The following is a 57,671-nucleotide window of genomic DNA, read 5'->3' on the forward strand; positions in this document are numbered from 1 at the left end:
AGTATCGGTCCAGAATGTTGCCTTCGCCATTGGTGTTCCTTCTGATCTCTACGCATTTCACCGCTACACCAGAAATTCCCCATTCCTCTACCATACTCTAGTTTGCCAGTATCAAATGCAGTTCCAAGGTTGAGCCCTGGGCTTTCACATCTGACTTAACAAACCACCTACAGACCCTTTACGCCCAGTAATTCCGATTAACGCTCGGACCCCCCGTATTACCGCGGCTGCTGGCACGGAGTTAGCCGGTCCTTATTCTTTGGGTAACGTCCTTCTTATGAGCTATTAACTCATAAGCTTTCCTCCCCAACTAAAGTGCTTTACAACCCTAGAGCCTTCTTCACACACATGGCATTGCTGGATCAGGCTTTCGCCCATTGTCCAATATTCCCCACTGCTGCCTCCCGTAGGAGTTTGGGCCGTGTCTCAGTCCCAATGTGGCTGATCATCCTCTCAAATCAGCTATGGATCGTAGCCTTGGTAGGCCTTTACCCCACCAACAAGCTAATCCAACGCAGGCTCATCCATCTGCGGCAGCACAAAGGCCACCTTTAATCCGCAGATATTATGCGGTATTAACAGTCGTTTCCAACTGGTATCCCCCCACAGATGGGCAGATTCCTACGCGTTACTCACCCGTCCGCCACTCGTCAGCAAGAAGCAAGCTTCTCCTGTTACCGTTCGACTTGCATGTGTTAAGCATGCCACCAGCGTTCAATCTGAGCCAGGATCAAACTCTTCAGTTTAATTCTCAAATTCTGACTCTAACTACTGATACTCAAATTCTTTAACAAAGTGTTTGTATATAATATATCTCTTAAATATCTTAGAAGCCTTAGCTCCCAACCGTTAACATCACTCGTCAGCCGGTGAAGACATATAATACGCATCACTCTTCCAAAATGCAACCACTTTCTTCAAAAAAATTAAAGTTTTTGCAACTTTTTTATTTCAATAGCTATTTCAACACCAAAAACTACCATCCACATAGCCTTTTAAACCATCTTAAAGCTTATCCACTATGCTTTAGAACAAAAAATCGCCTCTTCTTTTAAACTTTATTTAATCATTTCTTTTTCAATAAATATGCTTAATCTTCTCATTGCACCTTCTAAAGTGTTTAAATTATCTGCACAACTTATTCTTATACAATTTTTTAAACCAAAATAGCTTCCTGGAGTTATAGCTAAGGCTTGATCTTTTAATAAAGCTAAACAAAACTCTACATCATCTTTAAATTTGGTTTTCTGCAATAACTTTTCTATTTTTGGAAAAAGGTAAAAGGTTCCTAATGGTTTAACTATTTCAAAATCCTCTAAACTCTTTAAATAGTTATAAACATACATCACTCTTTCTTGATAAATAGATGTATATCTTTTTAAATACTCATTATCTAAGGATAAAGCTTGTATAGAAGCTATTTGAGATATTGAGCAAGCACCACCAGTAGTTTGAGATTGTAGTTTTGCTATCGCATCTTTTAAAATCTCTGGAGCTATAACATATCCCACTCTCCAACCAGCCATCGCATAACCCTTTGACACTCCACTAGCTATAATAAACCTATTTGATAAATCTGGAGCAACTTGTAACAAAGAAATAGCATTACTATCAAATAAAGTTTGATCATATATTTCATCTGAAATAATCCATATATTTGGATATTTCCTGATTAACTGTGCAAAATATGCCAATGTTTCTTCTGAATAAACAACACCTGTAGGGTTGTTAGGGGAGTTTAAAATAATAGCTCTTGTTTTGGATGTTATAGCTTTTTCAATTTCTTTAATATCTAATTGGAAATTATTTTCAGCATGGGTTTTTACTATAACTGATTTTGCTCCAGCCAATTTTAGCTGCTCTGGATAACATACCCAATACGGTGCGAAATAAATAGCTTCATCTCCATCATCAAAAATACATGTAAAAATATTATGTATACTTTGTTTAGTTCCACTAGTTACACAAACCTGGCTTTTATTAAAGTTTAAACCATAATCTCTTTTATATCTCTTAACTATGGCTTCTTTTAATTCAGAAATCCCATCTATTGGAGGGTACTTAGTAATATTATTATCTATAGCTCTTTTAGCAGCCTCTTTGACACAGTCCGGTGAGAAAAACCCTGGCTCTCCTATAGAAAGAGATATTACATTTCTTCCCTTCTGCTTTAACTCCGCTGCTAATTCAGACATTACAACAGTAGCTGATACCTCAATACTGTTTACTTTATTACTAATTTTTAGCATTATTCGACCTTATATTTTTTATACTAACCAGCTAGAAGCTTTTTTACTTTGTCTTACAGTCTGAAGCTGTCCTTTATAACAGACTGCTTCAGCGGGTAAACTATGACACAAGAAAAAAGGCATACTCTCAGTAAAACCATAAGCTCCAGTTTGTTTAAATACTAAATAATCATTTGGCCTTATATCTTTTGGTAAGCTTGCTACACCAGCTTTATCTAGACTTGTACATAAAGGTCCATGAATTTGAAAATCTTTGTTTTCATTATTATCATCATCTCTAAATAACTCCACTGGAAAGCTTTCTCCAGTCAAAGCTGGACGAACCAGATGATGGGCACCACCATCAACCACGAGCAAATCAACACCATTTACGGATTTTCTATCAACAACTTTAGTTAAATAAGCCCCGCTTTCTGCAACAGCATACCTACCTAGCTCTAACCAATATTCTATTTCTGGAAATTCCTTTTTAAGCTTATTAAAGCAAGCTATTAAATCACTGACATGTATTGGCTTCTGACGAACATCATAAGGAACACCTATACCACCGCCTAAATCTATAACCTTTAAGGGAACATTAATAGCCTCACTTAAATCTAGCAAAGCCTTAGTTATTGTCTTCCATATTTGAGATAGTTTATCTAAACAAAGAATATTTCCCCACTGAAAACAATGCATTCCAACTATGGAAATATTATTAGAGATATTTGGAGTACTACTAAAAAAGTCTTTCCAATCATCTATTGATAAACCAAAAGGAGTTACACATCCACCCCCTCCAAGTACATTATTTTCTTGGCTATTCCATACAAGCTGCACTCTTAAAAGAACAGTAACATTTATATTCTTTTTTTCCACAAGGTCTGATAAATCTTTAAATTGATTTATACTCTCGATTACAAAAATTCTAACGCCTTGAGCTAGAAAATATTCTAGTTGAGAATATGACTTAGCTGGACCTGTATTCAGAATATTCTTAGGATCTATTCCTTGGGATAAAACTTGATCTAATTCTCCAATACTAGCAACATCAAAATTTATATTTTGCTCATCGAAGACTTTAACTATTTTAGATAGAGGATTTGCTTTTAGTGCATACCATAACTTTACTGGTAACTTCTGCAACTCTTTTGCATGCTTCTCTAACATATCTAGGTCATAATAAAAGAAAGGAACTTCATTTTCTTTACATAGACTATCTAGGTTACTTCTATGAGCTTCTATATTCATAACTACCTCAATAATTCTTCCAAGGTTAAGGATGCGTCACTTTTTTCATCTCTATATTTAATAATAATTGGACAATAAGCTTGAAGACCATTTTCTTGAGCCCAACTAGTTCTAATTGGTCTACTACCTGGAATGATTACTGCATTTTCTGGAATTTTTGAGCCTTTATCTAAAACCTCATCATTAACAGCATCATAAACAGCTACACCTTTTGATAAAACAACAGATGGCGCTATAACAGCACCTTTTCCAACTACAATACCCTCAACGATAACAGCACCTGCGCCAACAAACACATCATCCTCAATAACCACGGGATTCATCCCTATCGGCTCTAAAACACCACCTATTTGAACTCCTGCCGATAAATGTACATTTTTACCAATTTGAGCACATGAACCAACTAGAGCATGGCTATCAACCATAGTTCCAGAATCAACGTATGCTCCTATATTAATATAAGCTGGAGGCATAATAATAACAGATGATGCTACATATGCCCCTGCTCTAACTGACGAACCTCCTGGGACCAATCGAACACCATCGTTAGCACTAAATCTTCGCGCCGGCAGGTTGTCCTTATCAACAAATCCATTATAGATTCCTGAAAGCTCAGTATTACTACCAGCTCTAAAAGCAGCTAATATACCTTTTTTTACTTCTTGATTTGCGACCCAATCTCCATTTTCCAATTTAGTTGCTGCTCTTAATGTGCCCTTTTCTAACTCTTTAATAATATTTTTCCAATCCATTCTAAATCTATCTCCTCTACTTATATATGACTAAACCAATCTTTAACTAAACTATCAGCTCCTATTAATAAACTTAAATCCTGAAGTTCATTAGCTAAAAGCGGTGCTCTTAAAGTGTTTGTCATAATGACACCACTATATGCTAGCCATGCCTTAACAGGTATTGGATTTGAGACACTAAAGCAAGATCTAGCAGCAACTTCCCAGATTACCTTATCCGTTATTGCTATTTGATGAGCAAGACTTTGTTTAACATACTCTTTTGTTTGTTCTGGCCATATATTGGATATAACTGAAACAAGACCTTTTGCACCAACATTTGCCAACTCTGGCAATAAACCGTCCTCTCCACTATATATAATTAGATTTGGAGCTAGCTCATGATAACAAGCACATCTTTGGATATCTCCAGAAGCCTCTTTTAATGCCCAAAGATTTGGGTGATCTTTTAAATTGACCAGAACTTCTTCAGCTAAGTTAACACCGGTCCTTGAAGGAACGTTATATAACATACAAGGTCTGTCAGCTTTATCCAAAATAGTTTTAAACCAAATAGTTTGACTAGCAGAGCCTGGTTTTGCGTAAAGAGGTGTAACAACAAGAAAAGAATCTACCCTCTGTGTTTGACAAAACTCTACCCACTCAAGTTGCTTAGCAAGCTGAAATCCTCCTACGCCAATCATAATTGGAACATTAAGATTTAAGCTAGTAACAAATCTTACAACGTCACACTGCTCATCAAAGTCTAAAGCCAATGCCTCTCCAGTGCTTCCTAAAATCAAAACACCACATCCTTGATACTCTTGAATTCTTAACAACCTCTCAAAACCATCCCAATCAACTGAACCATCTTCAAGCATTGGTGTAATTAATGCTGTATATAATCTATTATTAATATCTATAGACATAACCTTTCTCCAACTAACTCATCAAAATAAACAAAACCGGTAATAGCTCTTTCAACAGCTTCTCTTGCCGCCCATATAGCTCCTTCAGCAAAGAGATTTCTATTATGAGCAGTATGCTTAAGCTCTATTGTTTCATGAGGTGTATTTACCTTCACTTGATGCTGTCCTTTTATGTCCCCCTCCCTAATAGACTCTATAGATACATCTCCTATACTTAACCAATTTCTCCAAGATACTGCTGTACCGCTAGGAGAATCAACTTTATGGATATGGTGTTTTTCTGTAATAGAATAGTTTATTCCTTCATTTAACTGCTTTAATTGCCCCAATGATGCCAACATGTTTTTTATAATTACCATTGATAAGCTGAAATTGTTCGCAACAACCCAAGTTTTTTGATTCTGATTTACAAAATTAATAAAGTTTTGATCCCAGTTATATCCTGTTGTACCACAGATTACAGGAACATTTGATTCTAATAATGTAGGTAAAAGCTCTTGCAACACTTTTGCATTAACAAAAACTATAGCTATATCTACATTTTGCAAAGCTTCTAGCGTTAATATATTTTTTGAATCATATATACCAGCAACTTCTTCTTGTGATAATAAGTCTGATACTGCTGAACCAGTTTTTCCATTACCAACTATAGCCACTCTCATATTATCTCCCCCTAGCTAAAAAAACTGTTATAAACGTTATTAACTACCTTTTGAGCATCCTGGCTAGCAACTAACATACATATACTATTCTCACTAGCTCCGTGACTAAAAAGTCGAATATTATAATCCCTTAGGCTACTGAATAGCTCTCCACTAACTCCACTTATCTGATGCAGATCACTACCAACCACACTCACTAGAGACAAGTCACTCTCAACCTTGATATTTACATTACCTATAGACTCTATATCTTTTAAAAGTTCTGGAGTTACCAAATCATCTCCCATAGATTGACTCCCTAACTTATCTAAAGTAATCGCAATACTAACCTCACTAGTAGAAACCAAGTCAACAGCAATATTATGATTAGCAAGTATGTTAAAAACTTTCACTAAAAAGCCTTGTGAACCAAACATATTAAAGCTTTTAATAGTTAATAATGTTTGATCTTTTCTTTCAGCTACAGCAATGATATTTCTATCTTCATCCATTTTCTGTGTAATTAGTGTTCCACCAATCTCTGGTTGAAAGGTAGATCCAATGTATATATCAAAGTTACTAGTCATCGCGGGCCAAAAAGTTTTTGGGTGAACAACTTTCGCGCCAAAAGTAGCTAACTCAGCAGCCTCACTAAAACCTAAAGTACTCAACGAACCTGCATTAGGAATAACTCTTGGATCAGCCTGATAGATACCTGTTACATCTGTAAAAATTTTCAATTGATTAGCTTTTATCGCTTGAGTATATAAGGAAGCTGAATAGTCACCACACCCCCTTCCTAAAGTAGTAGTGTTACCATAACTATCTGAACCAATAAAGCCTCCCATGACACAAACATATCCTTGATCAATTTTAGGTAAGATATGCTCAATAACATTAGTTTCTAAAGCAAGCAAATCTGGACTAGCACAACCAAAGTGACTATTGGTCTTTAAGATTTCTCTTGAATCCAAATGATAAGCATTTATGCCACTTTGATTAAATACATTTGTAACTAACATAGAAGAAATTATTTCACCGAAAGCTAGAATGGAATCAGATAATTGTTTACCACTAAAATAAGCAGCCATATTTGCAAACATTCTAAGCTCTGAAATCATATTATTAATAGAGCTCGTTACATCATTTGAGTTTATGGACTCTAATATTGGATTAATTATAGTTTCTATTTGCTCTATAATTTTTTCTGCTTCAGAGCCATCTTTACTATTATTTGCTAGCTGAATTAATAAATTAGTAATACCCGACTGAGCACTTACAATTACTAATTTTATCCTATTATCTGAATTAACTATTTCAGCACACTGCCTAATAGTTTGTTGATTTGCTACACTTGTGCCACCAAACTTGGCGACTATTGTTTCTGACATATTAGCTCTCCTATCTAATAGCTACATATCAGACGAGAGAACATAAAATTTGAGAAATACATACACAAATAAAGCACTCCACGTCGATATAAACTTTAAACGACATGACAGTTCTGCTACCTTTCAATATCAGAACCAAGACTACCAATCATAAACTTGGATAATCTTTCGGCATTGGCTCTATCTGTTCTAGTGATCATAGGGATTTATGCGCCTAACACTAGAGATATAACAAATGCACCTCTTTAATTACACTTTTGACTAAGTGTTGAAATTGAGTCTAACATCGCACTAATCTTAGATAAAAGCTTTTTTATAGCAAAAAAGTTGATTTAATAACTACTTATTAATGCTTGATTCCGCAGCGCAGAGTCGATGTTTTTTTATGAAGTTCTAACTTACAGGTAAGTTAGAAACAAAGAGATATTATTGTTTTAATAATTAATCTGCAAATTTATCCGTTGCTCTGACTAAAGCTTCCAGAATTCCCAGTTCGCTGATAGAGTGTCCAGCATCTGCTACAATATCTAGCTCTGCCTTCGGCCAAACTTTATGCAAATCCCAAGCACTTACTGCTGGGCAGACCATATCATAGCGACCTTGCACTATCACACCAGGAATATCTTTAATCTTATATGCCTCATTCAATAATTGAGCCTCTTCTATAAATAATTTATTTTTAAAATAGTGACATTCAATTCTTGCAAAGGCCAAGCTAAACTTATCTTCTCCATATCTATCTATAGATTTCTTATCCACAAATAATTTACTTGTTGATGCCTCCCAAACGCTCCACACTACAGCAGCTTGTTGCTTAAGCTTCTCATCATCACCTGTAAGTATTGCATGATACGCTGATATGAAATCTTTTCTTTGCTCTACAGGAATCGGCTCTATATATTTCTCCCACATATCAGGAAATACCATACTGGCACCATGCTGATACAACCACGACAACTCTTTTTCTCGCCCAAGAAATATACCTCTTAGAACAAGCTCTGTCACAACCTCTGGGTAAGCTTGAGCATAAGCCAACCCTAGAGTACTACCCCAAGATCCGCCAAAAAGCATCCACTTATCAATATTCAATTTTTTACGAATTTTTTCAAAATCCTCAATCAAATTTTGAGTTGTATTCTCTCTTAACTCTGCAAAAGGCGTACTTTTACCGCATCCGCGCTGATCTACTAATATTACTCGATACTTATCTGGGTTAAAGTATTGCCTGTAACTTGGTTGAATACCACCTCCCGGACCACCGTGAATAAATAGTGCAGGTTTACCGTTAGGATTGCCACACTCTTCAAAGTATATTGTATGGATATCTGAAACTTTTAAAAACTCTTGATTATATGGCTCTATTTCTGGATACAATGGCATGATGCTCCTATAACTCTTAAACCTTATTAACTAAAGTATCTACCAAAAAAAATAACTAAGCAAATCAAGATTTAGCTAAAGTAAAATATTTTCCTGATTAGCTTGTAAAATTTTAAAAAAAGCACTTACTGAAGTTTGCTTAACCTCACAAACTTTACTAATTACCTTAAATAGTAAAGTTGGCATACCATCATTTTGCTCCTTACCCAGTAGCCAAGAGTATGATGAAGGATTATCTGTCTCTATCAAGACCCTATCCAAAGGTATTCGTCTAGTTATCTCTCTAATATGTTCGCTAAATAGAATCTCAACACCTATTGAGAAATGGCCACCTAATGCCAAATATTTATCCAACACTTCAAAATCCTCCTGCATACCAGTGAACAATAAACCTATGTCGCTTATATCTCTCTAAAGTTTGCAAAACCTCTAGTTCTGCTCCACTTGTATGTAAATTTAGCAATTTATTATCTACAGCTGAGTGCGAGACTATATATTCAAATACTTGCTGCTGATCTCTAAGTGGAGCGGCATAATCCAAAAACCTCTTATCTAAACCAATCTCTCCAATGTACTTACTCTCAAACAAGTATTTATCTAAAGACATTAGATCATGTACATATATATCCGCCTTCCATGGATGAATACCAAATGATGGAATAATAAAATTATACTTATCGCTTAAAGCTTTTATTAAAATATAAGAAGGAATACACATTGCTACAGATAAGAGCTTTATATTATGAGTTCGACACTCTGTAGCTACTTTACTTAAATCTTCTGATGAATATTTATCTGTATGAACATGCGCATCTAATATCATTTATATATACATTAATTTTTTCCAATGAATATAGCCGTATATTGCCACAATTAGATATATAAATGTAGTAATAGCAGCAAATGCTAAATCTTTGTACATATATAACAGCACATAAGTAGAATCAACAACCATCCATATCATCCAGTTATCTATTATTTTTCTGCTTGCTAGAAAAACACAAACAAGTGATGCCACACTTGTAAAACCATCCATATATGGCGTTGTTGAGTCTGTATAGTTTATGAGTAGCTGAGAAACCACCGAACCAAACACTCCAATACTTACTAAAACTTTTAACCAGCCAATAATTTTAAGTCTATGAACAACTACCTTCTTGTGACTAAAGTTAGGTTTCCAACTATACCGACAATACCCACAGGCCAACCAATAACATATAATCCCGCCAATAAAAAAGTACACAAAAGATTAATAATCATAGTACAAAAATCAAGAAGGTGAATCATGGCTCTATTAAAAATGAATTTTTAAACATTATAATAACTTGTATTTTTGAATAAAAAAACTGATGATCTAAATTATACAAATAACTGGCGTAAGCTATTAGTAAGATAAAGAAATAATTGACTATGTCTAAAAGCAGATATATTATCACTTATGCTTGTTATAACATATTTAATGTGAGGATTAAGTCATGAAACTAAAAAAAATACTAACTGCATCTTTACTTGCAGCATCAGCATTATCACTAAGTAGCTGTTGGTTAGTTGTAGCTGGTGCAGTAGGTGCTGGTACAGTTGCTTATGTTGATGGTAAGTATTCAATGAACCTAGATGGTAGCCTAAAAGATGTTACTAATGCAACTCTTAAAGCTATTGGTGAAAATGATAATTTAGAAATCACTAAGAAAAATATAGCCCCAACTAAAACTGATATCAAAGGTGAAACTAAAGTAGGCTCTACTGATTTCTATGTTGAAATACGTGAAATTACTAAGAATGCATCAAAAGTAACTATCAAATTTGGTACATTTGGTGATCAAGCAATGTCAGCAACGCTAATGGGACAAATCCAAAAAGATCTATAATTTAAAGGTTAAACGATATGAATATCTTTAAAAAATTACTAGCTGTAACAGCAGTATCCTTTTCAACATTAGCTCTTAATAGTTGTATCGTAACTGCTGTTGCTGTTGGTGGTGGTACTGTCGCTTATGTAGAAGGTAACTATTCTATGAATATAGAAGGTAACTATATTGCTGTATATAAAGCTGCTCTTAAGGCAATAAAAGATAACAACGACTTTGTTTTAGTATCTAAAGACACCGACACAACCAAGCAAACAGCTGATATCGAAGGTGCTACAAAAATAGATAGCACAAGCTTTACAATAAAAGTAGAAAGTCTTACGGATAAAATGGCTAAAGTAACTATTAAGTTTGGTAATTTTGGCGACCAAGCAATGTCATCGAAACTTATGGATCAAATTCAGGCTAACGTATATAAAGCTTCTTAGCAATGTTCAAAAAAGCTCGCTTTATTATTCTATCAGCTATCATTCTAATATCTCTTAATGGCTGTGTTGCTACTGCTGTTATAATAGGTGCTGCAGTTGTTGCAGGTGGCGCTGTATACTATGTAAATGGTGACTATATAATTGAAGTGCCTAAAGATATTCGCTCTGTATATAATGCAACTATCAAAACAATACAAATGGATAAACAATATTCACTACTTAGCCAGTCATATAAAGATAAAACAGCAGAGGTTAAAGCTTCACAAAATGGTAACGATGTAACGGTTAAGTTAACTAGTCTAAGCACCCGCTCTACTGAAATAAAAATTCGAGTCGGAACTCTCGGTGATGAAAAGGATTCTATAAATATAGCAAATGCGATCACTAAAAATATAACCTAGATAAGTATTTATCCAATTTTGGTCAACTTTTACTTTTTAAAAACTTTCAAATATGTATAATTTGTGTTAATTCAGAAACCACTCAGTATTACTGTATTATCATGAGTAATAAAGTACTAGACACATATTACAAAAACAATCGCCATATATGGGTGTTGGTATTATCTGGAGCTATTATAGGTACATTGGTAGGCCTATTTGCAACATTTTTCCAACTAATCCTAGACTCTATTACTGAACTTAAAAAAATGCTGTTCTCTTTAAGTGGTGGTAATCTATTTGTTGAAATTATAATGTCTGTTACGCTAACTATAACTATGGTAGTGATATCAATTCTTATAGTTAGAAAATTTGCCAAAGAAGCTGGTGGTAGCGGTATCCAAGAAGTAGAAGGAGCGCTAAAAGGATGTCGAAAGCTCCGTAAAAGAGTAGTTCCTGTAAAGTTTGTGAGTGGACTTTTCTCTTTAGGTTCTGGTTTAAGCTTAGGTAAAGAAGGTCCTTCAATACACATGGCTGCTGCATTAGCTCAGTTCTTTGTAGATAAGTTTAGGCTTACCAAGAAATACGCAAACGCTGTAATATCTGCTGGTGCTGGTGCTGGTTTAGCTGCTGCATTCAACACCCCTCTTTCAGGGATTGTCTTTGTAATTGAGGAAATGAATAGAAAATTCAGATTTAGTGTTTCTGCAATAAAATGTGTTCTAGTAGCCTGTATAATGAGTACAATTGTTTCTAGAGCTATTATGGGCAATCCCCCTGCAATACGTGTCGAAACATTTAGTGCAGTTCCACAGAATACTCTTTGGTTATTTATGGTGCTGGGCATTATCTTTGGATATTTTGGACTACTATTTAACAAATCAATTATCAAAGTCGCTAACTTCTTTTCAGATGGGTCTAAAAGAAGATACTGGACTCTAGTTATAACTGTTTGTATCGTATTTGGTGTCGGTGTAGTACTTTCTCCAAATGCTGTAGGCGGTGGCTATATCGTAATAGCAAACGCCCTAGACTACAACTTATCTATCAAAATGCTTTTAGTTTTATTTGCGCTTCGTTTTGCCGGTGTAATTTTCTCATATGGGACTGGTGTTACAGGTGGTATATTTGCACCGATGATTGCTCTTGGCACTGTTTTTGGTCTTGCTTATGGTCTATCTATAGCTCAGCTTTTCCCTGAATATAATATTGATGCTGGTGTCTTTGCTGTAGCTGGAATGAGTGCCTTATTTACTGCGACAGTAGGCGCGCCATTGACTGGTATTGTGCTAGTAATGGAAATGACTTGGAACTTCCACCTTTTACTTCCTTTAATGATAACCTGCTTTAGCGCGTCGATGCTGACATATATCCATCATCAAAAACCAATATATGATACTCTATTAAGACGTACTATTTCTAATGAAAGAAAGCAGCAGGCAAAGGAAAAAAATGAGCGAAACCAAAAACCAGCTCCAAATACTCAAGGACAAACTCTCACAAAAGAAGAAGTATAATCATGCAATTTCTCTAATGCATTGGGACTTAGAAACACCTCCCCTAAAAGAAGACTTGTAAAATTTAATGGGTTAAGTGATGATAAGTTTAGGAGCTGTCCTAGATAAGTTTACTTTAAACTCTCTCTAACCCCGTGTCTAATTAGCTTTAGCTGTTCCTTAGAATCACTGTGGTTAAACCTCCACTCACATTCTCTCAAAAACAAGTAAAAATGGTCTCCAGGAATACCATTAAATTTTCTCAAATGTCTCTTAACTTGATTCCAGAAGTTCTCTATACCGTTTATATAATTATGCTTCTTTGCAAACAGTTTACTATGGTTAATTCTATAATGTTTAAACTCTGAAACATCTAAGGCATTATAGCTCCTAAAAGTATCAGTGTAAACTGATACTATCAGGCTTAACTTTTTCTCTAATTATTTGGTAATAGAGTATTACTTTTAGCATTTGGAATAATTACAGTATATACCTTACCATTGCGTTTAAGTAAGCCAAATACAGGAACTTTACCACTAGCTCCTCTACCTCGTTTACCTTTACGAGATCCTCCAAAGTAGCTTTCATCTACTTCAATCTCTCCTGTAAACATTTCTAAATACTCACTATTTTCATAAAAAAATAATCTTAATCTATGAAAATAATAGCTGGCTGTGGTTTTATTTACTGATACTAATTCTGATGCAGTTCGTGCGGTACTTCCTGCTATAGATAACTCTTTTAACTTGTCTTGTTTATATGAACTTAACCTACTTCTTCCCATCAAAACCATCCTAACATAACTTAGTTATCTAGGACAGCACCTAAGTTTATTTTGCATTTAAAAGAATGTGAATTTAGATGAAACAACAAAGACAATGATTTGTATAAAATCATGTGTCCTTTAGTAAGAAAGTTTAATGCTAAAGCTATCTAGACCTTGAAACTATTTTACTTTATAGTGACCTTTTATCCATTCCCGTTTTTTTTAATAAAAAATCAATATTCTTTCTAATTTTATCAATAAGGTTGCTTGGTAAATATTTTGAAACTATTACGTATTGAGCTTTTAATTGTACTTTACTATGAACCCCATCTATAGGCTTTATATTCATACCTCTCAACTTAGAAGTCGCTAGCTCAAAACTATCTAGAACACCAATTCCTAGACCTTCCTCAATAAGTCTAAATTTTGTTTTACCATCCTCAACAACAAATTTTATATTTTTTAACATAATGTCATTTTTTTGCACCCCTTCTTTATCATAACTTATTCGAATAGCTTCTAAATTATCTTTTTTAACTATAAAAGGGGCTTCTAGGATTTTTTCTAAAGAAGAAAGAGGATTTTGTTTAAAAAAAGCTTTAGATACATAGACTTTAGATATACTTTTATCAATATATTCTAAATGATTACAAATAACCCATTTATTTTGATCTATTTTATCGATACAATCTGAATTTATTAAAGCAATATCATAATTACCCAACTGATTAATATACTGATATTGATTTAAAATATAAGTATCCAAATTAAAAGTGTATTTATCTTTATACTCTCCTAGCCCTGGTAAAATTTCACTAATAAATAAATCAATAAAAATACTATTACCTATTACATTTAAAGATTTTACAAAATGAACTCCATTATTTCTTACATTCACTACTGTTGTCTCAAGATCAAATAAAATTTTGTTACACTTTTGATAAAATACTATTCCACTATTAGTTATAGAAATTCTATTTTTATTATTTACAAGAAGATTTACACCAATATAATTTTCAAGCTGCTTAAGCTTACTCTTTAAAGTATTTACTTCAATTCTATATAAATCCTTAACTGCTGTTAATGTTCCTAGCTCGACCACGCTAACGAAATATCTTATTGCTTCTATGATACTTTTATCTAGAATTTCTAAACTCATTTAATATCCTCTTATAGATTCAATTTATAAGCTTACTAATGTATCAAGAATATTAGGTGATTTGTATATGGTAAATTTAATAGAAACTATTAATGTTAAAGAGGCTGTCCTTGATACTTCTACTTTAAACTCTCTCCAACTCAATGCCTAATTAACTTTAACTACACTTTAGAATCACAGTAGTTAAATATCCTTTTGTACTCCTTCAAAAACAAGTAAAATATTCTCTGGAAATACCTGTTAAATTTCCTTAAATTTCTCTACACTATTTATATAATTATGCTTTTTAGCAAATAACGTAACTATGATTAATTCTGTAATATTTAAACTCAGATACATCTAAGTGCATTATAGCTTCTAGAGGTATCTGTGTAAACGGATATACTATCAGGCTTAGCCTTTTCTCTAATTATTGGTATTAAAGTATCACTCTTAGCATCTGAAATAATTACTATATACACCTTCCCATTACGTTTAAGTAAACCAAATACAGGCACTTTACCACCAGCTCCTCTACCTCGTTTTCCTTTACGAGTTCCTCCAAAATAACTTTCATCTACTTCAATTTCTCCAGTAAACATTTCTAAATGCTCACTGTTTTGATAAATAAGTAACCTTAATCTATGAAAATAATAACTGGCTGTAGTTTTATTTACTGATACTAATTCTGATGCAGTTCGTGCTGTACTTCCTGCTATAAATAACTCTATTAATTTGTCTTGCTTGTATGTACTTAATCTACTTTTCCTCATCAAAACCATCCTAACATAACTTAGTTATCTAGGACAGCCCCACCAAATATTATCAAATTTTTTATCATCTGAGTTTAATAACTTTTCCACACTATCATTATTTATTTTTTTAGTTCTTTCTAAAATAGTATTAGAAATAAGGTTCCATACTCGAGTAATTAAGTCTAATTGTGTACCACATGACCTATAGTCTTTATCTAAAAGATAATTATCTTTAAATCTTCTAACAGTGTAAGCAATACAGTTATTGACTAAACTATTAATATGATCTATTGCCATACGACTAGATAACAAATATGGGTTCCAAAGATTATTTTTATTTAACCTATTGATTATAACATCAGTAGCTTGAGAAACCTTAATTAAAAACCAGGACTTTGATCCAACTAAATAATCTACTACAATCTCTGATGTGCTAAAATCAAAAGACCTATCTATATCGTCGATATAACTACTTCTCACATCAAAATAATCATCTCTTGAATCATTTGATATGAAACTATAAAAATTTTCTTCTGAAGATAACCTACTACTATTATTAGTAGATACTTTTCTTTGATTTGTTATTTTAGTTTTATTTTGTTTTTTAAATTTGATTTTCTGCTCGATCAATAAGTTAGCTATTCTTTCATTTATATTGAGACATTCAAAAGGGAAACTATTCAGACCTGAGCTAGAATTAATTTCGCCAGCCAAATATTCATTTCTAGTTAACCAGTTTAGATATTCCTCTGGCTTTATGTTTGGATTTTTATACTCTGTTCTAAATTTAGTTTTTCCAAAAAAAACTCATCAACCACCTCATAAAACTGACCCATAACACTTTTATCAAAATGAGAATTAACTACATTAAATCGTAACATCTTTTTTCTATAAGCAATATCTACATCATTGGGCATAATAATTTACAACACCATTTTTATTTTTTATACATTACATAATGTTTAGATAAAAAATAAAATATGGTAAAAATAAAATATAATGTTAAAAAAATATATCATTAGGATGATTAGTATATTTTCAAATATAAAGTCTATATGGTAAGTGTTAAATGAGTTATTTTATAACTATACTCTAGCTCATCACTTTAAGAGCGTTTAAATTAAACTTAATATTTCCTCTTATTATCTTGATTAATGAACTTGGTAAATATTTTGAAACTATCACACATTGATCTGGAAATTTTAACTTGCTATAAGCTCCATCTACAGGTTTTATATTAATATACTCAAGATCCATAGCTGCTAAAACAGAATTATCAAGTATACCAATCCCCATATTTTTTTTAATAAGTCTAACTATTGTTCTGTCATTCTCAACAACAAATTTTATATTTTTTAATACAATGTCATCTCGTTGCTTATCTCCTTTATCATAGCTTATTCTAAGATTTTCAAAACTTTCTTTTCTTGCAATAAAAGGTGCTTCTAATATTTTTTCTAAAGATGAGAGATCATTTTCCTTTAAAAAAGTCTCTGATGCATAAGCTCTAAAATCATTACTCTGGTGCTCTATGTAATTACAAACAATCCATTTATTTTGATCTATTTTATCAATATAATCTGATCTTATAAGGGCAATATCATAATTATCTAATTGATTAATATACTCGTATTGACTTAACGTATAACTATCAAAATTAAAAGTATACTTATCTAAATACTCACCAAGTTTTGGTAAAAGATAACTAATAAATAATTCTATAAAATTATCGGTACCAATTACACTTAGTGATTCTGAAAAGTTAACGCCTCTATCTCTTACATTTACTATCATTGCTTCGAGATCGAATAATATTTTGTTACATTTTTGATAAAATATCATTCCTTTATTAGTTATAGTAATTCTATTTTTGTTATTTACTAAAAGATTTACTCCAATATAATCTTCTAACTGCCTAAGTTTACTTTTTAAAGTATTAATCTCAATTTTATATAAGTCTTTAACTGCAGTTAATGTCCCTAACTCCACCACACTAACAAAATATCTCATTGCTTCTATAATACTTTTATCCAAGGTTTCCAAACTCATTTGGCTCTCCTTTTTATTTAATTATTTAAATAATATCTAACACAAGAGGCTCTCTAATGGATAACTTCATCTACCAAAAAATATTCAAGACACCTTCTATTTCACACATCTTCAGACTTAACATTTTTTGATAATACCTGTTAATTGTAATATATACCTATAGCATTATCAAATCTGTATACTAGCACAGACTTTACAATAATTTTTAAGGAATAAATATGAAAGTATGTTGGTTAGATGATCAATTTTTTGCTGTTCGTGTTACGCAACAAGGTAAAGAACATCATGAAAGGAGTGGGCGTTGTATAGGATTGGTTATATTGATGCAGCGTTTTTTAAAACATAAAAAATATATTCCAAACAGGTCAAAATGGACTAATTTTATTTTTAATAATACTGAATTCTTGGATGAATGTGCTGATAATCAATCATTATCTAAGAATACAAATGTTTACAAGGATTTAGAAGATTATATTGGAGAGGGGTACAATAACCAAAAATACATCGACCGTCTACTTCCATTGGAATCTATTACAAAAAGCTTAAATATACTTAAGACAAGCCCTAATGGAACTTTTATTTATTTTTGTTTCCAAGCGAAAAAGCTTTTAAATAAAGAAATAGCCCCTTACCTCCTTCAAAATATGAGAAAGAATGAAGCAAAGTATGATACCTTTGCTCACGCTACTTGTATATTCAAATTGAATAATACTATTTATGTATTCGATCCTAATTTTGGTCTATTTTACCTAAGCAAAGATGAAAAAGCAGAAAAACAATTAAGAGAAATGTTTGATAGATATATTGATGACGGTGTCTCAAACTGGCATAATTTTTCTAAATTTAAAATGCATAACTCAGAATATAACAAGCACATCAATGTTATGAATAATAATCGTCAACTTCCACCTAAACAACTTCAATATCATCAAAAAGAAGCTCAGCTCCATTATATTAAAAGTGAAAAATGGTATAAAAGATCGAATTCACATCTATTCGATAATAATTATAGCGCGTTTCTTTATGTTACTGATTTGCAACATAACTCATTAAAAACAAAAAAAATGGTTAATTATCCTTTCTCTTATAGCAATCAGACTGCTGAAATGACCACACAATCTTATAATTTCAAAAAGTCAACTAATAGATTATTTTAAACACATCTAAATTTTTATCTGTACTAGCTCAGACTTAATTTGACATTTTAGTTATACTAAGATGTTAAGTTAGGAAAGTCTAGAATGAATTCTACAGATAAAATAATAAAACAAAACTAGTTCTCTAAAGTTAACTAAACAAGAAATACTTGTATCTAGTAGTAACAAATGCCAGATATATTAGCATATATATGATTTGGAAAATTTCAAGAAGCATTTAACCACTTTAGAGGCTAAAGAAAAAATCGAAGCTCACCACCCTAGCTATCCAGGCTCACAAGATAGTTACCATGTTGGCTACATCAAAGATATTGGAAAGATGTATCAACAAACATTTATAGATACTTATACTCATGTAGCATTTACAAAAGTTTATGATAAAAAAGAACTTTCTTATAACAGCAGTGATAAGTTTTCACCATTTTATGTATTTATTAAAAGTACTAACAGATAATGTGATAAATTTGCTGATCTAAGAAATATGATTAAAGTACACAGAGTCTTATTTAAAAAGCTAAGATAGTAGATTTCTTTGTGCTAAATAATGGGCTCTTCCCCGGGCTTATTTACTTCCTACCAAATTATATTTTGCTGCCTTAGATGTATCATTGCTGATGAATTATCCATTCCTTTCTTAAGTTTACCTTGAGATTAGCCATATTTATTTCAATTAACTCCCAAATATTATTGCGTTAATCTATAGATCAAAATATGCTCTAAGTCTTTCTTGCCTCCTTTTTCTTTTCTTATTAGAAATAATTTTAAATATTAGTAATATGTTAAAAGAAACTAGGCTTATACAAAAAAAACTTACAAAAAATATAATCATACGATCCTCATGTTAGCTTAATAAAAAATAAGAGCTAAGTTTACTAACTTAGACTATTATCATTACTTCATTGATTATGTATAGCTATAATACTAAAATGAACACTAATCATACATCCGGTATAATTGACATATAGTATGAAAATCAGTTATTACTTAAAGTGATTTTTTGTCTCTAAAAACCAGCCACTCTTACCAGATTTTTTAGCTAAACGATAATACTCAACCGCTAAATGAAAAAAATTATTTTTCTTATTTTTTAAGCTTCTATTTTCGAATACAGCCTTGGTGCTGAAATAAAGTTTATTTTCATCATTTAGTAAATCTTTCAAATTATCGAATAATAAATAAAATTGTAGAAACTCTCGACTATCTCCTAGGGAATTAAACGGGGTTTTGTCTACTCGATTCTTCTTAAACTCATCAATTTTATTTAAAACAAAATCAATAAGTTCCGAGGTTTTTTTATGGTCTTTTTTACCTTTTTTATGATAATCCGTATGAGCAAATTCTCTATCCATTAAGTCATTGGGTATAGTTATTTCTTGATCAATCTGATCCCATTTAATACCATAACCAAAGCCCATTTCTATTCCATGAAGCCTATCAAGCCTTTTCGCTTGTTTTTTATAGAACTCGAGACTTTTATTATTTATATTTTTAGCATTTGTATTATAGCATTTACTAAGACCATTATACATTCTTTGTAAACCCGATTTACTAGGCGGAAGACCTACGACTCTTTTAAATCGCCCATACTCATTTAAAGAATCATAAAACTCCTGATTCCCCCAAGCATCTGCTACTCTATCAGTTTCTTTGTTGTATAGTTCTTCAAAATAAACAACTCTATGTCCTAAAAAAGGAAATAGTTCAGCAAACCCAGACCGTGTAGTTACATGAAATATATCATATTTATCTTCATGATCCATAGCTTGAATCTGCTTTAAACGAGTGGATATAAGTTGATAATTTCCTTTACTAGCATCATTATACCATTTATTCCCATCCTTTAATCCAACTTTAATGTTTAGGTAACGAGCCACAAAACATAATGTCCAAAGAGCTCTGTTCCCTAGTCCATGCTCACTCCTCCTTGTTTTCCCAACATGTAGAATTAACTTTGGCTCCTTTCCAAAAAGCTTATTATCAATATCTTTCTTTTTGTTTAAAAATAGCCTTTCACGTACAATATGTACTATATTTTTTTTGTCTCATCATATTCTTGAACATATGTGAAACTTTTTTAAATTGACTTAGACCTAGATCAAGTCCATTTAAGTTATTGCATCCATGATGTAATAACGTTTGAAGCTCTGTTATATGCAAAACTTGTTTATTTCTTGTTTGAAATAAATGCATATCATAGTTATTACGACCTAAACAAAAGGTTAACAACTGCCTTAAATCTTTAACTGAAGGAGGGTTCAATACACCACAAACATCAAACCAATCATTCATGTAGTCTCCAAGTATACAAATACTATCTTTCTTAGGAGCTAGAATTACTATATTTTCTGGAGAGATACTTTTAAGGTATATGCTTAAAAGACACACACTCATTGTATCTCCAGTTTGAAATTTATTATCATAGTTTATAATGAAAACATTGGGAGAAATGCCTTTCTCCCTTACTGCTCTACATAAGTCGTTTTTATCATCTATCGTTAACTCAAAAAACTTACTAGATGATAAAATTTGCAATAAATCATCAGATCTAAAGTCTAAAAAATAATTCATAATATTTAACCTTTTTTTGATTATTTGCCCAATTTAGGCTTAAGATTTCTCTGCTACTAAAAATATCCTAGGCATACTAGTAAGTCTCTATCTCTACCCAAGATCTATTGATGTCCCTTTAACTGTAACTTTAGTAGCATTAATTGTGATTCCAGTTGGTGTAAGCTTAATACTGCTACCCCCACACTTTAGCTCGATGGTACTGGGCTGAAGAGTAATCGTACTTTTATCACAATTTAGCACAATATTATCCTTTATCTCTATAACATTTTTTTTCACTTTTAATGTAGCTGAAGGATCTTTTTGATTTAAACTCAAAGAGCTCTTTTTATTAGCATCAAGGGTTATATGCTCAGAAGTTACTTCAAATAAATTTTGCTCTGCCATTCTACTTCTCACTATCTTTACAGTTTATATAGCTATTTTCATCAACTAAACAGTCCCACATACCTCCACTTGGAGCAGGAATATAATATTTCCATGTATTATAGTTATTTTTATTATTCAAAATAAAATAGATAGCACCTGGCTCATCTTGAGTCTTAAACACAACTGTATCAACTTCATCTTGTGGATGAACTAATTTTGTTTGATAATTACTATCTAAAACCTGTTGGCTTAGAGTATCATAAGTCGCATGTGCCATTTGATCCATCGAACTTGGTTGTTGGTAAACAACCAAATAATTATTTCCATTGTTTGATTTATTAGATGATTTTATATTTATATGAAACTGATCTTTCGGAATAGTTGTTGAACACCCTGAAAGTAGTGATATTACAAATATAGATAAAGTAATTTTTTTCATTATAAGTTCTCCAAAGTAGTTAGGTTTTTAAAAGTATTGAATATGTTAGAAAATCTTATTTCAAATTTAATATTCAAATTATTTTGCTCCCATGTATATATATTGTTTTTCTGATTAGCTTGATCAAGAAGCATTAATAAAGACCAATAACCTGGGTGAATTTCTAATGACTTTATTCTTTCATTGCTATCAATATATCCAACACTACTAGACTGCTTCGTATACCATTTATATGCAATAGTCTCTGGTTTTTGTTGAGAACTTATCCCAACAACCTTATTATCTCCAATATTTAAAAGAGACATTTTAATATAACTATTATCTAATAATTTCTGATTAGAAATTGGTTCAACATGGATTATTATTTTAAGAGGTTTTTCTCTTCCTGAATCATCCCAAAAAATATTAGTCAGTTTTTGTACACTATTTAGAGTGTCAAGCATACTCTCTGTATTTTTGCCAAGAAGATCTGCAGTTTTAACTACCCATTTACCTTTTTTATACTCAAATATCCCATACATATCTCTTTTGACACTACCCCAAAACTTTCCTTTTGGTCCAAAAATTTTTTTAAATTCTTCTGGTGTCAAGATATCGCTAGAGTCTCTATTAAAAGGATAATATTGAGAATATTTCTGAATATAAGGTACAATATCTTTTTTCCATAAAGCATACTTTTCTTCAATAAGGTATGGCTTACCAACTTCCATTATATTCATTAAAGGAGCAGTAAATATAATAGCGTTTTTCTTACCAATATTATTTTTCTTGAGTAATGAATTAACCTGATATAAATATGAATTTTTAGAGTTGGTGAACAAATTCAATGTTATTTCATTAATTGCTTCATTTTTATCACTACTATTTACTATAGTATTTGCAATATTTTTAATAATTTGATTATATTCATAAATATCATTAATATTAGCAATCATTTTATTAACATTATTAAAATAAGAATTAACAATAACTAGCTGCGGAATATCTTTGATGATTCCTTTACTAAAATATGTATTCTCAAGCAACGCTTTTAACATATTATTAAATTGAGAGTTTGGTGAGGATATTAATAACAATGATGTAACAATATCATTAGGATTAAGGTTTTGCTTATATGCAGAAATAAGATTTATATATGACTTTTTATAATCATCTATATAACTAGTTGTAGCCATATTATAATAATTACTTAATGCTGTGCCATTGATCTTATATCCCTCTAGTAATTTAAGTATGCTTTTATACTCACTTATTTCAGGAAGTATTATTTCCTTAATACCTATTTTTGTATAAAGCATTGATATGTTACCTTTATAGCCAGAACTGTCTCCAATATTAACAATCGATTGCTCAGCGATAGATGAATTCACAAACTTTGCTTGAGATAATGATAGTTGATTCATTAGGTCATTATACGTAGCCTGTACAATAATTTTGCTCCATAAATTTTTGTTAGGATCATTCTGCAGCTTATCATCAAGTGTTTTGTTCAAATTTTTCAGTAAGTCTAAGGCATCCAAAAGATTATCTACTTTTGTATCATCTATGGAAGGAATAGTACTCTCAAGACTCTCTAGTTCTATGGGACTTTTATGGTTCGACTTTATTATCTTATATAATTCCTCTAAATATATCTTATTATATCTACTTAGAGATGGCTTATTCTTAGGATAAACATTGACCATATATTCATTAAGTATTTGTTGCTGAATGACAGGAAAGTATATTTTCTTTAAAAACAAATGAATAGTTCTTAAATTTATAGTGCCATTGTTTGTAATATATGTTTTTATCATATGTGAAACACGGAAATTAATTAGTGTATTACTGTTAGCAATATCTTTTTTACTTATCTTTGCTTGTATACTGGGTACTTTACTATTAATGTAAAATTTAATAATTCCTTGAGGAATATTTAACGTTTTGCTCCATATAGTTAAATTTGATAATATAAGCTCTTTTAAATCACTATCTCTTGGAGATTCTAATAGTAAAAAAAGATAGGTTCTATAAATACTATCCTTTTCTCGGTAGTTGCTTTCTAAAAGCTTTATCAGCCTTTGTTGTATTTCTATAGCAACAATATCTTTATGTATAGATGGTATTAACATAACATCTGGATAAACCCATCCCAAAATAAGCTTTTGCTTAATATTTGATAAAGATATATTAGTAAAATTATTTAAAACTCTAAAATTATTTAAAACATCTTCACTCGAGTCTAGTTGCTTATCTAAACTTTTAATAGCCTTTTTATAAATGAATAAATTATTCGTAAATACTGCCCCAAAGCCAATTGATATAAAAATTATTAAATACACTGCTATTTTTTTTACTAGCTTAGATCCATAATTATGTGTATTGCTAATAGCACTTTGGAAAAAATTCTGATTTATGACAGGATTTGTATTTGTTATATACAAAAGTATATTCTTAATATCCGCTGAGTCAGTTATAAAATCAAGTTTATTTAATAATGCATCAAAACAATCATAGACATTATTTATAAAGTAGCTAAAACGCAAATAGTCTTGGGGATGTTTTTTTAATAAAAATTCATCTGCAAATGATATATACTGTTCCCGCTTCTTTGTTAAATTATCATTTATATCTACTTGATTTGAAAGACTCAATAGTAAAGGAATATCATATTTAGCTACATTATCCATAAATGTACTATAGCTAGGATGTTTATCAATATCAGCTATACTTAATACAAAGTTGGGCATCTGCTTATACATTTTAGTAAGCTGAGAAATTATTGTACGTAAGTTTTTTATTTCATCTAAGATAAACAGATTATCATTCATTTTTAGATGTTCAAAAGAGTAAACTATAGTTGGCGTTTTTTTTATAATACTGCTAACTTTATGACAAAATTTCCCTAATTCTCGATAAACTTGATCTCCACCAATCTTATGTAATTCAAGAATATATGACTGATCTGTTAAATAATGGGTGCAATTTTCACCTTCTATTTTATAAAGATCCACATCAAGCATCTTAGTAGTTTCTCTTTCTACTATTCTTGAGTTAGATGTATTTATATGTATAAAAAACTCTGCATTTGTCTTAAATGATTGCTTCGTTTTTTTATCTACTTTTGAAAGCAATTTATAAAACCCTTTATGTAGCTTCATTGATTCCTTAACTTTCAATTTTGGAAAAAACCTTCTTTTAAAAATAAAGATAGTAACTGTTATTAAGATTAGAGTGATGCATAACGCAAGTACTATTAATAAAAATTTATTCATTTACTTACTCCAGTATATTTATTTCTTACAATCTACGCTTATTGAAAACGAGGTGTTATTAATTTCCAAGTTAGAAGGAGAACCCTGATTTGGTTTGTTAACTATTTTAAATGAATTAGATTTATCAGATGGTTTATAAGTATTTTGCATAAATGTAGTTTGCTCTTTTCTATTCTCAAAAATAATACCTTGATTTTGCTGTTTACCGCCTTCAATAAACATGTCATTTGGTGCTATATAATTTTTTATATTAGATATTTTTGCATTTTCTAAAGATATAGAAATATCAACTTCTGTATCCGATTTTAGGTAAAACAACATATTTGCATAAGATGGTAGCACTAAATCAACAGGAACTAGTTGCTTGCTTTCAGGAGTTAACTCAGTCCAAAGATCTGAAGCAACTTTCACTTGATACCTCGGTCTAGAAATAGCATTTGTGTCTAATCTAGAAATTTCATCAGAACTACTATAGTTTTCATTAACTGCTATACTTTTGCTTGTATCTGCACTATAGTCAAAAAGCTCACTATTGTAAGTAGAGTCTTTGTTATCAACTTTTGTTGTAAAAACATAACCACTCAAACTAATATTTGCAGGGATATCTGATACATCTGGTTGGGGCCATATATCTGGATTTTTCAGATATAGTTTCGAATAATTACTAAACATCAATGGTAAAAATTTATACTTTTTGATGTATTGTTCTTCAAAATCAAAAGTATTTTTTTCAAAAACCTTATCATTATGCTTATGCTCTTCTACTAAAGAATGGCGATTCTTACTTGTGAAGTATGATTTTTCGAAATGCAGAGAAGCCTTATGCAAAACCAACTGCTTATCATTTTTCCCAAACACACTTTCCCACTCATCACTATTAAATTTGATAAGGTTTTGTAAAGGTAAAACAGAGTAAGAACAAGGTAGAGCTTTAGAGCTTATTTCTAAGCTAGTGTTTCTTGCTGCCAGATTATTTTTAATATGGTTTTCAGCTTTCTCAGTTTTCAACTTGAAAATATTAGTAAGCTCATGTTGAGTAAGTTTGTGATTTTTAAATAACTCTACTGAATTTGGTTTTTCTTTTAAGTCATCAACTTTCAACAATTGTTTCTCAGCAATTTTTATATCTGTATTCATCATAGAATACTCAGGCAAATAAGGTTTATCATAAATATTTCTTATCTGCTGAAAAAGTAACTTATCATTAGTGAAAATTTTCTCCACATTAGATAGACTATCAATACTTTTTTTATAGTCTCTTGTTATTAAATATTCATTTGTTGCATAGTTGTAGATTATTAATAAACCATATTCTTTAATAATATAATTAGCGTAGTTAAAAAAACCTGCTTCATGATCACTACAATTCATACATATGAAGGGAAGCTTTTGTTTTAGACAAATATCGCTACTATTATCAAAGCTAATCTTAACTAGCTTTTCAAAATTTTTATTCTGTTCCTCCAGTATATCTTTATAACACTGACCACTATAAAGTGCTATGGGGTTATGCTGCCTCCAAAAAAAACTCATTGGATCAAAAAAATCTACTGTATATATGACATTATTTTTAATTAAAGGGGAATTTACCTTCTTGTTTAAAGTATCAAATCTTAGATCTTCTATACGAGACTCTTTCAAACCAATATTTCCTGCATACGCAACAAACTTCAAGTTTTCATTACTAAGCTGAGCATTCTTTTTTATAAAAGCTCTGTCTTCATCTCTTAAAAAGAAATCTTGTTCTATTGATATTTCTAAATTAAAGGGTAGCCCTCCGCTTAAAATATCTATCAACTTAGCATCATATTCGGTCTGATACGGTGAGGTAAAATCAATACTTCCCGAAAAACTACTTGTTAATAAGTCGAGTTTCAAATCCTCAATAAAAAAAGAATTAATTTCAACCGACTTATCATCTTGAAGTATAAGCTTTTCATTTAAAGGAGTTATTTTCAATCTTATTGACTGGTGGTTTATATGAGGATATACATTAGGTAATATATCTCTTTTTATATCTGATTGAAATTCTGCCACTAAAGCATCTTCATCAAGATTAGAAAGCTTAACGTTTGCTATAAGCTTATTAGATTCAGCATCTAGATTTAAGAGATTATTATATTTTTTTGTACGGATGAGCTTTATTAAATCATCTCTAGAAATTTGCTTAAGTAAAGCTAATTTAGTTAATTCACTATCAATCATTGTCTAAACACCTATAATTATACTTCGCAACAATATACAACATCTTCTTTAAAAGGTCTCTATCTTTTATTAACAGTAACTATTAATTTCATTTAATTAATCCTTATTTCATAGCTTAAAATCTTCTATATCACAATCCAATATTGGTTTGTTATGACGTCTATAAAACATCATCCTATAATCAGCACGTTTTTTTACTGCTGCTATGAACTGGACACTATAAGACCGAGATCATTTAAAATCAATAAAATTTTCATTTCTAAATTTTCCTCCTTATTACTTTTTAAAAAAATACTGTTGAGTGATTTAAGTAAAATACTTTTCATTATTATCTAGTCAATGCCGAGATATAAAAAATAGTAAGTAGATCAATGTATTCCAGAAATTATGAAAACCAAAAACAGGAAGCTATGATTAAAGCTAAAACCTTAAACAAAATGACTCCTTTGGATATGCCCACTAGCCATCAATACTCCTGAAATCTATCTATTAAAGAAACAATATCATGCTAAGCCAGATAGCGATGTAGCCAATTTTTTATAACATTCTTTTCGAAAGAATCTCTCTAAAACTATTAATATACATACTTCACTGAGATTAACTGAAAAAATACTCAAAAATAAGAGATATTAAAAGGGTCTCAGATATGCTCAATCGTACTTTAGAGAATTAATTCTAAATTGACATTCCTCACAACATGGCGTATGAGGTTTAAAAAATGCGTCACTGCCTCTGCCCACTGTTATTCCTTGTCGCTTACCCTTTATAAGATTACAGTGCTCACAATTAAAACGCCAACCAAAATCTTTATTATTAATGATATTAGAGACAGTCAGGTATTGGTTAACATCTATATACAAAGAATTTGTACATTCTTCATAATCTTTTTTAATTTCCTCAATCTGCTGCTGTGCATTTTTTTGATCATAGACCCCTTTTTCCATAAGTAGATTAATTATGGTGTCATTCCCAAGCGGCCCCCATGAAGCTTTTTTCTGCATCAATTGATTTAGTTCTTTTTTTTTGAATTCTAATTGGAGCTCTTGGTGTTCTAGTTGCTTATTAAGTAAAGTACCTTTATTAATGTTTTTTAAATAGTCAGGTATAGATAGTTTCAGCAAGCTATCAAACTTTTTGGTGTCAACTCTTTCATCTTTATAGCTAAAGGGCCAATTGACGCTAACTTTCGAGTTTGTCACGTCAATATTTCCTAAACTTAAACGCTTAACTTCTAGCCTTGTAGCCAATGGTTTTAATGGAACGTTTCCATTTAAATTTCCGGTTTTTGTATAATTATACTCGAGTTGTCTAGTATCCCAAATATCTAATTTTTCACTATTACTCTGCTTGTGCTTAGTTCTTTTAGCGCAGAGTTTGGCTCTGAGAACATGCTCTGATATACCATAACCCTTTTGCGTCCATACATAAAGAAGTAAGCGCTTAACCGCTGTGGATTCGAATTCACATCCCAGTAGACCTATATTAGGATCAAAATAATATATTTTACTATCCATTTTTACAAGAACTGTAACATGACCCGGTATTCCAACTAGATAAATATCATCAGATTTACCTTTACAAATATAATCACTCAAGTATATAAATTGGTCATAACTTGAAGACTCATCGTATTTTTTGTAAGCTATAGTTTCTTGAACTTTTCCATAAAAATCACTTATTTTTTCCAATTTTTGGAAATTCTGTGCATTCACGATGAAATTGTGATTTTTATTAACAACTTCGTTCCAGCGACTTTGTTTTGGTAATTTTTTATAGTGTCTAACATAACGAAAGAGTAATGCTGCTAAACCATGACAAACACCGTCCTCTCGCACTTTATTTTGTAACTTTTTAGTTATTTCTTCTTGTGACCAATCATAATATAAATTAATCATATAATACTCCCTTCTGCTTTTTTCTACATAACATTGTTTCTTAACTCCATAAGTTATAAATATGCTGTTAAAACTAAGTCAAATAATTAGAATTAATTAGCCTTTAAAAAAACATAAAACCCTAATACCACATAGGCTTGCCTCATGCCCAGCATCCCATGATAAATGAGATTTACCTTTATCACCGAGTGAAATTATCATAACTTTTTTCATATCTTATACCCCTTACGTCTAATAAGATTACTTATATCTTTATTGAGTATTGACCATACATAAATTCTTTAATTACGCTTGGATACTCGTCCATCAGCATACATAAACTAGTTAGGTTAAACTCTTCCATCTTTAAAAGATCTTCAAAAAATTTAATCCTCAAAATAGTTACTCCACACTTAATATTTTGTTTCCCTTTTTTCAATCTTGAGATTAAATGATCTATGACCTTCTTCTTTTTATCCTCATTAAGCATAATTAATTCTGAAATTGTTAGCACACTTTCATATACATAAATGGAATCTTCTTTAGGAATATGCTTAGATAAGTTAGGAAATAAAAAAATAAAATTTTCATCATTAAAAACTTGATCACTTAGCTTTCCATTACCGAATAAAAAATTGGGATCGCAAGAGTAGCTACTTTCTCTAGTCTTATTATCAAAAAGCTTCTCAATATCTCTATCACTTTTTAAAAAATCTAATACTGTTGAGTAATTTAAGTAAAAACACTTTTCGTTATTATCTACTATATAAAAATAGTTCGATCTATCAAAATCCACAGACATAATTCTAAACCCTTTTTTTAAATCATTAATTTAAACGTAGTATATCAATAGCATAATTAGAACTATATATGTGAAAATTAACACCTCTTATGAAAATAACTCTTAAACATTTTTTAGATTACTTGGCTGTTGTAATTACTTGACCAGGCATCACAATACTAATTTGCCCTCCCCAAATACACATACATTTTGCTTTTTCAACAAAGCCGATTGACTATTAATCTTAGTTTTCATCGCAGGAGGGGACCATGGGGCAACAGTTACAGGCATACATGGACATGGGGTTGAAATAATTGGCTCCCCATACCAAGTGGATTAGATGGCAGCTATCCTCAGCAAACACTCAAAACTATTAAAACCAACATTTATATTGTTTCTTCTGCATTAATCTTTGATATTTTAATAAGCTAGATGATTTTTAAAATATACAAGCAAAAATTAGATAACATAACATCGTTAATTTGATAATTTACTTACTATCTGGTAAATCATTAATATTAGACTTAAATCTATCTAAAAGCGACTGCAAGCTTAGATGTTTTTTGTCTTTGTCCATATATAGAAAATATATTTATATTTTATTATCTAATAAATATAGAATGTTTTAGTAGATGTTAGTGAAAATTAGTACGAAAGAGCTAAAAACCGAGCATTGATTTCAATAGCTTTGAGCATTCGCCGATAATAGTTGGTAAAAGTTAGAACACTTCGCACTCATGATCTCTTTCTTCCATAAATTCACCACAAGTAGGACACATTGGAAAGCTGCTGAATTCGAACGGTTGTTCAGAATAAGCAGAAATGTTATCCTCACCGACTACATAGGTGCTAGCCCTACTCGTTGATTTCGCGGGATTAAAATTGTTTTCAAAATCATAGTATCCTTTATAGAAACCTTGTATAAATTGTTGCTTTTTCTGTTTTCCCAATTCATTTTGTTTATCAAATTTATCATAGTCCTTAAACAAAAAGTGTTTTGTATTTATCGCTTTCCCAGTAGATAAATTCACATTACATTGTTCAGTGTACCCTTTAACAGAACCTTTAATATTGTTTTTTAACATTTCGAGTACCAACCTCTCACTCGCACATATAGTATTTGTAAATAATTCTTTGGGATTCGATTTCATCTTATAAATATGTTTAACTAAACTTTTTTTAAAATCTACATTAGTAAAATCTGCTGATTTAATTTTAGAAAAAAGTGTTTTTATTGAATTTTTATTAATATCATCTAATTTGGCTGTTTCTTCTGTACTATACTTTAGTCTAACTTTTTCTCTGTTAGTTTTTACATTAATCCACTGTTTATCTCCCTTAGCAGATACTAAGGATATATCTTCAGAATTTACATTTTTTTTAAAGTTGTCTTGTATCGTGGGGATCAATTGTCTAACCTTATCTGTTCCCATCATAGGTTGCATCAAATGAAATAATTTCATGAGCGTATCATCAGAATATGTCAAATCCATATTACTGGTATGACAACCGATAAAGTGTACTCGCTTAGTTGAAAATTTTTTCATAAAAGCCACTATCTTTTCACTTTCCCACAAAAGATCAGATCCGGAAGTACAGTGTCCTATCAAACTTAACGAAGTAATAGTTGTATTAGGAAGATTATGATGTTGCATAATATAATCGTAATCATTAGCGGATACAATCCCTACAGAGCTGTCTATTTTTGATTTACGTATTATGTAAGCTCTAATGGACAACAAAGTTTCTTTATCATTACAATTACCATCGTGGATCAACAGAACTCTACATTTGTTTATAATATTAGAGATATGAATAGGTTTTAAATATGTATTTCCGTCTTTTAGCATAACGCTTATATATCCAAATTCTGATCCATATTTGTCTGTCCTTACTGGTATTTTATTTTTAAAAAAATAGATATCTGGCATATTACTTTTCATCAAAGAGTCATATAATTTTTGAAATTGACCATCATTTGAATAGGTAATATTGTTTTTTTGATTTTTTAATCGGATAGTTGGGACAACGGGCTTAAAGGGATAGTTATTAGTTTGATTTCGAAGATCTGGTCGATTAGGAAGTCGAAACTTAACAACTTCTACCAGTCTCATGCCGTAAAATACATGCGCCTTATAAGCTTTGAAAAAGTGGGACTCACCTATATACAACATAGCATCGGCAGCATAAGGTATAGCCGTTTTGTTAAAATCCTCTATTACTAACTCTAATATGAGATTTGTACCAGCGTTTGCAGCTATATCCTCATTTCGAAGGTTAAGAATTGCTTGTGGAAAATCTATAAGTTCTTTATTACGATAGGCAAATATAGTACGTTGCAAATACGCCCATAAATTAAGCCTCGTCAATAGAAGATCATCTTTAAGATTATCTCCTAGAAAATTATTATATTCATCAATTTGTTCAAATAAAATCATAGTACACACTTCTTACTTTGTTATAATAGTTTCTTATAATTTATGGTGTAAAGTATTCACCATTACATACAACTCTCTACATAGATCACTTATCGGATGGTTTTAGTTTTAGTTTTCGATTACGATACATAGATCGATATAAACTATCTCTATACTTGCTATCTAAACCTTTTCGAACATAGCGGCCTTTACTTTTATCAAACTCGATTTTTCGGCAATAATACAAGTTTGGTAATTTTTTAGTGACAACATCGACAGTATCATAGTTAAAAGAACTTTGATTTAATAATGATTCTTCGTTTCTAGTAGTTCTTGTTCTTTCATAAAATTTCTTCCTTATTTTCTTACTTATCAATTTATTATTTTGGTAAAGTAGTTTATTTTCATGTAATCCAAAACGCTCATCCAATAAGTCAGGCATTTGTTTTGATAGGTTAAAGTTATGATGAGGATGATCTTGATATCCACTAAACCAGCTACCATGCATTTCACCAATAGGAATAAGCTGTTTATCAAAAGAAAAGTAAGAATCACTAAGTCTCATCCCTATATGCTCACGAAAAGTAATTGATGGAAATTGCTCTGTTACAAAGTATTTATTATTGAAAGTAGAATGTTGCTCTCCCTCACTTAATTCTGAAAGGTCATCAGAGAAAATGTCATTGACTTCGGATGCTTCTTTCTTTAGGTTCACTTTAATAGCTGGTACACTTGAATGGTTGTACGCTAATTGATGTTGTCCGAACATAGGATCATTATAGTTATTTTTACTACCATCCGTAAAATTAAACCCACTAATTGGCTTAAAAATATTTTTCTTAGTAGCTTCGTCCTTTAAACCATAGATATCTATAGAGTGAAAATATGCTAGAGCATGAAGGCCTGCACAAGTACCAATGACGAACTTTCTATCGGCGCAATACTCTAAGATGCTTAAATAAAAAGCTAAAGCAAATATATTAAAGCATTCTTGTTTAAGTGGTTTCCTACACGGATTGTTTTGCTCCAAGACAGATAATGGTGGAGTAGTATTAGTTGGACTAAGAAACACATAAACACTTTCATCAATAGTTTCTAGTGCACTTTTATTGATTATTTTTTTAAATAAGTTTAGAATTTCAATAAATTTACGCTTTATGATAAGGTCGTTGAATTCATTGTATTTAGAACTATCCATATAGGCTGTACAAATTTTCTTCCAACCCAGATTAAAAGACTTAGTACTTTTGAATGCGTTATAACTATCTTGAAGGGTATCTTTTTTATTTACGGTCACGGATGAATAAGTTAATGAGAAATAAGTATCCTTATTTAGTTGAAGTTTATATAGTTCGATCACATCATCATTAAAACTAGCACATAGGCTTGCCTCATGCCCAGCATCCCATGATAAATGAGATTTACCTTTATCACCGAGTGAAATTATCATAACTTTTTTCATATCTTATACCCCTTACGTCTAATAAGATTACTTATATCTTTATTGAGTATTGACCATACATAAATTCTTTAATTACGCTTGGATACTCGTCCATCAGCATACATAAACTAGTTAGGTTAAACTCTTCCATCTTTAAAAGATCTTCAAAAAATTTAATCCTCAAAATAGTTACTCCACACTTAATATTTTGTTTCCCTTTTTTCAATCTTGAGATTAAATGATCTATGACCTTCTTCTTTTTATCCTCATTAAGCATAATTAATTCTGAAATTGTTAGCACACTTTCATATACATAAATGGAATCTTCTTTAGGAATATGCTTAGATAAGTTAGGAAATAAAAAAATAAAATTTTCATCATTAAAAACTTGATCACTTAGCTTTCCATTACCGAATAAAAAATTGGGATCGCAAGAGTAGCTACTTTCTCTAGTCTTATTATCAAAAAGCTTCTCAATATCTCTATCACTTTTTAAAAAATCTAATACTGTTGAGTAATTTAAGTAAAAACACTTTTCGTTATTATCTACTATATAAAAATAGTTCGATCTATCAAAATCCACAGACATAATTCTAAACCCTTTTTTTAAATCATTAATTTAAACGTAGTATATCAATAGCATAATTAGAACTATATATGTGAAAATTAACACCTCTTATGAAAATAACTCTTAAACATTTTTTAGATTACTTGGCTGTTGTAATTACTTGACCAGGCATCACAATACTAATTTGCCCTCCCCAAATACACATACATTTTGCTTTTTCAACAAAGCCGATTAACTATTAATCTTAGTTTTCATCGCAGGAGAGGACCATGGGGCAACAGTTACAGGCATACATGGACATGGGGTTGAAATAATTGGCTCCTCATACCGAGTGGATTAGATGGCAACCATATTAGTTAGAAGATGGGTGAGACATACACTAAAAATATAAAGATCATTGAATATATTTGTATAGCGCTATAAATAAATGCGGAGATATTCTAGGATTTCTGTTTTTGCTTGGAATATGATTAAAAAAGAGTCAGTATATTCATGCTGGTAAGATGACAGTTTGGGATCATTTTATGCTATAGCTGTATAAATTGTATTTAAAGATAGCTGATTTTGGCAATATTAGACTTCTTGCATAACTTGCTGAATTGATTAAGCTTTTTATTTTTATTGGAATAATATTGATGAAGCTTGAGTAGATTAAAGATAAACCACCTGAAGGATCTCGTAGACTTGCAGATATTAAACGTACTATTTTTACTGTCATGACAAAAATATTAAATGAAGTGATCATCCTAGTTTCAATATTCCTGCCTTAGTAAAAGGACTTTCTCAAATAAAACGAGAAGGCAATTCTTGGAGCTATATGAAATGACTATTCTAATTGTTATGATCTATCCAATTAACAGTGTAAATTCTTAATTAAGATGCTAGACTTACTCTAGTAAAATTAATACCTCTTATGAAAATAATTCTTAAACATTTTTTAGATTACTTAGCTGTTGTAATTACTTGACCAGGCATCACAATACTAATCTGCCCCCCCCAAATACACATACATTTTGCTTTTTTTAACAAAGCCGGCTGACTATTAATCTTAGTTTTCATCGCAGGAGGGGACCATGGGGCAACAGTTACAGGCATACATGGACATGGGGTTGGAACAATTGGTTTCCCCATACCAAGTGGATTAGATGGACTCTGACAAGATCCAAAAGGCTTAATGTTAGCTACTGGTATATGATCATTTACTGTAGCACTAAGCTGAGACTGCCCTTTTACAAAAGGACCTTTAGGTAAAGCTGTCAAAGGTGTTGGTGCCGTACCAAAAGAACACTTTATAAGAGCATTACTTACAACCAAATTACTCATAGCTTATTTCCTTTATTAATATATTTTTTGATTAATAGCTCTGGCATTATTGAAAAGCTATCTGAACCTTCTATTAATGATTCATAATATGCAAGATACTGAATATCATCTGCACTACGTTCAAGAGCAGTGCCACTAGCATCTACATTATTTAACTCTTGCGCTTGATTTACAATAGTTAAATATTTCTTATACTTTTCTTCTGAAAATGATAGCTTTTTCATAAGTTTTTTCTTAACAAAAAAATTAAGTTTACTTTCACCAATTAATTCTTTAGCTCTATCTATCTTTATCAATAAATTTGTAGGATTATCATGTTTTATTAACTCTTGTAATCCTTTTAATCTTGTTCTTTGAGTTTCTACTGCTTTATTAATCTTATTTTGATTTTTCTCTACTAATGCTCTCAACTCCATATACTCAGGAGAAGTTTTTTCACTATCCTTTAAAACATTATCAACCTTCGCCAAAAAAGTACTCCTTTGAGCACTCCCTAATGGAAAAAGTATTTTCAGATTAGGTATACTTTGTAGTACCCTACGATCTGCATCAAGCTTTGTTATTAGATCATGTAAGCCCATATATCTCCAAACTATAATTTATCTATTAATTCTAGTAATTTTGGCACCGATACTCGTTTATCTAGCTTTGTTTGAATACCATTTAGCATACTAATCATTTTAGATAGTTTTTGATCTCCGCCCAACAATGGATTAGCTTTTTCGCAAACTTTATTAAGCTCCTCAATATAGTGAGTATTAGAATCAATAACTAAAAATTTATTTAGCTTAGATTTTACAGAGAAAACTGCCTGTGGAATAACACCATCTGAATCACTAAAATCACTTTTAAGATCCTCTATTAGCTCATCATCCATCTTCATCATATCACTTGCTTTTTGCCAAAGCTTTACTTTAACACTTTCACGATACAGTATTTCTAAATTAGTTAAAAGTTTACTGCATAATTCATCTTGATCACTCATTAAATATTTTTTTCTTATTTGATAAAAAACATCTTCAATATCATGCACTATTGAATCAAGATCAAATTCTATAAATGCTTCTAAATAAATAACACATAATTCAATAAACCCACTATAAGCATCTTGATAGAATTTACTAGGGTCTTGTCTAAGAAGTCTCTGGTATATTGTTTTATAGGCAAGCTTTTTATTTGCCTTACTTGTAGTTTCGATTGCAGTAATATTTTCCACATATTCTGAAAGATTAATATTCTCAAAACATTTAAAGGAACTATTATTAAACATAGAGATATTACTATATATGTAAATAAACTTTAAATAAAATTCTGAATACTCTTTATCTTGATTATCGTTAAGTCTTATAATATTTGCTGTAGTGTTATTTAAATAACTATATTGTTCTTTAGTATTACAAGTAGATAACCAATTACTTTTAGCCCAATAAAGATTGTTATTATGCTGATTTTTTTCACTTTGATTAAAACTTTTGCATGCCAAAGCATAATAAGTTTTTAAACTCTCTACTTGTAATTTTTGCTTTAACAGTCTCCTATACTCTTTCAAAGATTTATCAAAACTAGAGGGGTCAATTTCTAGCCTTTGATCAATAACTAAATTATTCTCAAACTTAAGAACTATAACTTGCCAGAACTTGTGCTGCTTTGTTTTTGTACTTTTTGATTTTAGCTCTGCAAGTTTAAACAATAACTTTTTAAAAGGAGCTAGCTGCTGAATTTCTATAAGATTCTTACATATTTCTTGATATTCCTTATGCAAAGCAGCTGCTTTAATTGCTAAGCTAATATGTTGGCATTCTTCCATGTTTAGAGCCTTGTCTTCCAGATCTTTTAGTTCCTCTATTGAAAATAAAGTTAAATTTAGCTTATCTATTATTTGTAATTTATTGTTTAAATTAAAACTTTCTAATAGTTGGCCAACAGGATGAAATCTAAGTTCAGCTAGACCAAATTCTAAAAATGCTTGATTTTGATTTGTATCATATACATTTTCAGAGAATTCAAATATAAATGTTTCATCCACAAGAGATAAATAATTTTCTTGATCCTCTTTGGTAACATAATCAGAATCTAAACTTACTATAAATTTACTAATTAAATCCAAAAGCTCTATATTGTATTGATATGTTGATATCAACTTTAAATTAGCAGTTATTTTTCGCTCTAAATCTTTAATAAAAGACTCATAATATTCCTTACTTTTCAAATGTTTACAAATGTCACTAGACATTTGTATTTCATCATTTTTAGTATAAAGAACTTTTCTGAAAAGTTTTATTTCTTGATCTTGATCTCTATCTAATACTGAATTAGTTATTTCTTTATTGAGTTTTTCTACTAAGAGGCTTGCCTGTTTATATCTATATTCATCTATACAGACATTCAATTGTAATGCTATTTCTTTTATCTTTGCGTTATCTTTAAAATAGTTTGCTGCAAAAAAATAATTAGCCTCACTAAGTTGTTGAAAAAAGCTCACATGCTCACATGCTATCAGATAAGCTAATATACTTTCTTCAAATTTCTCATGAAAGCTATCAACTCCAGCATTTATGCAATCATTAAAAGCCCTTTCAAAATCCTCAAAATAATTAAGATTTGAAATAAATTTTTTAAATAGATTCTTACTCATTTTATTTGACCAGGAATATACCTAAATAAGCTATAATAGGAAAGAAAATAATTCCCATAAATAAAACTTTCTTAAGCTTAGACTTATAACTCCCAACAAACTTAGTTTGAGATTTATCGAAAGTTATATTTTTCATATTATCAATATTTTGCTCTGGTAAGATTACTTCAAGCCTTTTTTTATATTTATCGATCTCTGATTCATTTCCAAGATAACAACCTTTAAAGTTGAGAGCTAATATTAAATATAATACTTGAGCAACCTCTTTAGGAAAAACAGGATTTTCTATAACACTATCGACTATATCAAAGAAATAGTCTCCACCATCATTTCTTTGATATACTTCTTCTTGAAGCAAGTGCCAGCTAGAAATATTTGAGTTATTATCACTATATACACCTAATTGATTTATCATCTCATCACAATAACTATATATCGCAAATGCTATGTAATAGCTTGCTTTTTCACCGTGTTGTTTATAGATCACATCTCGAACATTATTCGTCTTTGTAATTACTTGGTTTCTGAAATTCAGAATGTCTTGTATTTGTGTATCCGTACCATAACTTTCCGTAAAAGACTTAATAGTGACAAAGATGTCTACAATATTTTGATGCATAAAAACTCCTTAAACTACTTGTATATTAAAATCAATCTGAGCACCTATGAACCTTGATAGATGAACTCTCAAAAACTCCTGTACTAAATCCGCATAAAAGCTAAATTCTGCGAATTGGAGATCACTATTAATATAGATAGTATAATCTACTTGATTATTAGATCTTACATCTACAAGACTTTCATTCATAAATCTCAATACCTCATCATCGTTATTGGTTATCAAGGAGACTAATACTTTGAAAAGTTCTACACTCAATCTCGTAGCATTTATTATCTTAATCACTTTTAGAATATTTTCTGCTCTTTCAAGTAGCTGATTTCTTTTAAAACTATAACTATTAATAATTTTAAAGTTAAGATTTCCTATACTCCGACTAAGAGGTAGAAATGTATAGCTCTTTTTATTAATATCAACTGAGCTTATTTGTGTCCATTGAGCATTTATCGTAACTTCATTAGACATAGATAAATCCGAAACAGACGGATCTAAAAAAGATATCCTCATATGCCCTGAAGAGTCAAAGTTTAAACAATAGCTTTTTGATGAGACAAAGTTAAGATTTTCATGACACGCCTGTTCTTTATTATATTCAATCCTATAGAGTTTGGTTGGCACATAATCTTTGAGAGATTCTGAATGCTTAATAGCAAAACTTTCTTTTGTATAATCATAATCTATTTTCATAGCATGACCATCAAACAAATTAAAAACTGGTAATAAGTTCGTCCGAAAACTATTTTGTGGTAAAACTTTGGGTATGTTTTTTAAGTTCAAAATATCTATCTCTACAAGCATTTTATGAAATAGAATATCTTCTTGGATACTTTCAAACTCAATATAAAAACTACTAAATACGGCTTGGCTAATAGATTTCAATATTATTTCTTGAGTATTATTTAAAGTTAAATCTAATTCAAAACTTATCTTTATATCAATCTCGAGAGGCTTTTCTATTTGATAAGAAAAAAGTGTTATCTTAGCAGATTTATTGTTTTTTAAAGCTCTAATCATATGATATATTTGATAATTTTTTAAAGCTAATGGATTTATACTTAATAATAACCGATCTCTATTTTGTAAACTAAATGGTCTTATCCCATCAATCTCAATTGAAAGCTTGTTATCCATTAAGTAACAATTTGATACTTGAAAAGGTTGAAATGTAAAAGGTATTGCAGCCTGAAATCTAAATTTCTTATCACTTACACTTAAAATAAACTCTTCAGCTAATTCTAAATCAATAAACTTATCAGTTTGCTCAGCTAAAACTTCAACGATTAAGTGATTTGGAATATGTTGGAAAAAGTATGGATAATAGCTATAGAATAAATTAAACCTACGTTGTAATAAAAAATCTTTAGTACTCTGCGTTGCCTTCCCCACAGCATTTTCTACAGCGTCTATTATCACCTTTAGATCACTTGATTCTAAAATATCACTTTCACTCTGTTTTGCTGACTCTAAAAGCCCATAAAGCTGATCTTTAGATTGTAGTTTTTCCAAGCCATGTTTCATAGTCAAACCTTTCATAAATTTTTATTTTATATTCCATAAGTTTTGTATCATTATTAGATAGGTTAAATGGTAAGAATATCTTTTCAACAGGATGAACCTTAAGCCAAACAGTAATTGATATATACTTCCTAATGACATCAAAGAAACTACTAAATATAGTGGTTTCTATGAGATTTCCAACCTCTTTCTCTTCTTTTACTGATAACAGTGTTTCGGATTGAATTACAATCTCAAAGTGAAGTTTATGAGATAGTATACTATTGCCTAAGTGAAAGTTATCTAGGCTTGTTTTATGGTTCAGCAAACTATTTTTCTTAATAAGTTGCGGGAGCCAATACGACCGAACCCTAAGATTATAATTAGATAAAATATTTTCAAAGATGTTATTAAACGATGCTATCGAGTGGAAAAAATTATCATTTCTAGAAAATAAAATATCTCCACCAAAGTATATATGCTTAAAATCAGCACTGTGCTCAGCTAAAAGCATATTAATTTGACTTTTCAACAATCTACTTGCTAGAGCATTTAATACACAAAATGAAATAGAGTCGTTATGTACTGAAAAAAAATCCAAAATACGGTAAGGAATAGTCGAATTTGCCGATAATAACCCCATATTAAGAACTAACTTAAGTTTTTGTCCCTCAAAAGTAATATCTTCAATCAGTTTGCCAGACTGGCTCATACTTAAACAGCTTTCAAAAATAATATCTTCTGGACTATAACCATTATTATAAAAAAATTTAAGTAATACCGTAAGATCTATCTTTTTAAGCCTATCTATAGACACTTTATCTAATAACGACCTTAACATAAAACATTCCCTGTAAAGCTAAACATAATAGTAAATGAACTTAAGCTCGCTAAGATTGTTATTATTTAATACACAAATTGCTTGCTCATTAAGAATATAGTCCCACTCTCTTGAAGGTAGTATCTCATACACATCACAATATTTATCAATACCTGATGATGGTAGAGGATTAAAGTCAAGCTTATTAAGCTTTAATCCTGTCATTGCATACTTATTAACATACTCAATCCTTCCTGGAGAGGTTAGCTTTATGTTTGATGCTAAGTAGCTATAATTTTCAGTAGGCTTACGTATGACTATATAATGCTTCTTACGATTTAAAACCCCGAATTCAATAACACCTGTTGAAAGATATCCATTAATATTTTTCAAAACTATGTAATCTACCGCTTTAGTATGAACAATTCTATCTAAAATAGTATTCGTTAAATTTTGAAAACTTTTAAAAACTCTTTCATGATCATAAATTAAATCAGAGTCCAAGTCTACAATGTCTTGATATTGTAACAAATAAAGATATATATTCTGCACAAGATAAAAAATATCTATTGGGTGACATTTTGTAGTTTTTAACTGCCAAAAAGAATATTGTAACTTGTTACACTCGAATACTATATTATTGAGCAAAACTGATTTTGCTTCAGATAATGTAGAATTTCTGGCTTTCTCATTTAATCCATACGAACATATAGTTTGTATTAAACTACTTAGCATATTACTTATAATACAGAAACTATAAACATCTGTTGTCAAAAGAGGGGGTAAAAAGTCACTCAACATCCACCTACCATCTTCTTTCTTGTCCAAACTGAGTATTTTAAAGCTTCTAATTCCATCTTCTTCTTGCTCTGGATTTACCAATAAAGAAAGATTTGGTAGTTTAGTTCTAATCTTAGTATTATTTCTTTCTATATCAATGGTCAACGGCTCTTTACCCACATTTAAGATAATATCTACCTTACTTTCTTCTATATTATTTAAATTAAGCTCTAATCTATTCTGAGATGAATTTCGTTGATAAAAAATATTTTCTGATGTTAATGTTATATATAGTAAGGACTCTATTCGTAAAATATTTTTGTTAAATAAGTTTTCATCTATCTTAAGCTCTGCCAGGCCGTAAAAGTTCGTTACTGAATTAACTTCACATAATTTAATATTACGCTGATTTGATAAATGCTGAGATAATGTAAAGTGTTCAGGTAAAACAGATTGTCCTAGATACCAATTTACTTGTTGCATACTTAAACTCCTTACGTTATGTACCCAATTATCCTAGTCTATCCAATCATTATGGTTTTGCTCTTCACGACCTAAAAAGTCTTCTTCTTCACTATAACCATTATTTGCTGAACTATCAACCACATCAACAGTCCCAAGTTGTAGCGCCTCACTTTCCGGTCTAATGCTAATATTTGTTTCGACTTTTTGTAGCATAAAATCCCATAAAGGAGATCCTTTAGAACTTCCTATAATATTTGTCATTTCAGTATAAGTATCTGATGTAACAGATTTTAATAAAATTTCAAACTCATTAGGAAAATATTTAATAGGATTAAAGTTATCTATCTCATTTTGAATGGAGTCGAAAAGCAATGCTAACTCAAATTTAGACGATTCATCAGATAAATTAATTAATTTATCAAATCTTGCCAATTTCAACATTAAGTTTTGCCAATAAAAACTACTAGTACTTTCCAAGTTAAAATTTTTGAAAGACTCATCTTGTTTACTAATTTCTTTATCTTTAAGCTCTTCAGTATGGCTCTCTTGTTTGGCCTCTTCTTCGCTACTCTCACTTTTTATAATAAATTTTGAAATAGTGGCTACGAGTTCGCTTCTTACTTTATTAAAATTAATCAAATCAAGGTCTCGAATATTGTTGGTTAAATAATCTTGTATTTGACTTAAAGAGTTTATAATTTGCTCTGCTTGAGTATCTAAAAAATCTGGATAATAATAGTTAATCACATCATTAGAACTATTTAGCAGAGCTAAAATACTTTTTAAAATAATGGTGTCTTTTTTATTTAACGGAGAAAGCTGATCATAACTATTAATAATTTTTTCTAAAACTTCAAAAATAGTTACAAAATCATCAGCTGATCTATTTATATTTGAGTAAGCTTGGAAGTAAATACAGATAAGCTGAATATCTAAAACCTTCTCTTCTTCAATGTATTCTGTTATACACCTTATAACTTCCTGAAAGTTATTTTCATCAACATACTCCGTACTTTCATTTAAAATCTCAAAGTTAGAGCGTTTACAAACATTCCAACCATCTGAAAAATCAAATAGCTTTTTTAAATCTTCTCTTGACTTACTCATATATCATCCTAGCTCTTAGTATCAGGCCCAACTACACATTTCTGAGAACTTCTGCCGCTCCAAGTTTTAACTGGTGTTTCATTCAACCACTTACCCCAAAGCGAAATAGTATCAGTTAAGTGAGTTTTATTATTATGACTAGAGCGAGTAAATTCATCAGCTGCTTGTACTGTTAGCTGATCTTTGAATTCTCTTGTAACTGACTCATCCATAGTAAACTCTAAGCCATCAGCCTCCATATACTGCACTATTGCTCCATCTTCAGTTTGATCAACAGTCTGCTTTTCATTCATTGCTTCAACTTTAACAGTGATTTGAGCTTTTGCACCATCCTTAAGTAACTTTGTAACAGCAATAGCTAACTTACCAGCAACTTCTTTCGTTGTTACAACATCAAACTGAACTGTTTGACTGTTCGCATCTAATACAGCTCCAACAAGCTTAAAATTAACAGGTGCTGAACCTGGTTTTTGAGTACCTACATCATAATAAGGACAAGCTGCATCACAGTCTACTGGTGCTGCCTCACTTTTAAAGCTTAATTGAACAAAAACAGAATCTGCTTCTGGACAGTATGCCACCATATTATGATGAGGATGAAATTCTGATCTATACTCAAGTAATTGAGAATCTTGTACTACAAACGGCATATTTTTTCTCCTATAATATTTTTATATGACTAACGTTTTTATTTTTATGAATTAAGCCTTGCATCAACGCTTAACTCAACATCCATACCTTCAAACTGGAGGTGTGGAAGAATTGAGATACTCGTACTATACCAGCCTATTTTCCCTTCAATTGGGTTAACAGATATATTTGCTGCCTTAAAAGGAAAATAGCTTTTTGTTAAGTCAGTCGGATTAGGTATTGTAGTAACAAAACCATTGATCCATTCTGATAGAGTATCTGTAATAGTTTCCTTCGTTGCTGAAGAACCAATACGATCACGCATTATCATTTTCACATAGTGTGCAATTCTTGTAATTGAGTATGTATATGATATATTTGCTATTAGCTGTGAGTTTTCACTGTCCTTAGGGTCTTTAAACTCTTCAACAAACTTAAGTGAATTTGCCGCAAAAAAACAACCTTCTGAAGTTCCTTTTTTGTATACAAAAGGCATAAACCCTGCATTAGAAAACTCTAATTCACGATAATCAGGTATAACAAATTCTGTTGGAACCTTTAATTCCTCATAGCCTCTCACATTAAAAGTATGTGAAGGAAGCCCCTCTACAGTACCACCAGATCTTGGCCCCCTAATACTTTGACACCAACCCGTAATATCAAATGATCTCATTAGGTTTTTTGCAAATAATATCGATGAATTACCCCATACATACTCGCTATTAGAAAGATGATCAACTATTTTTTCTTTAAAATTTTTAATAAATTTACCTGTAGTCGGATTATTATCCGGATCGTACGGAGCTCTCAATAAAAATTGTGGCACTGTCAAACCAATATATGCTGCCTGCTCTGTTTTACGGAACTTATTCCATTTACCATATTTAGGATGTGCCATTAATGCCTCTAAATTTTTAATATCAGCTAAGTCCTGGGCTGTTTCACAACCAAAAAACTTAGGGCTAATAGCTCCAATAAATGGAGCATGAGATGCTGTAGCTATTTTTCCCATTATTGATAGCCAATTAATATCTTCTTGGGTATTTTCAAAATCATACAAACCAATCATTGTTCCATATGGTTCACCACCATATTGATCATATTCAGAAACATATATTTTTTTAAACATATCACTAGATGATATATCAACAGCATTGGTTTCAAAATCATCTAAAAGCTCTTCTTTTGATACATCTAATACCGAAATTTTTATTGGAGATCCATTAGGCTTATCTTGATATATTTCATTCACAGATAGCCACTGCTTTTCAAGTTCTTTAAATTTTTGATTATGAATAATCTCATTTACCTGCTCTTGAATAATACTATCTATACGATCTATAACATTTCTAGTTAAATTCTTATTATACAGATTCATATCTTCAGTATTTGCATTTGCAAAAATAGCAGATAATCCTGCAGCTAATCTCAATACATCATCAGACGCCATATCATTTTGATTACTAGCATCCGTCACAAAATCATACTGAACCTTTTGTAAAGCATTTTCAGTTGTTTCAAGACTTAAGCTAGAAAATAATTTTGCTAAACTAATCTCTTCTTTTACTTCTGTTATAACTTCAGACATTATTTTTCTCCTTCTTCACTTGAAACAACTTCTGCTTCCACAACATCTTCTTTAAGCATTTTGAATGATTCCAATGCAGGAAGTTCTTGTTTTATTTTTTCTAGTGAGTCTTGGTCTCTCAGTATTTCTTTTATAAGATTCCTAAAACCCTTATTATTATCAACAGTTGATTCAAACTCTTGAACCATATCTCTTAATTTAATTAAAGATTTAAGTTGAGGAACAGTTTCTGCTATAACTCCCGGCTGAAAAGTTTTCATCGAATCAATTTTCAACTTAACATCTAAATTTGGCGACTTAGATGGATTTATATGGTTTGGAACTGAGATATTAAGTTCCATATCCATATCTTTCATCATAGAATCTAATGTTCCATCTAAATGGCGCACTTTCCTTTCTTCAAAGTCCACTTGTCTATCTTTTGATAACCCTTGAGATAAATCTCCTACTACCATCATTCGAAAAGGTAGCTCCTTATCTTTCAATTCACCTTCAACTTCTGTTTTATAACGTAACATTAGTCTTGACTTAGGTATTTCATCATTCACTGCCATCTCAGTTCTCCTTCTTGTGATTAACTTACAAGGACTAGAATATCAAAGAGATTAACAAGCCGATATATGGTGAATTTCACAGATACTATAAAAAATCATCATAGTGCCTTTGAAATAGATAAGAAATCTTTGAAAAAAATCTCGATGTTAGAGAATTACCAAAACTATGGAATGATAAATATTAAAAATACTTAAGCATAATTCCAAATAATTTCTCTGATGGGATACTACAGGATGTTCACTGGTCTGCTGGATTGTTTGGCTATTTCCCAACTTATGCTCTTGGCAGTGCGTATGCTTCACAGATTTTTTACTATATGAATAAAGATTTTGATGTAAATAGTGCAATTAGAGAAAATAAGCTAGAGCTTATATTAAACTTCTTAAGTAAGCACATACACCGATTTGGTAGTCTAAAGCCCGCAGATGAAATAATATACAACATGTGTGGAGAGTGTCTAAACGCTAAATACTATATTAGTTATTTAGAGAAAAAATTCTCCAATATTTATAAGCTCTAACACATCTTAACTATCACTATACAAATCTACTTCTTTGGCAAGGTAAAAAGCAATATCTTTCTCATAGTACGCAGACTCATTTATAAATATAGGGTACCATTCTCCTTCAATATCTAGCAATCTATCTCCTCCATCTATTAACTCAAAAATAGGGCTACCACTACTAATAATCTGAAAATCTTTACCATGAAGAGCTTTATGAATTACTACGTTGATATTACCCTCACTATCTCGCGGGTATTGAATAGTCTTAAATGGCTCGTACGCCTTACACTGCTTGACTTCAGGAGCATTACCATTATTTGATAATTCAATAAACTTTATTATTCCATTAACAATCTCTGTAGTTACCTCAATTGCATTGGGATCATAAATACTCGTATTAACAGAGCCTATTTCTATAGTTAAAGACATAGGAGCGATATTATTCATTGCCACACTTGTAATACTCCCGTGTTTAATTACTCTAAGATCATCTATTTGCTCAACTAAATAAGAGCATAGGTTATTAACAAATTGACTTTTACCGTCAGTAATAATAGTTTTGCCAAGATTTGAAGTTGTTGTATGCAGATCGACTAAAAAATCAACTGGAGAATTAGATTCTGAGCCATACATTTGATTAATTTCTCGAGCTCTTTGCATCTCATAACTATTCAACGAGATCTTTTTTAAGTCTTCCTCTGAAAAACAACGGTTTAGATCTTGATCTTTATATCTCTTACTTATCTCAAAAGCTTCTGGATTTGCCAATAATGGTATAACATCTAAAGACTTGGTTTTAGGAGGGTATTTCTCCATACGCTTGACTATATATATTCCAGTATATTCATTTCCATGAGTCCCACCAGACACTAGTAACTTATTAATTTTCATATTTAGGCAATATTTACCATTAAGTAAAACTATTATACATACAATTTTGTTATGACAAGAACTGATTAAGTTTTTGAAGTCACAATGCTAGCCTTTGTAAGAAATATTAGCGATAATATAAAGCATTAAAATTCAATCATAGTATTTAAATGTCAAAACTAAATGCTTATTTTGGTGAGTATGGAGGTCAATTTGTACCACAAATACTTGTACCCGCTCTTGATCAACTAGAGCAAGAATTTATAAAAGCACAAGCTGATGAGGTTTTTAAACAGGAGTTTAGAGAGCTTTTAAAAGAGTATGCGGGCAGGCCCACAGCTCTGACAAAAACTAGAAATATAGTCAAAAACACAAAAACTAAATTATATCTAAAACGTGAAGATCTACTACACGGTGGTGCTCACAAAACTAACCAAGTACTTGGTCAGGCTCTACTTGCCAAGAGAATGGGTAAAAATGAGATAATTGCAGAAACAGGAGCTGGGCAACATGGTGTTGCTACTGCTTTGGCTTGCGCACTACTTGATCTAAAATGCAGAGTATATATGGGTGCTAAAGATGTGGAACGTCAAAGTCCCAATGTCTTTAGAATGAAGTTAATGGGTGCTGAAGTCATACCTGTACATAGTGGTTCAGCAACACTTAAAGATGCTTGTAACGAAGCACTAAGAGACTGGTCTGCAAACTATAATAAAGCTCACTATTTATTAGGTACTGCTGCAGGACCTCACCCTTTTCCGACAATTGTTAGAGAGTTTCAAAGAATGATTGGTGAAGAAACCAAGCAACAGATCCTTGCCAAGGAAGGTAGATTACCTGATGCTGTGATTGCCTGTGTTGGTGGTGGTTCAAATGCTATTGGAATGTTTGCTGATTTTATTGATGAAACCAGTGTAAAACTGATAGGTGTAGAACCTGCTGGTAAAGGTATCGAAACTGGTGAACATGGAGCGCCTCTCAAGCATGGTAAAACTGGTATATTTTTTGGCATGAAAGCACCATTGATGCAAAATACTGATGGTCAGATTGAAGAATCATACTCTGTATCAGCCGGACTAGATTTTCCATCTGTAGGCCCACAACATGCTCATTTACTAGCAATAGGACGTGCTGAGTATGCTTCAGTCACTGATGATGAGGCGTTAGATTCTTTTAAATTGTTATGCAAAAAAGAAGGAATTATCCCCGCTCTAGAATCATCTCATGCCTTAGCATATGCTCTTAAGCTTGCTTACGACAATCCTGATAAAGAGCAACTTTTGGTTGTTAATTTATCTGGGCGTGGTGATAAAGATATTTTTACAGTACATGACATTTTAAAGGAAAAGGGAGAGATTTAGTAATGGATAGATACACAACCCTTTTTGCAAGTTTAGAGAAAAAAAATGAAGGTGCTTTTATACCTTTTGTAACACTTGGTGACCCTAATAAAGAATTATCTCTTGAGATTATTGACACTCTAGTTAGCTCAGGTGCTGATGCTCTTGAACTAGGCATACCTTTTTCAGATCCATTAGCAGATGGACCAACAATTCAAGAAGCAAATATTCGTGCTCTAGAGAGTGGCGTAACTCCTAGAGATTGTTTTGATATACTCACAAAAATAAGAGTAAAACACTCTCATATCCCCATTGGCTTATTGCTTTATGCAAATTTAGTCTATGCAAATGGTATAGAGAATTTTTATCAAAAATGTTTAGCTGCTGGGGTTGATTCTATACTTATAGCTGATGTGCCAGCCCATGAATCTAAAGAGTTTCGTGATATTGCTAAAAAAGTAGGTATCTCTCAGATATTTATTGCTCCACCTGATGCTAGTGAGACTACTCTTAAACAAATTTCTGAACTTGGAAGTGGTTATACGTATTTACTATCGAGAGTTGGTGTAACAGGTGCGGAAACTGCAGCAAATATGCCAGTGGAAGATGTACTGTCTAAACTTAGAGAATATAATGCGCCTAAGCCAGTTTTAGGCTTTGGTATCTCTAAACCTGAGCAGGTACAACAAGCTATCAAAGCAGGTGCTGCTGGTGCAATTTCAGGTTCTGCAACAGTAAAAATAATTCAAACCAATCTCTCAAATAAAGAAAAAATGTTTAGCGAGCTTGAATGTTTCGTTAAAGAAATGAAAGCCGCAACTAAAAATAATTAAAGACTACTTTGTTTCTGTAAATTATAATTCTTTCTCCAAGTTATATAGCCATAGATAGCATTTATTAATGCTACAATTTTGGTAATAATAACAGGAATAATTGCAATAGTAATTGCTGAATCCAAAATCCCATCAACCCAAATTGAAATTGTCAAAACATCTACAGCCAACCACAGTATCCAAAACTCTTTAAATAACAATACTGTAAGTATAAAAGCTATAATTGAAGTAACTTCAACAATAGCATCTGCGACCAACCCCACATTTTGACCAAAATATAGATGTAAAACAAAGTACCCATATATAGTAGATACCACAGCTATAAAAGCCAAAATACTTATAAACTGTAATCTCATTAATTTTTTAATTTTTATATGTTTTTCTTTAGTTGTGTTTTTGGGTCTAGTCCAGTTATACCAACCATAAAACTGTATTGGACACAAAAAAAGTACCGCAAGAAGTAATTGACCATAAACTTGATTTTGATACGAGATTACAGCGTACATAATTGCTGCTATAAGCCCTAAAACATAGTTAAAAACCTTCCCTTTAGCTGCCAATATCAGGTTTGTAATGCTGATAACAGAAAATACTAGTATAAATGCGCTACTCCCGCTGATAGATGCCGCAACAACAGTTAATACTATACAGCTAACTAGCCAGCTAACCTCTCTTTTGCTCCAGCCCGTAAAAGTATTTTGTAACATACTCATTTTATAACTTAATAGAATATTTAGGATTGTATTTTAGAACTCTTGATATCAAGCTACAAGGATTATTTCATAGCTATAGATAGAAACTTGTCTATTTAATTATGAAACTATAAATATACTTAGACAAAACTTTATGAGTATAGCTAGTTGGATGCACCTGTCCGGCAAAAAGATATTTATCATATCTACCACTGACATAACCTTTTGGAACACAAGTAAGATCATTTGGACCATCAAAGTCACACGCAGAGTGTGTTACATCAGAGAAGTTATACTCGACACCATTTACTTTTATTTTTCTATCTTTAACAATAGTATTGAAAAACTTTTGAGCATCAATGATACTTACAAAATCAGGCATGATATTGCTTGCAAGCTTCTCATTAAATGCTCTAGATAGTGAGTTGAATAACTCCACTTTAAAACTCTTAGCATCTATTCCATTTTCTGTTGCGGCTGGAGTTATACCCAAATCAGGCAAGTTAACTACAAATATATTTCTAGGTTCTGCTCCATGCTTAATCAAATATCTTACATCACTTGCTATATCTTCAGCAGCGTTTTCTACTTTTAGTATCTCATGGTCAGGCAATACTTCACCTGTGACTTTATATTTCATAAGATAGTATATCTTTGACAATATTGAGCGATTATCTGCGAAATATCCTAATTGAATAAAAAGATTATTAGCTCCTCCCCAAATAATATAAATACTATCAGGATCTGCCTTGTTCTGATGTTGCTTTAGATAACTATCAATTTGGTTATGCTTTTGAATATCCTCTTGTCCAACTAGACAGTTTTCACCCTCTCTCAAAGGTCCTAGTGGAGGTGGAGTATAGTCACCCTTATTACCAAGCCCTTTACAAACTGTCGTAGCTCCTCCAGCAGCATAGTTGTTGCCATCTAAAACAGGTTTCACTGATCTGTTGATGTTTTCACCTGGTGTATAAATATTATTTGGTGTAGATAAGATCTTATTATCTTGAGACAAAAACTGTATCCAAACAGTGTTACCTTTATCTGGACTTGTGAGGGTTGGTTGCTTAACATCTTTTAAGTCGCCAGGAATTAGTGGCCAGCCACTATCTATATTATGAAAATTATTTGCATATCCAGAGTCACTCAAACTATCACCAAAGATAATTATATTCTTTAGTTCTTTTGCAAAAGCTCCACTGCAGAAAAAATAGCAAACAATCAAAGTAAAGAAAGCTTTTTTATTCATATTTATATATAAAACTCTATAACAGGTGTGAATAATAGTACCTAAACAAAGCTTGTAAAGCCATATGGGGAGCTTCATCAAAACAATACTAAAACTTATTTATATATTTTTTTCCAGTAAGCTTAATTTATTACTTGAAAAACAGCAAAGTATCCTTAGATGTATAACAGATAATATAAGTTGGGGAGAATAATGGATATAAATAAGTTCACAATAAAACTACAAGAAGCTTTGGCTGAAGCTCAATCATATGCATTTCAGCAAAAAGCTACTGAGTTTACACCTGCCCACTTGTTAAAAGCTCTATTAGAGCAAAATGACAGTGTGGTGACATCTATACTAAGTGTCTGTGGAGTTAACTCAAAAGATTTTACTAAAGCAGTTAATGATATTGTTGATGGAGTAGCTGTATTATCAGGAGAAGGTAATTCACAAGTATCTCCATCTAGAGATTTAATAACTACATTACATAAAATGCAAGATCTAGCAAATAAAAATGGCGATGAGTTTATCTCAAGTGAGATTTTCTTATTAGCATCAATAGAAGATAAGAGTCTGGCAGGATTATATAATAAGTTTGATATAACAAAAGAAAAAATTACCAAAGCAGTTGATGATTATAGAGGGGGAGAAAAAGTGAGTAACCAAAATCAAGAAGATATGAAAGGAGCACTAGATAAATATACTGTTGACTTAACAGATCTAGCAAAGAAAGGGAAAATAGATCCTATTATAGGTAGAGACAGTGAGATTCGTAGAACAATACAAGTATTACAGCGTAGAACAAAGAATAACCCAGTTCTTATTGGTGAGCCTGGTGTTGGTAAAACTGCGATTGTTGAAGGTCTAGCTCAAAGAATAATAAACAATGAAGTTCCAGAAGGCATCAAAGGTAAAAAAGTCCTATCTCTAGATATGGGTGCTCTATTGGCAGGTGCAAAATTTAGAGGTGACTTTGAAGAGCGCTTAAAATCGGTACTAAAAGAACTAGCAAAACAAGATGGTAATGTAATCTTATTTATCGATGAATTACATACTATGGTTGGTGCTGGTAAATCCGAAGGCTCTATGGATGCTGGCAACATGCTTAAGCCTGCTCTAGCAAGAGGTGAATTAAAATGTGTGGGTGCAACAACTCTAGATGAATATCGCGAGTATGTTGAAAAAGATCCTGCTCTTGAGAGAAGATTCCAAAAAGTGCTAGTTGATGAGCCTACAGTTGAGGACACTATTGCTATACTTAGAGGTTTAAAAGAAAGGTATGAATTACATCATGGTGTAAATATCACAGATTCTGCTATTGTAAGTGCGGCTACTTTATCACATAGATATATAAGCGATAGACAGTTGCCCGATAAGGCTATTGATCTAGTTGATGAAGCGGGTAGCCAAATCCGTATGGAAATAGATTCTAAACCAGAGAAGATGGAAAGTTTATACCGTAGAATCATCCAATTAAAAATGCAACGTGAGCAGCTAAAAAAAGAAAAAGATGAAGCTACAAAAAAACGCCTAGAGATACTTAAAGAAGAAATAAAAGGCTTAGAATCTGAATATAAAGGTTTTGAAGAGCTATGGAAAGCTGAAAAGCTTAAGATGCAAGGAGCTAGTAAGCTTAAAGAAAAACTTGAGAAAGCTAAGTTTGAGCTAGAAAAATATCAAAGATCTGGTGATCTGACAAAGATGTCTGAACTACAATATGGTGTAATACCTGAACTTGAAACTCAAATAAAACAAATAGAAGAAACTGAGGCAGAACCTTCTGAGAATAAGCTTGTTAGAACATCTGTTACAGAGAATGAAATAGCAGATGTAGTATCAAAAGCTACGGGTATACCTGTATCTAAAATGATGGAAGAAGAAAAAGAGAAGCTTCTAAATATGGAGAGTTTCTTACATAAAAGAGTAATTGGTCAAGATCAAGCTATAAAAGCAGTCTCTAATGCTGTTAGAAGATCTCGTTCCGGCTTATCTGATCCAAATAGACCAATAGGTTCATTTATGTTCTTAGGCCCAACGGGTGTAGGTAAAACAGAGCTTACAAAAGCCTTAGCAGAATTCTTGTTTGATGATCAAGATGCAATGCTTAGAGTAGATATGTCTGAGTTTATGGAGAAACATTCTGTAGCTAGATTGATAGGTGCTCCTCCAGGGTATGTTGGTTATGAGCAAGGTGGTTATTTAACAGAGCATGTCAGAAGAAAACCTTATTCAGTAATTCTATTAGATGAGGTTGAAAAAGCACATGCTGATGTATTTAACATCTTACTACAAGTATTGGATGATGGTCGTTTAACTGATGGCCAAGGTAGAACAGTAGACTTTAAAAACACTGTAATAGTTATGACTTCAAATCTTGGATCTCATAAGATTCAAGAAATGCAAGACCAAGACTATGAAACAGTAAAATCTGCTGTAATGGAAATGGTACTTAGCCACTTCAGGCCAGAATTTGTAAACAGAGTTGATGATGCTATTGTATTTGAACCTCTAAATAAAGAAATGATTACAGAAATAGCTAAAATACAAATCAAGCGCTTAGAAAAACGTCTAACTGATTTGGAGATTGCCCTAGAAGTGACACCAAATGCTATAGATAAACTAGCTGATGCTGGTTTTGATCCTGTGTTTGGAGCTAGACCGCTTAAGCGTGCTATACAAAACAACTTAGAAAATCCTCTAGCTCTTAAACTACTAGATGGTGAGTTTAAAGCTGAAGAGAAAATCGTTGTTGATGTAAATACTGACCACAATATCGTTTTTCTAAGTAAATAAATCCTTTTGTATATTTCTTTAAATTTTCTTCTTAGTTGGTAAAATTAACAAGTACTGTTATTTCCTGACAATTTACTATTTACTCTTATATACTATAATAGTAATTCATTTTTATATAAAATTTTAGATTCGGAGCAATTATATGAAATATAAAAAGCTATTAATAAGTGCTTTATTAACAGCATGTGGAGCTACAAGCTATGCTGCTGCTGAAAACTACAATGCAGGGACTAGCTATTCTAAAGGTCAAGAAGTTAATAATGCGGAATCTTGCTATGTATGTAATATCCCTGGATGGTGCTCTTCTTCAGCTGCTTGGGCTTATGAGCCAGGCAAAGGTACTGCTTGGCAAGAAGCTTGGACAGAAGGATGCAAAGATCCTGGTCCATCTCCAGAACCAACTGCAGAGAAAACGGTTTCCATTAAAATATTAGGAGATAGTTTACCTAGTGATGCAAAAATTGAATTCTCAGCAAACAATACATCTTATACAGTTATAAATAATCAGGTGACCTTACCATACTCTGATAGTCAGCCTACCCATTACATAATTAGTGTAACCAGTGGCTCAATTTCTCCTGACTTCTTTGATATGACTAAAGACTCCACTAATGTGCCATTAAAATACAAGAAAGCAACACCTCCATCTCCAGGTAAATGTGATACCATACCAAGTAATGTACAAGAATATACTCCTGCAGCATCAGGCTACTCTGCCAAAGCTTTCGTTAGATTTGAAGGAAGTATTTATGAAAATATGAAATGGTGGACTGATCAGTCACCCAAAGAAGCTCCTGATTTTTGGACATTATGTGGAGACATAATTCAAGCTCAAGTAAATGTCAAAACAACAGGTCTACCTCAAACTATAGATAAAATCGAGGTTAAAATTGATTCTCAAACATATACTATAAACCCTAACGACCCAACTCCTATAACAGTAGCGAAGGGTTCTCATAATATTTCAGTTAGTAATGTCTTAAGCTCTGATGGCTCAACGAACTACGTTGCTAAAACTATTACACCTAACCCTATTGAAGTTAATGAAGAAAGTAAAAATATAAATTTAAATATAGCATTTGAAGCAGAAGATGTTAAACCTGCTAATGTTAGCTTCAATGTCAAGTTCCCTGAAGATGCTACACCAACTAAGATTGTGAATGCACAGAGAATATCTTCTACTGGAGATGTATATGGTGACTCTATAAACTTAGACAATGGTTCAAATACAACAAGCATCCCATCAAGAGGAGAGTTTATTATTAAACCTGGCACATTTAAATCAGGAGGTACTACTTATCAAGCAAATAGTATAACTATCGTAGATGGTCAAATTAAAGGTAATGACACTATTAATTACGAAGCTGCAGGTGCTTGGCCAGAGAAATCTATGGTTGGATACTGGGGTACTTGGACTTGGGGTCAAAGTCCAGAATTGGTAGAAAAATTAAGTGATTTTGCCGATTACTACAATGTAATAATCCCTGGGTTTTTGAAAGTCTCTGGGACTGATGTGCAAGGATTCTATGATCCTGTGAACCCTGAGTATCTCAGTCAAGCGATAGCAAAAGTTCATGCTAAAGGTGCTCTATTTATAGCATCTACGGGTGGACTAACAAACACATGGAATCCAACACTATCTAACGATAATACGGTATTAGCAGAGAATATTGTAAACTACCTTGCAGAAAACAACATGGATGGTTTTGATTTTGATCTTGAAGGATCTTCTATAAAAGGTACTGCTACATGGCAAAATCAAATCAAAGATGTAATATCAAAAATGCGTGAGTATGCAGAAAGTGATAAAATGAAAGACAAATTCCCAAGAGACTTCTATATCACAGCAGCTCCTCAAACATATATAGATACAGGAGTTCCTGCAAACATATACTGGACAGCAACAGGTGGCGCTTACAATATTTTCAAAGATATGCTTCCTACTGATGCTTGCGGTGGCAATGTCTGTTTTGATGCTCTTCTAATTCAAAACTACAATAATAAAGCCCCAAACTGGACAAATGAAGCACCAACGCTATCAATGAAAATAGCATCAGACTCACTGAAGACTGCTAACAATACAAAAACAAAAATAGTTATAGGTGATGACTTTGCTCCTAGTGAACATAGCTACGCTACACCAGAAGAGTTAAAGACAGCATATACTACAGGAGATAGCGAAGGTTCTGCTCTTAATAGTTATGATAACTTCTCTGGATTTATGGTTTGGTCTTTAGGACAGAACCCTTCAACAATTGACCCTCTAGACTTTGGTAAACAGATTACTGAGTTCTATCCTCTAGCAAAGAAATAGTCTTTTCTAAAAAAATAAAACTGTACTTATCTCTTAGCTTTTATTAATTAGCAACCTCTACATCTTTAAATTACTTAGTTATTAATATATGCGATATTCGATATGTTTTTAAATATAATTTGTAAGCAAATCACTAGTGAAACAAAAATCTGTTATCAAATCGATAAAATAGCCATAGTTTACTCTAACAAATACCTAATATATAATTTAAGAAACTTAAGCGTAATCATCAACACATGAGTAACTTCCAAGAAATTATTAGATCATATAGAGAGTACAAAGGCTTAAGTATGACTACTGTTGCTGATGCGATTAACATACCTGAAGAAACTATAATAATTATAGAACAAGGAGATAGTTATAAAATCACTCAACAGCCCTCAACCATATTAAAAGATAGAATAAAGCGATACTGTGAGTATCTTAACATCCCAAAAAACCATATAACTTATATATTAAACAGTATAGATATACTGTACTACAAGAAAGCCAAGTATGGGAAAATGAAGCTTTTTGACTACTTTAATCGTATAGCTATTATTAGCATATCTTTACTAATAATATACTTATCAT

General features: G+C 31.5%; 48 protein-coding genes, 1 rRNA gene, 6 pseudogenes and 1 riboswitch (2 of these 56 only partly in view). Of the genes and pseudogenes, 13 read left to right on the forward strand and 42 right to left on the reverse strand.

The window, feature by feature from the left end:
* From F7308_RS09330 to pnuC (F7308_RS09375), 11 genes and pseudogenes are all read right to left on the reverse strand, one after another.
* Positions 1-746, reverse strand: a 16S ribosomal RNA gene (locus tag F7308_RS09330); it reaches 789 nt to the left of the window's first position.
* A gap of 312 nt (positions 747-1,058) precedes the next feature.
* Complete coding sequence (locus tag F7308_RS09335) at positions 1,059-2,249, reverse strand: pyridoxal phosphate-dependent aminotransferase (RefSeq protein WP_013923622.1); 1,191 nt, start codon at positions 2,247-2,249, stop codon at positions 1,059-1,061.
* Between the two features lie 18 nt (positions 2,250-2,267).
* Positions 2,268-3,479, reverse strand: coding sequence for a PLP-dependent decarboxylase (locus F7308_RS09340; protein ID WP_013923623.1), 1,212 nt, complete (start codon positions 3,477-3,479; stop codon positions 2,268-2,270).
* Positions 3,480-3,481: 2 nt separating this feature from the next.
* Positions 3,482-4,231, reverse strand: a complete 750-nt coding sequence (locus F7308_RS09345; RefSeq protein WP_013923624.1) for a 2,3,4,5-tetrahydropyridine-2,6-dicarboxylate N-succinyltransferase — start codon at positions 4,229-4,231, stop codon at positions 3,482-3,484.
* Positions 4,232-4,251: 20 nt separating this feature from the next.
* Positions 4,252-5,139 (reverse strand): 4-hydroxy-tetrahydrodipicolinate synthase, encoded by an 888-nt coding sequence (dapA, locus tag F7308_RS09350; protein ID WP_013923625.1) that lies wholly within the window; start codon positions 5,137-5,139, stop codon positions 4,252-4,254.
* On the reverse strand, positions 5,130-5,801 hold the full coding sequence (locus F7308_RS09355; RefSeq protein ID WP_013923626.1) for a 4-hydroxy-tetrahydrodipicolinate reductase: 672 nt from the start codon (positions 5,799-5,801) through the stop codon (positions 5,130-5,132). The genes dapA and F7308_RS09355 overlap by 10 nt, the downstream gene beginning before the upstream one ends.
* An 11-nt stretch (positions 5,802-5,812) precedes the next feature.
* The gene (gene lysC, locus F7308_RS09360) at positions 5,813-7,171 is read right to left on the reverse strand and encodes a lysine-sensitive aspartokinase 3 (RefSeq protein WP_013923627.1); all 1,359 of its coding nucleotides are present in this window, start codon (positions 7,169-7,171) and stop codon (positions 5,813-5,815) included.
* Positions 7,172-7,234: 63 nt separating this feature from the next.
* Positions 7,235-7,425, reverse strand: a riboswitch (Lysine riboswitch).
* Positions 7,426-7,612: 187 nt separating this feature from the next.
* The gene (pip, locus tag F7308_RS09365) at positions 7,613-8,551 is read right to left on the reverse strand and encodes a prolyl aminopeptidase (protein WP_013923628.1); all 939 of its coding nucleotides are present in this window, start codon (positions 8,549-8,551) and stop codon (positions 7,613-7,615) included.
* A gap of 75 nt (positions 8,552-8,626) precedes the next feature.
* Positions 8,627-8,908 carry a TatD family hydrolase gene (locus F7308_RS10365; RefSeq protein ID WP_232215348.1) on the reverse strand — a complete coding sequence of 94 codons (282 nt, stop codon included), beginning with the start codon at positions 8,906-8,908 and terminating at the stop codon, positions 8,627-8,629.
* A gap of 1 nt (position 8,909) precedes the next feature.
* Positions 8,910-9,374 carry a TatD family hydrolase gene (locus tag F7308_RS10370; protein WP_013923629.1) on the reverse strand — a complete coding sequence of 155 codons (465 nt, stop codon included), beginning with the start codon at positions 9,372-9,374 and terminating at the stop codon, positions 8,910-8,912.
* A pseudogene (pnuC, locus tag F7308_RS09375) lies at positions 9,375-9,838 on the reverse strand (nicotinamide riboside transporter PnuC). It lies immediately after the preceding gene.
* A gap of 188 nt (positions 9,839-10,026) precedes the next feature.
* Between pnuC (F7308_RS09375) and F7308_RS09380 the strand changes: the two are divergent.
* The 4 genes from F7308_RS09380 (at position 10,027) to clcA (ending at position 12,744) form a co-directional block, all read left to right on the forward strand.
* Positions 10,027-10,419: a DUF3568 family protein gene (locus F7308_RS09380; protein ID WP_013923632.1), complete on the forward strand. Its 393-nt coding sequence runs from the start codon at positions 10,027-10,029 to the stop codon at positions 10,417-10,419.
* Between the two features lie 17 nt (positions 10,420-10,436).
* Positions 10,437-10,847 carry a DUF3568 domain-containing protein gene (locus F7308_RS09385; protein ID WP_013923633.1) on the forward strand — a complete coding sequence of 137 codons (411 nt, stop codon included), beginning with the start codon at positions 10,437-10,439 and terminating at the stop codon, positions 10,845-10,847.
* Between the two features lie 2 nt (positions 10,848-10,849).
* Positions 10,850-11,248, forward strand: a complete 399-nt coding sequence (locus F7308_RS09390) for a DUF3568 family protein (RefSeq protein WP_013923634.1) — start codon at positions 10,850-10,852, stop codon at positions 11,246-11,248.
* 101 nt (positions 11,249-11,349) lie between these two features.
* Complete coding sequence (gene clcA, locus F7308_RS09395; protein ID WP_013923635.1) at positions 11,350-12,744, forward strand: H(+)/Cl(-) exchange transporter ClcA; 1,395 nt, start codon at positions 11,350-11,352, stop codon at positions 12,742-12,744.
* A 110-nt stretch (positions 12,745-12,854) separates the two neighbouring features.
* On the opposite strand, the pseudogene F7308_RS10075 reads toward clcA, so the two are convergent.
* Positions 12,855-13,507 (reverse strand): annotated as a pseudogene (locus F7308_RS10075) (IS1595 family transposase).
* Between the two features lie 42 nt (positions 13,508-13,549).
* Between F7308_RS10075 and F7308_RS10135 the strand changes: the two are divergent.
* Positions 13,550-13,660 (forward strand): annotated as a pseudogene (locus tag F7308_RS10135) (IS1595 family transposase); the annotation flags it as partial.
* 19 nt (positions 13,661-13,679) lie between these two features.
* On the opposite strand, the gene F7308_RS09915 reads toward F7308_RS10135, so the two are convergent.
* From F7308_RS09915 to F7308_RS09920, 5 genes and pseudogenes are all read right to left on the reverse strand, one after another.
* Complete coding sequence (locus tag F7308_RS09915) at positions 13,680-14,648, reverse strand: LysR family transcriptional regulator (RefSeq protein ID WP_013923638.1); 969 nt, start codon at positions 14,646-14,648, stop codon at positions 13,680-13,682.
* Positions 14,649-14,809: 161 nt separating this feature from the next.
* Positions 14,810-15,400: pseudogene (locus tag F7308_RS09410) on the reverse strand (IS1595 family transposase).
* Between the two features lie 24 nt (positions 15,401-15,424).
* Entirely contained in the window at positions 15,425-16,096 is a 672-nt protein-coding gene (locus F7308_RS09415; RefSeq protein ID WP_013923640.1) for a hypothetical protein, read from the reverse strand.
* 41 nt (positions 16,097-16,137) lie between these two features.
* The gene (locus F7308_RS10140) at positions 16,138-16,299 is read right to left on the reverse strand and encodes a hypothetical protein (RefSeq protein ID WP_013923641.1); all 162 of its coding nucleotides are present in this window, start codon (positions 16,297-16,299) and stop codon (positions 16,138-16,140) included.
* A gap of 175 nt (positions 16,300-16,474) precedes the next feature.
* Positions 16,475-17,431, reverse strand: a complete 957-nt coding sequence (locus F7308_RS09920) for a LysR family transcriptional regulator (protein ID WP_013923642.1) — start codon at positions 17,429-17,431, stop codon at positions 16,475-16,477.
* 218 nt (positions 17,432-17,649) lie between these two features.
* On the opposite strand from F7308_RS09920, the gene F7308_RS09425 reads away from it, so the two are divergent.
* The gene (locus tag F7308_RS09425) at positions 17,650-18,588 is read left to right on the forward strand and encodes a hypothetical protein (RefSeq protein ID WP_013923643.1); all 939 of its coding nucleotides are present in this window, start codon (positions 17,650-17,652) and stop codon (positions 18,586-18,588) included.
* A 190-nt stretch (positions 18,589-18,778) separates the two neighbouring features.
* Positions 18,779-19,015, forward strand: a pseudogene (locus tag F7308_RS09430) (IS481 family transposase); the annotation flags it as partial.
* A gap of 553 nt (positions 19,016-19,568) precedes the next feature.
* On the opposite strand, the gene F7308_RS09435 reads toward F7308_RS09430, so the two are convergent.
* From F7308_RS09435 to tssB, 22 genes are all read right to left on the reverse strand, one after another.
* A complete protein-coding gene (locus tag F7308_RS09435; protein ID WP_041263843.1) occupies positions 19,569-20,462 on the reverse strand; it encodes a hypothetical protein in 894 nt (297 codons plus the stop codon).
* Between the two features lie 136 nt (positions 20,463-20,598).
* On the reverse strand, positions 20,599-21,156 hold the full coding sequence (locus F7308_RS09440; RefSeq protein WP_013923646.1) for a hypothetical protein: 558 nt from the start codon (positions 21,154-21,156) through the stop codon (positions 20,599-20,601).
* Positions 21,157-21,249: 93 nt separating this feature from the next.
* Entirely contained in the window at positions 21,250-21,543 is a 294-nt protein-coding gene (locus F7308_RS09445) for a hypothetical protein (protein ID WP_013923647.1), read from the reverse strand.
* Position 21,544: 1 nt separating this feature from the next.
* On the reverse strand, positions 21,545-21,964 hold the full coding sequence (gene iglE, locus F7308_RS09450) for a type VI secretion system lipoprotein IglE (protein ID WP_013923648.1): 420 nt from the start codon (positions 21,962-21,964) through the stop codon (positions 21,545-21,547).
* Positions 21,964-25,104, reverse strand: a complete 3,141-nt coding sequence (locus F7308_RS09455) for a hypothetical protein (protein ID WP_013923649.1) — start codon at positions 25,102-25,104, stop codon at positions 21,964-21,966. Before F7308_RS09455 ends, iglE begins: the two co-directional genes overlap by 1 nt.
* A gap of 132 nt (positions 25,105-25,236) precedes the next feature.
* Positions 25,237-27,423, reverse strand: a complete 2,187-nt coding sequence (locus F7308_RS09460; protein WP_013923650.1) for a hypothetical protein — start codon at positions 27,421-27,423, stop codon at positions 25,237-25,239.
* 650 nt (positions 27,424-28,073) lie between these two features.
* Positions 28,074-29,318, reverse strand: coding sequence for a hypothetical protein (locus F7308_RS09465; RefSeq protein WP_013923651.1), 1,245 nt, complete (start codon positions 29,316-29,318; stop codon positions 28,074-28,076).
* Between the two features lie 244 nt (positions 29,319-29,562).
* The gene (locus F7308_RS09470; protein WP_013923653.1) at positions 29,563-30,099 is read right to left on the reverse strand and encodes a hypothetical protein; all 537 of its coding nucleotides are present in this window, start codon (positions 30,097-30,099) and stop codon (positions 29,563-29,565) included.
* 698 nt (positions 30,100-30,797) lie between these two features.
* A complete protein-coding gene (locus F7308_RS09480; protein ID WP_013923655.1) occupies positions 30,798-32,516 on the reverse strand; it encodes a hypothetical protein in 1,719 nt (572 codons plus the stop codon).
* 85 nt (positions 32,517-32,601) lie between these two features.
* A complete protein-coding gene (locus F7308_RS09485; protein WP_013923656.1) occupies positions 32,602-33,957 on the reverse strand; it encodes a hypothetical protein in 1,356 nt (451 codons plus the stop codon).
* 31 nt (positions 33,958-33,988) lie between these two features.
* A complete protein-coding gene (locus tag F7308_RS09490) occupies positions 33,989-34,525 on the reverse strand; it encodes a hypothetical protein (RefSeq protein WP_013923653.1) in 537 nt (178 codons plus the stop codon).
* 921 nt (positions 34,526-35,446) lie between these two features.
* Positions 35,447-35,827: a DUF4280 domain-containing protein gene (locus F7308_RS09500; protein ID WP_013923658.1), complete on the reverse strand. Its 381-nt coding sequence runs from the start codon at positions 35,825-35,827 to the stop codon at positions 35,447-35,449.
* A complete protein-coding gene (locus tag F7308_RS09505) occupies positions 35,824-36,408 on the reverse strand; it encodes a hypothetical protein (RefSeq protein WP_013923659.1) in 585 nt (194 codons plus the stop codon). The genes F7308_RS09500 and F7308_RS09505 overlap by 4 nt, the downstream gene beginning before the upstream one ends.
* 11 nt (positions 36,409-36,419) lie before the next feature.
* The gene (locus F7308_RS09510; protein WP_013923660.1) at positions 36,420-38,462 is read right to left on the reverse strand and encodes a hypothetical protein; all 2,043 of its coding nucleotides are present in this window, start codon (positions 38,460-38,462) and stop codon (positions 36,420-36,422) included.
* Position 38,463: 1 nt separating this feature from the next.
* Entirely contained in the window at positions 38,464-39,081 is a 618-nt protein-coding gene (locus F7308_RS09515) for a DotU family type IV/VI secretion system protein (RefSeq protein WP_013923661.1), read from the reverse strand.
* A gap of 9 nt (positions 39,082-39,090) precedes the next feature.
* Complete coding sequence (iglH, locus tag F7308_RS09520) at positions 39,091-40,599, reverse strand: type VI secretion system baseplate subunit TssF/IglH (RefSeq protein ID WP_013923662.1); 1,509 nt, start codon at positions 40,597-40,599, stop codon at positions 39,091-39,093.
* Positions 40,568-41,416 (reverse strand): hypothetical protein, encoded by an 849-nt coding sequence (locus tag F7308_RS09525; RefSeq protein WP_013923663.1) that lies wholly within the window; start codon positions 41,414-41,416, stop codon positions 40,568-40,570. Before F7308_RS09525 ends, iglH begins: the two co-directional genes overlap by 32 nt.
* A gap of 18 nt (positions 41,417-41,434) precedes the next feature.
* Entirely contained in the window at positions 41,435-42,658 is a 1,224-nt protein-coding gene (gene tssK / locus F7308_RS09530) for a type VI secretion system baseplate subunit TssK (RefSeq protein ID WP_013923664.1), read from the reverse strand.
* A 33-nt stretch (positions 42,659-42,691) separates the two neighbouring features.
* On the reverse strand, positions 42,692-43,747 hold the full coding sequence (locus tag F7308_RS09535) for a type VI secretion system protein IglI family protein (RefSeq protein WP_013923665.1): 1,056 nt from the start codon (positions 43,745-43,747) through the stop codon (positions 42,692-42,694).
* Between the two features lie 8 nt (positions 43,748-43,755).
* Positions 43,756-44,397 carry a hypothetical protein gene (locus F7308_RS09540; protein ID WP_013923666.1) on the reverse strand — a complete coding sequence of 214 codons (642 nt, stop codon included), beginning with the start codon at positions 44,395-44,397 and terminating at the stop codon, positions 43,756-43,758.
* A gap of 44 nt (positions 44,398-44,441) precedes the next feature.
* The gene (gene tssC, locus F7308_RS09545) at positions 44,442-45,965 is read right to left on the reverse strand and encodes a type VI secretion system contractile sheath large subunit (RefSeq protein WP_013923667.1); all 1,524 of its coding nucleotides are present in this window, start codon (positions 45,963-45,965) and stop codon (positions 44,442-44,444) included.
* A complete protein-coding gene (gene tssB / locus F7308_RS09550) occupies positions 45,965-46,519 on the reverse strand; it encodes a type VI secretion system contractile sheath small subunit (RefSeq protein WP_013923668.1) in 555 nt (184 codons plus the stop codon). The genes tssC and tssB overlap by 1 nt, the downstream gene beginning before the upstream one ends.
* A gap of 122 nt (positions 46,520-46,641) precedes the next feature.
* Here tssB and F7308_RS09555 point away from each other — a divergent pair.
* Positions 46,642-47,040 (forward strand): annotated as a pseudogene (locus F7308_RS09555) (carboxypeptidase M32); the annotation flags it as partial.
* A 6-nt stretch (positions 47,041-47,046) separates the two neighbouring features.
* On the opposite strand, the gene F7308_RS09560 reads toward F7308_RS09555, so the two are convergent.
* A complete protein-coding gene (locus F7308_RS09560) occupies positions 47,047-47,916 on the reverse strand; it encodes an aspartoacylase (protein ID WP_013923671.1) in 870 nt (289 codons plus the stop codon).
* Positions 47,917-48,065: 149 nt separating this feature from the next.
* On the opposite strand from F7308_RS09560, the gene trpB reads away from it, so the two are divergent.
* Positions 48,066-49,256 (forward strand): tryptophan synthase subunit beta, encoded by a 1,191-nt coding sequence (trpB, locus tag F7308_RS09565; RefSeq protein WP_013923672.1) that lies wholly within the window; start codon positions 48,066-48,068, stop codon positions 49,254-49,256.
* Between the two features lie 2 nt (positions 49,257-49,258).
* A complete protein-coding gene (gene trpA / locus F7308_RS09570; protein ID WP_013923673.1) occupies positions 49,259-50,068 on the forward strand; it encodes a tryptophan synthase subunit alpha in 810 nt (269 codons plus the stop codon).
* Here trpA and pnuC (F7308_RS09575) read toward each other — a convergent pair.
* Both pnuC (F7308_RS09575) and F7308_RS09580 read right to left on the reverse strand, forming a co-directional pair.
* Entirely contained in the window at positions 50,065-50,781 is a 717-nt protein-coding gene (gene pnuC / locus F7308_RS09575; protein WP_013923674.1) for a nicotinamide riboside transporter PnuC, read from the reverse strand. The genes trpA and pnuC (F7308_RS09575) overlap by 4 nt on opposite strands.
* A gap of 91 nt (positions 50,782-50,872) precedes the next feature.
* Complete coding sequence (locus tag F7308_RS09580) at positions 50,873-52,009, reverse strand: SGNH/GDSL hydrolase family protein (protein ID WP_013923675.1); 1,137 nt, start codon at positions 52,007-52,009, stop codon at positions 50,873-50,875.
* A gap of 192 nt (positions 52,010-52,201) precedes the next feature.
* On the opposite strand from F7308_RS09580, the gene clpB reads away from it, so the two are divergent.
* The 3 genes from clpB to F7308_RS09925 all read left to right on the forward strand — a co-directional run.
* On the forward strand, positions 52,202-54,784 hold the full coding sequence (gene clpB / locus F7308_RS09585) for an ATP-dependent chaperone ClpB (protein WP_013923677.1): 2,583 nt from the start codon (positions 52,202-52,204) through the stop codon (positions 54,782-54,784).
* A 142-nt stretch (positions 54,785-54,926) separates the two neighbouring features.
* Positions 54,927-57,098, forward strand: a complete 2,172-nt coding sequence (locus F7308_RS09590; protein ID WP_013923678.1) for a glycosyl hydrolase family 18 protein — start codon at positions 54,927-54,929, stop codon at positions 57,096-57,098.
* Between the two features lie 236 nt (positions 57,099-57,334).
* A protein-coding gene (locus F7308_RS09925; protein ID WP_049775493.1) for a helix-turn-helix domain-containing protein crosses the window boundary here: on the forward strand, positions 57,335-57,671 show its beginning. 650 nt of this gene lie beyond the right edge of the window; only the first 337 of its 987 coding nucleotides appear in the window; its start codon is at positions 57,335-57,337; its stop codon lies off the right edge, out of view.

Origin of the sequence: Francisella salina (genome assembly GCF_000219045.1) — a bacterium.
GTDB classification, from domain to species: Bacteria; Pseudomonadota; Gammaproteobacteria; order Francisellales; family Francisellaceae; genus Francisella; species Francisella salimarina.

Bases quoted from the DNA above. Each gene is read 5' to 3' on its own strand.
- F7308_RS09335 (WP_013923622.1), bottom strand. From the start codon at position 2,249: ATGCTAAAAATTAGTAATAAAGTAAACAGTATTGAGGTATCAGCTACT.
- F7308_RS09340 (WP_013923623.1), bottom strand. From the start codon at position 3,479: ATGAATATAGAAGCTCATAGAAGTAACCTAGATAGTCTATGTAAAGAA.
- F7308_RS09345 (WP_013923624.1), bottom strand. From the start codon at position 4,231: ATGGATTGGAAAAATATTATTAAAGAGTTAGAAAAGGGCACATTAAGA.
- dapA (WP_013923625.1), bottom strand. From the start codon at position 5,139: ATGTCTATAGATATTAATAATAGATTATATACAGCATTAATTACACCA.
- F7308_RS09355 (WP_013923626.1), bottom strand. From the start codon at position 5,801: ATGAGAGTGGCTATAGTTGGTAATGGAAAAACTGGTTCAGCAGTATCA.
- lysC (WP_013923627.1), bottom strand. From the start codon at position 7,171: ATGTCAGAAACAATAGTCGCCAAGTTTGGTGGCACAAGTGTAGCAAAT.
- pip (WP_013923628.1), bottom strand. From the start codon at position 8,551: ATGCCATTGTATCCAGAAATAGAGCCATATAATCAAGAGTTTTTAAAA.
- F7308_RS10370 (WP_013923629.1), bottom strand. From the start codon at position 9,374: ATGATATTAGATGCGCATGTTCATACAGATAAATATTCATCAGAAGAT.
- F7308_RS09380 (WP_013923632.1), top strand. From the start codon at position 10,027: ATGAAACTAAAAAAAATACTAACTGCATCTTTACTTGCAGCATCAGCA.
- F7308_RS09385 (WP_013923633.1), top strand. From the start codon at position 10,437: ATGAATATCTTTAAAAAATTACTAGCTGTAACAGCAGTATCCTTTTCA.
- F7308_RS09390 (WP_013923634.1), top strand. From the start codon at position 10,850: ATGTTCAAAAAAGCTCGCTTTATTATTCTATCAGCTATCATTCTAATA.
- clcA (WP_013923635.1), top strand. From the start codon at position 11,350: ATGAGTAATAAAGTACTAGACACATATTACAAAAACAATCGCCATATA.
- F7308_RS09915 (WP_013923638.1), bottom strand. From the start codon at position 14,648: ATGAGTTTAGAAATTCTAGATAAAAGTATCATAGAAGCAATAAGATAT.
- F7308_RS10140 (WP_013923641.1), bottom strand. From the start codon at position 16,299: ATGCCCAATGATGTAGATATTGCTTATAGAAAAAAGATGTTACGATTT.
- F7308_RS09920 (WP_013923642.1), bottom strand. From the start codon at position 17,431: ATGAGTTTGGAAACCTTGGATAAAAGTATTATAGAAGCAATGAGATAT.
- F7308_RS09425 (WP_013923643.1), top strand. From the start codon at position 17,650: ATGAAAGTATGTTGGTTAGATGATCAATTTTTTGCTGTTCGTGTTACG.
- F7308_RS09440 (WP_013923646.1), bottom strand. From the start codon at position 21,156: ATGAATTATTTTTTAGACTTTAGATCTGATGATTTATTGCAAATTTTA.
- F7308_RS09445 (WP_013923647.1), bottom strand. From the start codon at position 21,543: ATGGCAGAGCAAAATTTATTTGAAGTAACTTCTGAGCATATAACCCTT.
- iglE (WP_013923648.1), bottom strand. From the start codon at position 21,964: ATGAAAAAAATTACTTTATCTATATTTGTAATATCACTACTTTCAGGG.
- F7308_RS09455 (WP_013923649.1), bottom strand. From the start codon at position 25,104: ATGAAGCTACATAAAGGGTTTTATAAATTGCTTTCAAAAGTAGATAAA.
- F7308_RS09460 (WP_013923650.1), bottom strand. From the start codon at position 27,423: ATGATTGATAGTGAATTAACTAAATTAGCTTTACTTAAGCAAATTTCT.
- F7308_RS09465 (WP_013923651.1), bottom strand. From the start codon at position 29,318: ATGATTAATTTATATTATGATTGGTCACAAGAAGAAATAACTAAAAAG.
- F7308_RS09470 (WP_013923653.1), bottom strand. From the start codon at position 30,099: ATGTCTGTGGATTTTGATAGATCGAACTATTTTTATATAGTAGATAAT.
- F7308_RS09480 (WP_013923655.1), bottom strand. From the start codon at position 32,516: ATGATTTTATTTGAACAAATTGATGAATATAATAATTTTCTAGGAGAT.
- F7308_RS09485 (WP_013923656.1), bottom strand. From the start codon at position 33,957: ATGAAAAAAGTTATGATAATTTCACTCGGTGATAAAGGTAAATCTCAT.
- F7308_RS09490 (WP_013923653.1), bottom strand. From the start codon at position 34,525: ATGTCTGTGGATTTTGATAGATCGAACTATTTTTATATAGTAGATAAT.
- F7308_RS09500 (WP_013923658.1), bottom strand. From the start codon at position 35,827: ATGAGTAATTTGGTTGTAAGTAATGCTCTTATAAAGTGTTCTTTTGGT.
- F7308_RS09505 (WP_013923659.1), bottom strand. From the start codon at position 36,408: ATGGGCTTACATGATCTAATAACAAAGCTTGATGCAGATCGTAGGGTA.
- F7308_RS09510 (WP_013923660.1), bottom strand. From the start codon at position 38,462: ATGAGTAAGAATCTATTTAAAAAATTTATTTCAAATCTTAATTATTTT.
- F7308_RS09515 (WP_013923661.1), bottom strand. From the start codon at position 39,081: ATGCATCAAAATATTGTAGACATCTTTGTCACTATTAAGTCTTTTACG.
- iglH (WP_013923662.1), bottom strand. From the start codon at position 40,599: ATGAAACATGGCTTGGAAAAACTACAATCTAAAGATCAGCTTTATGGG.
- F7308_RS09525 (WP_013923663.1), bottom strand. From the start codon at position 41,416: ATGTTAAGGTCGTTATTAGATAAAGTGTCTATAGATAGGCTTAAAAAG.
- tssK (WP_013923664.1), bottom strand. From the start codon at position 42,658: ATGCAACAAGTAAATTGGTATCTAGGACAATCTGTTTTACCTGAACAC.
- F7308_RS09535 (WP_013923665.1), bottom strand. From the start codon at position 43,747: ATGAGTAAGTCAAGAGAAGATTTAAAAAAGCTATTTGATTTTTCAGAT.
- F7308_RS09540 (WP_013923666.1), bottom strand. From the start codon at position 44,397: ATGCCGTTTGTAGTACAAGATTCTCAATTACTTGAGTATAGATCAGAA.
- tssC (WP_013923667.1), bottom strand. From the start codon at position 45,965: ATGTCTGAAGTTATAACAGAAGTAAAAGAAGAGATTAGTTTAGCAAAA.
- tssB (WP_013923668.1), bottom strand. From the start codon at position 46,519: ATGGCAGTGAATGATGAAATACCTAAGTCAAGACTAATGTTACGTTAT.
- F7308_RS09560 (WP_013923671.1), bottom strand. From the start codon at position 47,916: ATGAAAATTAATAAGTTACTAGTGTCTGGTGGGACTCATGGAAATGAA.
- trpB (WP_013923672.1), top strand. From the start codon at position 48,066: ATGTCAAAACTAAATGCTTATTTTGGTGAGTATGGAGGTCAATTTGTA.
- trpA (WP_013923673.1), top strand. From the start codon at position 49,259: ATGGATAGATACACAACCCTTTTTGCAAGTTTAGAGAAAAAAAATGAA.
- pnuC (WP_013923674.1), bottom strand. From the start codon at position 50,781: ATGAGTATGTTACAAAATACTTTTACGGGCTGGAGCAAAAGAGAGGTT.
- F7308_RS09580 (WP_013923675.1), bottom strand. From the start codon at position 52,009: ATGAATAAAAAAGCTTTCTTTACTTTGATTGTTTGCTATTTTTTCTGC.
- clpB (WP_013923677.1), top strand. From the start codon at position 52,202: ATGGATATAAATAAGTTCACAATAAAACTACAAGAAGCTTTGGCTGAA.
- F7308_RS09590 (WP_013923678.1), top strand. From the start codon at position 54,927: ATGAAATATAAAAAGCTATTAATAAGTGCTTTATTAACAGCATGTGGA.